Consider the following 57,218-nt stretch of genomic DNA (forward strand, 5'->3'; position numbering starts at 1 on the left):
GCCCCACCATTTTCGCCGTGTGGGGAGAGCCCGGGGGGGGGGGTGTGGTGCCCGCGGCCGCCGGCCCCGTCCGACCGGTCGCCGGCTGCGCGCGGCTCACCCGTGCGCGGCCAACAACCGCTGTTCCTTGGCCGGTTCGATGCCCTGCTTGAACGGTGACCCCGGCGTGCCCTTGCGCCCCTCGGCGTCGGTGTCCTCGACCGGCCCCCGGGTGCGCAGCCACTCCCAGGTGTCCCGGGCGGTCTCCGCGAACGGGCGGCAGCGCAGTCCGGCTGCCCGGGCGCGACCGCTGTCGACCTGCCAGATGTACGCCCAGTCCGGCAGGTCTGGTGCCCAGAAGGGGAGTTCGGACCAGGGCTCGACCCGGTCCGGCCCCTCGGCCAGCAGCGGGCCGTCGTCGATCCGGACCAGTTCGGTGCCCGGGGCGCCCGCGACCTCCCGGCAGGTCTCCAGCCACTGCCCGAAGGTGAGCTGCCCGGGCGGCGCCGTGGTGAGGTAGCGTCCCGCCGTTCCGGCCGTCAGCAGGTCGAGTCCGAAGGCGGCGAAGTCCCGGACGTCGATCACCTGAACGGCCCGCCCCGGATCGCCGGGGGCGAGCACCCGCCCGCCGCGGGCCATCCGCTCCAGCCACCAGGGCAGTCGGCCGCCGAATTCGTACGGCCCGACCAGCAGCCCGCTGCTGAGCACCAGCGTGCGGTCGGTGCCGAAGCCCGCCCGCGCCGCGCGCTCGCCGCCCGCCTTCAGCTCACGGCCGAACGGCCGGCCGGGCGGGGTGTCGGCGGGGCAGGGGAGGAGCGGGGAGTCCTCGGTGATCACCTGGGTGGCCCAGTCGGCGCAGGCGTGCACCGAGGAGACGAAGGTGTAGTGGTCGGCCCGCTCGCGCAGCAGCCGCACGGAGAGCGCGACCTGGGCGGGCTGCTGGGCGGAGGTGTCGACGACGGCGTCCCAGCGGCGGCCCGCGACCAGCCGCGCCAGGTCCTCGGCGCTGTCGCGATCGCCCCGGACGGCCTCGACCCCCGGCAGGTCGGGGGCGCGGCGGCCGCGGTTGAAGGTGGTGACCTGGTGGCCGCGGGCGAGCGCCTCGACGGCGTAGGCGCGTCCCAGGAAGGACGAGCCCCCGAGCAGAAGGATCTTCATACCGCCCAGCCTGTCCCGGCGGCCCCGCCCGTACGCCCGGCTTAGCGCTGAGCAGAGCGCCCGGCAGGTGTGCCGGGCAGGGCGCCGACGGGCGCGCCGACCAGGACGCGGCCCGCCGTGCCGCCCGACGTGCCACCCCACTCGGCCCCACTTAGCATCCGAAATGTACCGATATGAGTCGATCCATGATCTGATCCGGCCTGGGAGAGCGACAGCATGGTCAACCCGGCACTCGTCGATCCGGCCACCATCCGCGCGACCGCGGCCGAGGCCTGGATCCGCGGCCATCCCCTGCTGCGGACCTACCGCACCCTCTACGCCCAGGCCCTGGACGACGCGGACCCCGGCTACGTCGGCGGCTTCGGCGTCTTCCACCACACCGCGCGCCCGGCCACCCCTGCCGACACCGACGCCGTCACCCCCGACGTCGACACCCTCCCCTCCCGCGCCTGGCTCGACCTGCGCGCCGAACCCTGGGTGCTCTCGGTCCCCGCCCAGGACGGCTACCACGTCCTCGCGGTGCAGGAGCTCGACGCCCTGCACGCCGGGTTGATCGGCTCCCGGACCACCGGCCAGGACGCGGGGGACTACCTGGTGGCCGGCCCCGACTGGCAGGGCGAGCCCCCGTCCGGCCTCAAGGGCGTGATCCGCACCGCCACCCGGCTGGTCGGTCTGGCCGGCCGGACCCGCCTCACCGGGAACACGCCGGCCGACCTCACCGCCCTGCGGGCCGTCCAGGACCAGTACCGGCTGCGCCCGCTGCACGAGTACGCCGGGACCCGGGCGCCTGCCCCCGCCCCCGAAGCGGTCTGGCCGGTCTGGCGAGACGAGGTCCTGGAGGGTGTCGAGTTCTTCACCTTCCTGGACTTCCTGCTCGGCTTCTTCCCCCTGACCGACGGGCTCCCGCCCGCCGAGACCGAGCTGCGCGGCCGCCTCACCGACCTCGGCATCGACGGCCGCGGCGAGTTCGAGCCCGCCGTCCTCCCGCTGGAGGTCCGCGCCGAACTCGACCGCGGGATCGCCGACGGCCGCGCCCGGCTGACCCGTGCCCTCGCCGAACTCCGCGACTGCGCCGAGCTGTTCGGCTCCCGCGAACAGCTCGGCGCGGACTTCCTCCGGCAGGCCGTCGCCGCCGAGCTCGATCCGTACGGGCTGCCCGCCGAGGAGGTCTGGTACGGCCGCTGGGCGGCGGACAGCGAGGGCCGCCGCCCGCCGAACGCCAGCGACCGCGACCACCTGATCCGCTTCGCCCCGGACGCCCTGCCCCCGGCCCGCTTCTTCTGGTCCGCGACGATGTACGCGCTCCCCGGCCACCGGCTGGTCGACAACACCCTGGACCGCTACTCGGTCGGCGGCCACACCCCCGGCCTGGTCCGCGACGGGGACGGCGGCCTCACCCTCTACGTCCAGCACAAGCGCCCCGCCGCCGCCGACCACTCCGCCAACTGGCTGCCCGCCCCGGACGGCCCGTTCGCCGTCGTGCTTCGGATCCACGGCCCGGAGGCGGAGGTCCTGGACGGCCGCTGGCAGCCCCCGCCGCTCACCCCGCGCTGACCGGCTCCGCCGCGGGCGCCGCTCCCGGCCCCGTCCCGGCCCCGTCCCGGCCCCGTCCCGGGCCCGTTCCCCGAACCGGCCCCCGCGCCCCCAGCCCCGACCCGATCCGACGAAGGACCCCCGATGAACCTGCCCGAGCTGGAGGCCCTGGCCGCCGACGCCTACGTCTACGGCTATCCGCTCGTCGCCGGCCTCACCATGGTCGAGCGCTTCGCCAAGGGGGGCCTGGGCACCCTCCCGGCGGCGCCGCCCAACCACTTCAGCCACGCCACCCGGCTGGCCGGCCCCGGCGACCAGTTCGTCTCGGTCAACAACGACACGATCTACTCGATCGCCCAGCTCGACCTCTCCGAGGGCCCGCAGGTGCTGCACGTCCCGGACACCGCCGGCGCCTACTACGTGCTGCAGTTCATCGGCGCCTGGACGGACAACGTCGCCTACCTCGGCAGCCGCGCCACCGGCACCGACGCGCAGACCTGGCTGGTCGTCCCGCCCGACTGGCACGGCACCGCCCCGCACCCGGACCGGGTGATCGAGCTGCCCACCACCCTGGGCACGATCGTCGGCCGCTTCGCCTGCAACGGCCCGCGCGACCTCCCGCGGGTCAGGGGGCTGCAGGCCGGGCTCCGCCTGGAGCCGCTGGAACCCGGCGGCCTGGTCGCCGGACTGCCCGAGCCGGACCCGGAGGTCCCCGAGCGGCTGGCCTTCTTCGAGCGCCTGAGGGTGTGGATGCAGGCCTTCCCGCCGGCCACCCCCGACATCGAGTACCAGCGCCGCTTCGCCCCGCTGGGGCTGCTGGACGACGGCACCTCGCCGTACCGCGCGGCCGCCGCGGAGTGGACCCTCGCGCTCGCCAAGGGCCTGGCCGCCGGACGCGAACGGGTCGAGGACGCCACCCGCGCGCCCGAGGAGCACCCGCCCGGCGAGTGGCGCTGCGCGCTCCACCTCTTCGACTACAACCTCGACCACCTGGGCCCCGGCACCCTGGACGACCCCGAGTGGCGCATCCCCGACCGCCGCGCCGCCTACCTCAGCCGCGCCGCTGCCGCCCGGGCCGGCCTCTGGGGCAACCACGCCTACGAGGCCGCGTACGCGGTGACCTACGACGACTCCGACGGCCGCCCGCTCAGCGGCGCCAACAGCTACACCCTCCACTTCGAACAGCCCCCGCCGGCCGAGGCCTTCTGGTCCGTCACGATGTACTCGGTGCCGGACTACTACCTGGTCGAGAACCCGATCAACCGCTACTCCATCGGGGACCGGACCCCCGGTCTGGTCTACGGCCCGGACGGCTCACTGACCGTGACCCTCCAGCACGATCCGCCCGAGGACCCGACGGCCGCCGCCAACTGGCTGCCCACCCCGCCCGGCGAGTTCCGCCCGATCATCCGGCTCTACCGGCCGAAGCCCGAGGTGCTGGACGGCAGCTACCAGGTGCCCCCGATCCACCGCACCTGACGCCCGGCCACCCCGACGGTGGCCGGGCCGGCCCCTACCGCCCCGATGCCGTGGCCGCCCCCGTCGGGTGCGGCGACGCGCCACCCGTCGGAGTCGCCGAGGGCGCGGCCGTACCGGTCGGCGTTCCGGAGTGCGAGGGCGTGCCCGGACCCGACGGCGACGGCGCGCCCGTACGGCTCGGCGTCGACGAAGGCGCAGCCGTGGCCGGGGCCGTCGCCGACGGCCCCCCGCTCGGCCCCCCGCCCGGCGCCGACGAGGGCCCGGACGCGGGCGCGGACGACGGTGCGGACGAGGGATCCGCCGAGGGATCCGCCGAGGACGAGGCCGACCCCCCGCGGTCCTGCGGCCCGCCCTCCAGGGTGACCACCGCCTGCGAGGGCGGCAGCGCGATCCGGGCGGTCCAGTGGGCGGTGGGCGCGAGGTCCTGGTCCACGGTGACGATCACGGTGATCCGCTGCCCCGGCGCCAGGGTCCCCGAGTCGCGGCTGAGCCGGAGCCAGGCGGCGTCCGTCGCGGCGTGCCAGCGGATCTCCGTGGTGCCGGAGTTGGTGAGGGTGAGCACCGTCCGGCTGCCGTACTCCCCGGCCTCGACGGTGAGCAGCCCGGCCGCGGCCGGGTCGCCCGCGGCCGGAGCGGAGGCCCGTTCGACCACCGGGGCCGGGGCGGCGACCAGGGTCGGGCTGCCGAGCGGAGTCGCACCCCGGCCCGGCACCGGCACCACCGGCCCCTGGAAGGTGAGCCGCGGAACACCCGGGAGCAACGTTTCTGCACCACCTGGGCCGCCCATGCCGCCCGCACCTGCGGGCCACGCACCCGCCAGCTCCAGCCCCGGTGTCCCCGCGCCCCCGGCCGCATCCGTCCCGCCCGCCGCCCACGGCGGCCGCTGCCCGGCCTCCCGCCCGGCCTCCTCCACCCGCACCGCCGAGACCGCGGCCGCCGACCCCGACCCGCCGCCGCCCCGGTGCCCGGCCCACAGCGCGACCACCGGCGCCGCCAGGACGGCCGCGAGCACTCCGGTGGTCACCACCCGCCGACGGACCGCCAGCCCCCGGCCCGCTTCCGGCGCCCGGTGCCGGGGGAAGCCGCCGTGGTCGAACCGCAGCCCCGGCTCGGCCGCCGCCGGCCCCCGCCGCCCCGCCGCCCCGGTCCCGGACAGCCGCGCCGCCCCGGAAGCCGCCCCGCCCACCGGGGAGGGCGCCGTCAGCAGCGGCAGCCCCGACAGCCCCGCCGCTTCCTCGGCCGCCTCCCCGGCGGCCACCCGCTCCGCCGTCCCCCGGCAGGTCGGGCAGTCCACCACGTGCTGCACCAGCTCCCGCCGCAGCGCCGGGCCGAGCACCCAGTCCCGCCAGGACTCCGCCCCGGCTCCGCCCAGCCGGTCCAGCACGGGGCAGCTGCCCACCCCGAGCACCAGCAGCGCGGCCCTGGTCCGGGCCACCTCGGCCTCGGCGGCGGCGAGCAGTTCGCGGGTCCGGCCGAACGGCAGTCCCAGGACGGCCGCCACCTCCAGCGGGGTCAGCCGGTGCCGGACGGACAGCTCCAGCGCCTCGCGCTGTTCCGGGTCCGTACCCGCCGCCTCGGGCCAGGCGAGCGAGGCCAGCTCGCGCCGCCGCCGGACCGCCTCGGCCTCGGTCAGCCCCGACCCCGACCCCGGCCCCGCCCCGGCATCCGGCTCCGCCCCGGCCGCCACCCGGGCTTCCCCGCCGGTCCCGTCCGCCAGCCGCCGCAGGCAGCAGTACCGGGCCAGCGAGAACAGCCAGGCCCGCACCAGCCCGGGTTCGGCCAGCCGGGCGCCGTGCCGCCGGGCCAGTTCGCGGACCTCGCGCAGGGCGTCGGCGGCCGCGTCGTGCTCGCAGAGCACCGAGAGGCAGTAGGTGAACAGGCCGTCCACCTGTCGGTCGTACGCCGCGAGGACGGCGTCCGGCGCCCCCACGGGCCCAACAGTTCGCGTTGTCACCCGCCCGACGGTAGGGACAACGGGCCGCCCGGCCCCGCTGTTCGCCGCGTATGTACTTCTTTCGGGTAACAGCATCGCCCATCTGTGTGGGTGCGCGGCGCGTCCGGTGGCGGTCCGCGACTGTCACCCCCAGGCGCTACCGTGGGCCGCATGCCTCCGCGTTCCAGGACCACCGCCAAGCCGCGCCCGGCCTACCGCTGCACCGAGTGCGGCAACCAGCTGCCCAAGTGGGTCGGCCGCTGCCCGGAGTGCAACGCCTGGGGCACGGTGGAGGAGTACGGCGCGGTGCCGATCCGCACCACCGCGGCCGGCCCGGTCAGCGCGCCGGCCCGCCCGATCGCCCAGGTGGACGGCCAGGTGGCGACGGCCCGCTCGACGGGCGTGCCGGAGCTGGACCGGGTGCTCGGCGGCGGCCTGGTCCCCGGCGCGGTGGTGCTGCTGGCCGGCGAGCCCGGCGTCGGCAAGTCCACCCTGCTGCTGGACGTCGCCGCGAAGGCGGCCACCGGGCAGCACCGCACGCTCTACGTCACCGGCGAGGAGTCGGCCGGCCAGGTCAGGCTGCGTGCCGACCGGATCAGCGCCCTCTCCGAGCACCTCTACCTCGCCGCCGAGTCCGACCTCGGCGCGGTGCTCGGGCACATCGAGGCGGTCAACCCCGGCCTGCTGATCCTGGACTCGGTGCAGACCATCGCCTCCGCAGAGCTGGACGGCGCCCCCGGTGGCCCGGCCCAGGTCCGCGAGGTGGCGAACGCGCTGATCCGGGCCTCCAAGGAGCGCGGCATGGCCACCCTGCTGGTCGGCCACGTCACCAAGGACGGCCAGATCGCCGGCCCGCGCCTGCTGGAGCACCTGGTGGACGTGGTGCTGAGCTTCGAGGGCGACCGGCACGCCCGGCTGCGGCTCATCCGCGGGGTCAAGAACCGCTACGGAGCCACCGACGAGGTGGGCTGCTTCGAGCTGCACGACGAGGGCATCGTCGGCCTGGCCGACCCGTCCGGCCTCTTCCTGACCAGGCGTGACAAGCCCGTCCCCGGCACCTGCCTCACCGTCACCCTGGAGGGCAAGCGCCCGCTGGTCGCCGAGGTGCAGGCGCTGATGGTGGATTCGCAGATCCCCTCCCCGCGCCGCACCACCTCGGGGCTGGAGTCGCCCCGGATCGCGATGATCCTGGCCGTGGTCGAGCGGCACGGCGGGGTGAAGCTCGGCAAGCAGGACATCTACACCGCGACGGTCGGCGGGGTGAAGCTGACCGAGCCCTCGGCCGACCTCGCGGTCGCGCTCGCGGTGGCCAGCTCCTCCACCGACACCCCGCTGCCCAGCAACCTGGTGGCGATCGGCGAGGTCGGCCTGGCGGGCGAGGTGCGGCGGGTGACGGGTGTGCAGCGCCGGCTCGCCGAGGCGCACCGGCTGGGCTTCACCCACGCCCTGGTCCCGCCGGACCCGGGCAAGGTGCCGCCGGGCATGAAGGTGGTCGAGGTGGCCGACATCGGCGAGGCGCTGCGGGCCATCCCGGGTCGTCGCCGGGCCGCCGCCAAGCCGCGCGGCGAGGGGCGTGGTGAGGCCCCGTCGGCCCCGCCGGCGCCCCGCGCGGCGAAGGTCCCGGCGTACCCGGAGGAGCTGATGGACGGCTGGGAGCCGCTCGACTCCGACGAACTGCGCTGACCCAAGCCCTGCCGAAGCCGCACGCAGTTAGACTTCCTCCAGTCTCATTGGCCAGAAGGCAGTACCGAAGCGGTACTGAGCGACAGAGCAACAGACCGCGGACCGGCGCACAACGGCGCGAGGCGCGCGGCACGGGGTCGACCGGAGGAGTCACGTGGCAGCCAGCGACCGGGGGGCGGACAAGGCCTCCCGTGAGGAGGCCCTGCTGCGGGCCTCCCTCACCGCCATCGCGCCCGGTACCGCGCTTCGTGACGGTCTGGAACGGGTCCTGCGGGCCAACACCGGCGGCCTGATCGTGCTGGGGTTCGACAGGACGGTCGAGTCCCTGTGCACCGGCGGCTTCGTGCTGGACGTCGAGTTCAGCGCGACCCGGCTGCGCGAGCTCTGCAAGCTCGACGGCGCGGTCGTGCTGGACAAGGACATCACCAAGATCGTCCGGGCCGGCGTCCACCTGATGCCGGACTCCACCATCCCCACCGACGAGACCGGCACCCGCCACCGCACCGCCGAGCGGGTCAACCGGCAGACCGGCTACCCGGTGGTCGCGGTCTCGCACTCGATGCGACTGATCGCCATGTACGTCAACGGCACCCGCCGGGTGCTGGAGGACTCCACCACCGTCCTGTCCCGTGCCAACCAGGCCCTGGCCACCCTGGAGCGCTACAAGCTGCGCCTGGACGAGGTGGCCGGCACCCTCTCCGCCCTGGAGATCGAGGACCTGGTGACGGTCCGGGACGTCACCGCCGTGGCCCAGCGCCTGGAGATGGTCCGGCTGATCGCCACCGAGATCGCCGGCTACGTGCTGGAGCTCGGCATCGACGGCCGCCTGCTCTCGCTCCAGCTGGACGAGCTGATCGCGGGCGTGGAGCCGGAGCGCGAACTGGTCGCCCGGGACTACTTCCCGGAGCGCGCCGCCAAGAAGGGCCGGACGGTCGCCGAGGTGCTGGGCGACCTGGAGGCGCTGACCCACGCCGAGCTGCTGGACCTGCAGACGGTCGCCAAGGCGCTCGGCTACTCCGGCTCGCCGGAGTCCCTGGACGCCGCCGTCTCCCCGCGCGGCTACCGCCTGCTGGCGAAGATCCCGCGCCTGCCCAACACGGTGATAGAGCGCCTGGTCGAGCACTTCGGCGGTCTGCAGAAGCTGCTGGCCGCCAGCATCGACGACCTGCAGACGGTCGAGGGCGTCGGCGAGACCCGGGCCCGCTCGGTCCGTGAGGGCCTGTCCCGCCTTGCCGAATCGTCCATCCTGGAGCGCTACGTCTGACCGACGCGCGGCAGACCTCGGAACGGCCCCCAGAGAAACGCTTCCCCGGGGGCCGTTCCGCGTCTCCGGGGAAGCGCGACGCGCGAGCCCGGCGACGCAGGAGCCCCGCAACGCAGGAGCCCCCGGCCGCGCGCTGCGGCCGGGGGCTCCGTGGGGGTTGACGGACGCTCAGTTGTCCAGTCGGATCGAGGTCCGGGCCGAGACCTTGTCCCCGGAGAGCCCGGTGAGCTCCGCGAGCACCACGTACGTGCCGCTCGCCGGCGCCGTCTGGTCGGCGGTCGCGCACTGCGGCTTGCTGCGGCTGCGGTCCCAGGTGAAGGTCTCCGTCTGGCTGCTGTTCGCCGGGATCTGCACCCAGATGCTGCCCTTGTCGGGCGGGCAGTCACCGGAGGACCAGACCCGGTCGTTGTTGCTGCCGCTGCTGACCGTGATCACGGAGGCGGTGCGGCCCAGGTCCACCCGGCAGTTGGCGCCGGAGGAGTTCTTGACCGTCAGGGCCAGCTTCGGCTTGTCCTTGGGCTGGTACGAGTTCTGGGTGCCCGCCAGCTCCAGGGCGACCTGCGAGGAGGAGCAGACCGGAAGTGCCATCACCTCGGGGGTGTTCACCGCCGGGGCGCCGCCCGAGCCACCGGACCCGCCGCCCGAGCCGCCGGACCCGCCGGCCGAACCCCCGCCGGGCCCGCCCGCCGGAGCCGGGTTGCCCCCGCCGGAGCCACCCGAGCCACCGGCGCCGCCGGAGCCGCCCGTGCCGCCGCCGCTGAGGCCGACCTCGCTGCCGCCGCCGCTGGCCACCGGCCCACCGCCGGTGCCGCCGGTGGCGGGGTGCGCCGCGGGGCCGCTCGGCGAGGCACCGGGCGTGATCGTCTGAGCGGGTGTCTGGCTCTCGGACTGGGAGGGCGCGGCCTGGGCGGCCTTGCTCTGGGACCCGCCGTCACCGCCACCCTGATCGGTCATCAGCCAGGCGATCAGGGCGACGACCGCCGCGACGGCGACGAGCACGACGGCGCGCCGACGCCAGTAGATCGAGGCCGGCAGCGGTCCCACGGGTTGACGCAGAGAGGGCACGATCAAACTCTACGAGACTGTGTGTGGCGATTGACTCACCAACACCGCACAGTCGCCCCTTCTTTCACATGATCCGCCATTTGATCCGTTCGAGGGAGACCCCGAACCGGGACTTCCGTGCTATTTCGCCCCAATCGGAACACAGTCCTCCACTTCGGCCGCGTCCACCGGCCGTGGGAGGATCGAAGCGCCATGACTGCCATCACCGCCACCGAAGCCCCCGTGCCGCCGATGCCCCTGCCGCTGCTGCACTCGACCGTCATCGACTGGTACGAGTCCAGCAAGCGCGACCTGCCCTGGCGTACCCCGGACACCACGCCCTGGGCGGTCACGGTGAGCGAGTTCATGCTCCAGCAGACCCCGGTGAAGCGGGTGCTGCCCGCCTGGCAGGCCTGGCTCACCCGCTGGCCCACCCCCGCCGGCCTCGCCGCCGAGGCGCCCGGCGAGGCCGTCCGGATGTGGGGTCGGCTGGGCTATCCGCGCCGCGCCCTGCGCCTGCACGCGGCCGCCGTGGCGATCACCGAGGAGCACGGTGGCGAGGTCCCGGACGACCACGCCACGCTGCTCTCGCTGCCCGGGGTGGGGGAGTACACCGCCGCCGCGGTCGCCTCCTTCGCCTTCCGCCAGCGGCACGTGGTGCTGGACACCAACGTCCGCCGGGTCTTCGCCCGGGCGGTGACCGGCGTCGAGTACCCGGCCGCCGCCACCACCGCCGCCGAACGCCGCACCGCGACCGCGCTGCTGCCCGACGACGCCGGGACGGCCGCCACCTGGGCGGTCGGCGTGATGGAGCTGGGCGCGCTGGTCTGCACCGCCCGCGGCCCGGAGTGCGGGGACTGCCCGCTGTTCACCGTCTGCGCCTGGCAGCGGGCCGGCCGCCCGCCGTACGAGGGCCCCGCCCGGCGCGGCCAGACCTACGAGGGCACGGACCGCCAGGTGCGCGGCAAGCTGCTCGCGGTACTGCGCGAGGCGCACGGCACGGTGCCGCAGGCCCGGCTGGACGCCGTCTGGCCCGACGCGGTGCAGCGCGCCCGGGCCCTGGACGGCCTCGTCGCCGACGGCCTGGTGGAGCCCGTCGAGCAGGGCGTCTACCGGCTCCCGCAGTAGGCCGCGCGGACGAACACGACGGCGCCCCCGGATGCTTCGAGCCTCCGGGGGCGCCGTGCGTACGACGCGCCTACGAGGGGGACCGTCAGACGGCCGCCGCCTCCAGCGAGGCCTCGGCCGGCTTCTCGCCCTTGCCGGTGCCGCGCAGCGGCACCTCGCGCAGGAACACCGCGGCGGCGATGGCGATCACGGCCACCCCGGCGCCCCACAGGAAGACGGTGTGCATGCCGTTGGACACCGCGTGGTGGTAGGCGTCCTGGATGTAGTCGGGCATCTTGCGCAGCTCGGCCGGGCTGGTCTGGCCCGGGTCCTTCGCACCGCCCGGGGGCAGCGGCTTCCCGGCCAGCAGCTGGCCCATGGTGTCCTTCACCCGGCTGTTGAACAGCGCGCCGAACAGCGCGACGCCGAACGAACCGCCGATGGTGCGGAACAGGGTGGCGGTCGAGCTGGCCACGCCCATGTCCTTGAGCTCCACGCTGTTCTGCGCGACCAGCATGGTGATCTGCATCAGGAAGCCCATGCCGGCGCCGAGCACGACCATCCAGCAGGCCGAGGTGAAGCTGCTGGTGCCGACGCCCATGGTGGAGAGCAGGATCAGGCCGCCGGCCATCACGAGGGTGCCGATGATCGGGAAGATCCGGTACTTGCCGGTCTTGGTGACGGCCTGGCCGACCACCAGCGAGACGACCAGCATGCCGAACATCATCGGCATCAGCAGCAGTCCGGAGTTGGTCGCCGAGGCGCCCTGGACGATCTGCTGGTAGAGCGGCAGGAAGACGGTCGAGCCGAACATCACGAAGCCGACGACGAAGCCGATGATCGAGACCAGGGTGAAGTTCAGGTTCTTGAACAGGCTCAGCGGCAGCATCGGCTCCTGGGCCCGCTGCTCGACGTAGCAGAAGCCGATCAGCGAGGCGAGGGCGAGCGCGGCCAGGCCCAGGATCTCCTTGGAGCCCCAGGCGTACTGCTGGCCGCCCCAGGTGGTGATCAGCACGAGCGAGGTGATGCCCACGGTGAGCAGCACGGCGCCGGGGTAGTCGATCCGGGCGGTGTTGCGGACCTTCGGCAGCTTCAGGGTGACGATGACCACGGCGAGCGCGACCACGCCGAGCGGCAGGTTGATGTAGAAGGTCCAGTGCCAGCTCAGGTGGTCGGTGATGAAGCCGCCGACCAGCGGGCCGCCGATGGTGGCGAGGGCCATCACGGCGGCGAACATGCCCTGGTACTTGCCGCGGTCACGCGGCGGCACGAGCGCGCCCATGATCGACATGACGCCGACCATCAGACCGCCGGCGCCCAGGCCCTGCACGGCGCGGAAGCCGATCAGCTCGTTCATGTTCTGCGACAGGCCGGACAGCGCCGAACCCACCAGGAAGATCACGATCGAGGTGAGGAAGGTGCCCTTGCGGCCGTACAGGTCGCCGAGCTTGCCCCAGATCGGGGTGGAGGCGGCGGTGGCCAGGGTGTACGCGGTGACCACCCAGGACAGGTGCTCGGCACCGCCGAGGTCGCCGACGATGGTCGGCATCGCGGTGCCGACGATCAGGTTGTCGAGCATGGCCAGCAGCATCGTGACGACCAAGCCGACCATCACGAGGCGGATTTCGCGGGGTGACCGCGGCTGTTCCTCCTCGGCCGTCTTGTCCTCCGGTACCGGGCCGGCGGTCTTGGACTGTGACATGGGGTGGGGTCTCCCGGAGGTGGTTCGGACGAGCTTCACGCCGTGTGGCGGCTCACTTACTTGTCGCCCGGCTAGTTTGTCGATCGTCGGCACGGTAGGTTGTTTCCTAGCCGGTCGTCAAGCCAGTTTTAAGACCGGCCCCCTGGGCAGGGAGAATGAGCCCGGGGCGGACGCCCACCCCGGGATCCGCAGCAGTCACCGACGCAGTCATGAGGCAGGCCATGGGCACTCCGCACAGTCCCCGCAGCGACACCCGGGCTCGCATCATCGAGGTGTCGCTGGAGCTCTTCTCGGAGCACGGCTACGAGCAGACCTCACTGCGCGAGATCGCCGACCGCCTGGGCGTCACCAAGGCTGCGCTCTACTACCACTTCAAGACCAAGGACGACATCGTCCTCGGCATCGTCGAGCGGATGGCCGCGCCGATCGACGAGACCATCGCGTGGGGCCGCGAGCAGGAGTGGAGCCCGGACACTCGCGACGAGCTGATCCGCCGCTTCGCGGACGGGATGGCCGAACGGGCCCCGCTGCTGCGCTTCTTCCACGAGAACCAGCCCGCGCTGCGGGAGTCCCCGGCCGGGCTGGCCTTCAAGGAGCGGATCATCACCATGATGCAGCTGGTGCACGGGCCGGAGGCGAGCTTCCAGGACCGGCTGCGCGCCGCGATGACGCTGTTCACCATCCACTCGTCGATGTTCCTGCTCCAGCAGGACGGCAAGGACCCCGTCCCCGCCGAGAACGTCTGGGGCGAGAAGGTGCCGGTGGCCGACCTGGACGAGGCGCTGGAGGCGGCCCGGACGGTCGCGCTGGAGATCGGCGGCCGGATCAGTCACCCGGCCCGGACGGCCGGCTGAGGCGCCAGGCCTCAGAACGCCGTGACGCCGTGCCCGGAGAGGTAGGCGACCGGGTCGACCACCGCGCCGTAGCGGTTGCTGGTGCGGATCTCGAAGTGCAGGTGCGGCCCGGTCGAGTTGCCGGTGTTCCCGGACAGCCCGACCCGCTCACCCGCCGACACCCGCTCGCCCGCCGAGACCGACAGCGCGGAGAGGTGGGCGTACTGCGCGAAGTGCCCGTCGGCGAGCCGCAGCACGACCTCCTTGCCGTACGCGCCGTCCCAGGCGGCCGACACCACGGTCGCGGCGCCGACCGCCAGCACCGGGGTGCCCGGGGAGACCGCGAAGTCCACCCCGGTGTGGTACCCGGCGGCGTACTCGGAGTTGTGCACCCCGAACGGGTTGCTGGTCGGTGCGTCGGGCACCGGAGCCGACCAGTCGGGCTCGGGCGGCGCGGGGGCCGGCGCGGGCTCCGGTTCCGGGGCGGGCGCCGCGACGGGCGCGGGCTCCGCCTGGAGCGGCAGCAGGTTGGGCGCCACAGCCACGAAGGCCTGCGCCGAGGGGGCGTCGTCCGGCAGCTTGTACGGGCTGGGCCCGGCCACCTGCACCAGGCCCGGGTCGGGCACCTGCGCCCGAGGGGCCGTGAAGGCCGAACTGCCCGGGGTGGTCGGCCGCACGGTCTGGGCCGAGGCGCTGCCCGGGGCGGTCACCAGCACGGCGCCCGCGAGCAGCAGCGCGGCCGCCCCGGCGGAGACCACCGCGTGGTCGCGTTCGACCCGCTGCCGGCTGCCCGGCAGGGTGGCGTGCCGGGGCGTCGTGAGCAGGCGCAGCGGCGGTACGGCACGGCTGCGGACCGCGTGGCCGATCCGGGGCCGCCAGGCGGCCGCCTGGGCCGCCACACGGGCCGTCGCACGGGCGGCGAGCCGGCGCAGCGCCGGCCCCACGGGCGGGACGGTGGACATCGCCTGTCGTACCTCACGGTCGTACGGGGCAGCGCGAAGCGCTCGATCAGGCGCTTCGCGGAGCGGGGGGACCACTCAGATTTAACGGTCACCGAGCGCAGTCCCAAACGCGGTGACGTACTACGGCGTGTAGTCACCGTGGGCCCGGAAGTTCCGACGGACGGAGCAATGATCATGAGATCGGATCGTCCGATACCGGCCCGGTCCGCCGCGCGGGGCCGCCCGGCGGGACTACTAGGTCCGGTCGTACTACGCCGGGCCGCTGTGACCAGCGCCACCCGGCGGCGGGTGCCGAGCCCTCGACGAGGGCGGCGAAAGGGGCGCGGAAAGGCGTCCGGCCCGCCCCCGCGCGGTGGCGGGGGCGGGCCGGACGTGGAGACTCAGTGCCGCGCGATCACGGCCTGACCGTCAGGACGATCAGTTGTCGACCGGGCGGACCCGGATCCAGGTCTCCAGGTAGTTCGCGGACTCGTTCTCGACCTCGATGCTGGTGCCGGTCTTCGGCACGTCGACACCGGCGTACTGGTCGTCCTTGGACCACCAGGACTTCAGGTCGTTGAACTCGTCGACGCCCTTGGACTTCGGGATGACCGTCTCGACGTCAGCCTTGTGCAGGGTCAGCGCCGGGACGCGGCGCGAACCGAAGGTGGAGTCGAAGCCCTGCATGCGAGGACGCATCAGGGCGCCGTCGGACCACTTCATCGGAGTCGGGTGCGAGTCGACCGGCAGCACGAGGCCGTGGCCCGGGTGGGCGCTGACGTTGTTGTCGGTCTGCGACTCGTCCCAGTACCAGATCAGCAGACCGGGCTGGTAGGAGTAGTGCTCGACCCAGTTGGGCTTGGCGGCCGAACCGAAGTTGTACGGGCCGGTCTTCAGCGTCTGGTCGAACGACACGTACTGCTTGTTCTCCGCGATGTAGTACTGCGCGTAGTCCTTGGTGTACGAGCCGCCGAAGCGGGTGAAGCCGGCGGCGGTCCAGCCGTTGTCGCCGTTCTCCACGTCGTCGCTGAACACGGTGGCGCCGTCGGCGACCACCGAGACGTTGTCCACCGCGAGGCCGCGGTAGTGCAGGCCGCCGTCCGTGGTGTTGCGGTAGCGGAACTGGATCTTCTTGCCCGCGTAGGCGTCCAGGTTGAAGGACAGGTCGCCCCAGGCGGCGGCAAGGCCGCTGAGGGCCGGGCGGCCGTTCTCCTTGGGCAGGGCGGCGCCGTTCCAGGTGCCGTCCACGACGGTCCAGGTCTTGCCACCGTCGGTGGAGACCTCGCCGAAGGCGTAGTCGAAGTCCTGCTCCAGCTCGTACCAGGCCTTGGCGTTGATGCTGGCCTTGGTCCTGCCGGTCAGGTCGACGTCACGGGTCAGCGTGACGTTCAGGTTGTCGGCGCTGCCGCTCCACCACTCGCTGTTGCCCGCGAAGGGCTTGTTGATGTCGGTGGTGATGCTCTTCTTCGGCAGGTCGACGATGAGCGCCTGCGGCAGGTTGGAGTTGTACTCCACCGGGCCGATGTGGTGCGTCGACTCGGTGCCCGCCTTGGCGCGGTCCACCTTCAGCCAGCCGAGCTGGTACTTGCTCCAGGCGTCGAGGTCGTTCGGCATGTCGCCGATGCTGTCCTTGCCCTCGCCGAGCCAGGAACCGGAGGACATCAGCGACCAGAAGCCGACCGAGTTGTCGATGCCCTTGCCGGCGGTGTCGTAGAGGTCCGGCAGACCGAGGTCGTGGCCGTACTCGTGGGCGAAGACGCCGAGGCCGCCGTTCTCCGGCTGCATGGTGTAGTCGCCGATCCAGAGGCCGGTGTTGCCGACCTGGACGCCGCCGAGCTTGTTGCCCTCGGGGCCGGCCTGGCCCGTCAGGTTGCCGTAGACGTAGGAGCGGTGGGCCCACAGGGCCTTGCTGCCCTGCTTGCCGCCACCGGCCGACTTGTCCTCACCGGCGTGCACGATCTGGAAGTGGTCGATGTACCCGTCGGGCTGGTTGAAGTTCCCGTCGTGGTGCGAGCCGTAGCGGTCCCACTGGTCGTACTGGGCCAGGGTCGCCTTGATCTGCGCTTCGGTCTGACCCTTCGCCAGCTGGTCCTTGTACCAGATGTCGACGGCATCGCGGATCAGGTCCTGGGCGCTGGCGCAGACGTTGGAGCCGCAGTAGTCGGAGCCGTACCGGGCCTCGTTCCACGGCACCCGGACCCAGTCGGAGACCACGCCGTCGACCGAGTAGCGGCCCGAGGACTGCTTCTCGTAGAAGGTCTTCAGCGAGGGTTTGTCCTTGGAGAAGTACAGGTCCTGGTAGTGCTGCTGGTTGTAGTCGGCCTGCCATGCGGTCGAGTTGTTCGTGGCGCGGTCGGGCGCCTCGATCTCGTTGTGCTTGGGGCCGGCCTCGCCACCGTACTTGACCTTGCCGTCGGCGGTTTTGGTGGTGTTGTCGACCTGGTCGCCGAAGTCGACCAGGATCGTGAAGATCTTGTCCGTGCGCTCACGGGCGAGCTCGACGTACTTGTCCTTGCCGAGCTTCACGCTGGTGCTGCCGTTGTGCTGCTCGACCTGGGCGGTGCCGTTGAGCAGCTGCTCGGTGGCAGCCTTCTTCTCGGCGTCGACCTTGGCGGTCAGCGGGCCCGGGATGTTGTGCTCGGTGTTGACGGCCTGGACCGCGTCGGCCGGGTCCTTCGGAACCGGTGCCGAACCGGCCGCCACGGCGCTGCTCGGGAACAGCCCCGCGCCGAGCGTGACTATGACCGCCGCCGCGGTGGTGACCGCTGCGGTTCTCCTGGTGGTCTTCAACGTTGTGACGCCCTCCCCGACCGAGCCGACTCTTGGCCAAGGCCCGGTAAACCAATATGAAAGACAGGTGGACGTCATTTGACCGAAGTGGGGCGGGAAAAGATAGACCTTGACCCTGACATGGCCACGGCGCTATGCTCGCCGATTTTCCGTCAGTTGACGGACAGTCGAAGAACCCCAGGTCGTGGGGCGTGTGCGAGGAGGCGGAACGCACCGAGCCCCCGGCGTGAGGCCGGGGGCTCGGTGGCTGTGAAGTTGTCTGTTAAATGTTGCTTTTACTTCGTCAGGTCCGGGCCGGACGAAGCGACCGCGGCCGGGGTGTCCGCGACGGCCGCCTTCTCCTCGCCGCGGAAGGTGAACTTGGCGTCCTTGCCCTCGCCCTCCACGTCGACGACCACGATGTGGCCGGCCCGCAGCTCGCCGAAGAGGATCTTCTCGGAGAGGTGGTCCTCGATCTCGCGCTGGATGGTGCGGCGCAGCGGACGGGCACCCAGGATCGGGTCGTAGCCGCGCTTGGCCAGCAGCTTCTTGGCCTCGACGCTGAGCTCCAGGCCCATGTCCTTGTCCTTGAGCCGCTCGTCCACCTTGGCGATCATCAGGTCGACGATCTGGATGATGTCGTCCTCGGACAGCTGGTGGAACACCACGATGTCGTCGACGCGGTTCAGGAACTCGGGGCGGAAGTGCTGCTTGAGCTCCTCGCCGACCTTCGCCTTCATCCGCTCGTACCCGGTCTGGGTGTCACCCGTGGCCGCGAAGCCCAGGTTGAAGCCCTTGGAGATGTCCCGGGTGCCGAGGTTGGTCGTCATGATGATGACGGTGTTCTTGAAGTCGACCACGCGGCCCTGGGAGTCGGTCAGTCGACCGTCCTCCAGGATCTGCAGCAGCGAGTTGAAGATGTCCGGGTGGGCCTTCTCGACCTCGTCGAAGAGGACGACCGAGAACGGCTTGCGGCGGACCTTCTCGGTCAGCTGGCCGCCCTCCTCGTAGCCCACGTACCCGGGCGGGGAGCCGAACAGCCGGGAGACGGTGTGCTTCTCGGAGAACTCGGACATGTCGAGCGCGATCAGCGCGTCCTCGTCGCCGAAGAGGAACTCGGCGAGCGTCTTGGACAGCTCGGTCTTACCGACGCCGGACGGGCCGGCGAAGATGAACGAACCGCCGGGGCGCTTCGGGTCCTTGAGGCCCGCACGGGTGCGCCGGATGGCCTGGGAGAGCGCCTTGATGGCGTCCTTCTGGCCGATGACGCGCTTGTGCAGCTCGTCCTCCATGCGCAGCAGCCGGGAGGTCTCCTCCTCCGTCAGCTTGAAGACCGGGATGCCGGTGGCGGTGGCCAGGACCTCGGCGATGAGCTCCTCGTTGACCTCCGCGACGACATCCATGTCGCCGGCCTTCCACTCCTTCTCGCGCTTGGCCTTGGCCTGCAGCAGCTGCTTCTCGTCGTCGCGCAGGGACGCGGCCTTCTCGAAGTCCTGCGCGTCGATCGCGCTCTCCTTCTCGCGGCGCACGTCGGCGATCTTCTCGTCGAACTCGCGCAGGTCCGGCGGCGCGGTCATCCGGCGGATGCGCATCCGGGAGCCGGCCTCGTCGATCAGGTCGATCGCCTTGTCCGGCAGGAAGCGGTCCGAGATGTACCGGTCGGCCAGGGTGGCGGCGGCGACCAGGGCGGCGTCCGTGATGGAGACCCGGTGGTGGGCCTCGTAGCGGTCGCGCAGACCCTTGAGGATCTCGATGGTGTGCGGCAGCGAGGGCTCCGCCACCTGGATCGGCTGGAAGCGGCGCTCCAGCGCGGCGTCCTTCTCCAGGTGCTTGCGGTACTCGTCCAGGGTGGTGGCACCGATGGTCTGCAGCTCGCCGCGGGCCAGCATCGGCTTGAGGATGCTGGCGGCGTCGATGGCGCCCTCGGCGGCGCCCGCGCCGACCAGGGTGTGCAGCTCGTCGATGAACAGGATGATGTCGCCGCGGGTGCGGATCTCCTTGAGCACCTTCTTCAGGCGCTCCTCGAAGTCACCGCGGTAGCGCGAGCCGGCCACCAGGGCGCCCAGGTCCAGCGTGTAGAGCTGCTTGTCCTTGAGCGTCTCCGGGACCTCGCCCTTGACGATCGCCTGCGCCAGGCCCTCGACCACGGCGGTCTTGCCGACGCCGGGCTCACCGATCAGGACGGGGTTGTTCTTGGTGCGGCGGGACAGCACCTGCATGACCCGCTCGATCTCCTTCTCGCGCCCGATGACCGGGTCGAGCTTGGCCTCGCGGGCGGCCTGGGTCAGGTTGCGCCCGAACTGGTCCAGGACCAGCGAGGTCGACGGAGTGCCCTCGGCAGGGCCGCCGGCCGTGGCCGACTCCTTGCCGCCGCCGGTCTGGTAGCCGGAGAGCAGCTGGATGACCTGCTGGCGCACCCGGTTGAGGTCGGCACCCAGCTTGACCAGGACCTGGGCGGCGACGCCCTCGCCCTCGCGGATCAGGCCGAGCAGGATGTGCTCGGTGCCGATGTAGTTGTGGCCGAGCTGCAGGGCCTCCCGGAGCGACAGCTCCAGCACCTTCTTCGCCCGGGGGGTGAAGGGAATGTGACCGGACGGGGCCTGCTGGCCCTGGCCGATGATCTCCTCGACCTGCTGGCGTACGGCCTCAAGAGAAATCCCGAGGCTCTCCAGGGCCTTGGCGGCGACGCCCTCGCCCTCGTGGATCAGACCCAGGAGGATGTGCTCGGTGCCGATGTAGTTGTGGTTGAGCATCCGGGCTTCTTCCTGAGCCAGGACGACAACCCGCCGCGCGCGGTCGGTGAACCTCTCGAACATCGTTTATCGCTCCTCAGAGCGGTCGGGCAGTTCGGGGTCCGTCCCCGCCCTGTCCTTCCGCATGCTAGTCCCGCTCAGCGGCGCGGCCCACGGATTCACTCCCCGGTAGAGGAGCGAGATGCTGCGCGACCAGCCGACACCAATCCCAACCTGATGCTGGGAATCGGTGTTCCCACAGGTGGGCCGGATGCACCGGAAACCGCTACGCCATCGGCGAACAAGAGCCGCCGGGGCGGAGCCGGATCCTCTTCGGCCGGCCGTACATGCTGCCCCTGGACGGGCCGAAGAACCCGTCCACCTGCATTCATACCCGGTATCGGGGCGCTTCTCGCGCAGTTTCCGCGGTGGCGGTGTTCGCCTGGCGAGAAGTCGGGCCGCTGTGACGGTGGTTCGACGGCAGCCGGGTCGGTCGTACGCCGTCCCGGGGGTGGCCGCGTTGCCGCTTCGCTCCTACAGCGTTGCACAGCTCGTGATTGTTCCGCCGCCCGAGCCCGTCGCCCCGGCCGGTGGTTCCGGCACGGGCCCCGGCGCCGGTGGCGCGGCCCTCCGGGCGCGCACCGCGGGGCGCGGAGGGGTTCCCTCCGCGCCCCGCGCGTGTGTCGTCGGTGCCGTACGCGGCCGCCGGGGCCCCGCGTCCGCTCCGGCGGGCCGGTGGCGCCGGGTTCAGGACGCGTTGGCCTTGTCGTAGGCCTCGCGGACGGTGCTCGGCACCCGGCCGCGGTCGTTGACGTCCATGCCCTGCTCCTTGGCCCACGCGCGGATCTTCGCGGTGTCGGGAGCGCTGCCGGACGGGCGCGCCGCGGTGCCGCGGCCCGGGCGGCGGGCACCCGCCAGTCGGCCGCTCTGCTTGCGGCCCTTCTCCACGTACGGCGCCAGCAGACCGCGCAGCTTGTCCGCGTTGGCGCTCTTCAGGTCGATCTCGTAGGCAACGCCGTCGAGCGCGAACGTCACCGTCTCGTCCGCCGAACCGCCATCGAGATCGTCTTCAAGAATGACCTGCACCCTCTGTGCCACGGGCTTCCCTTTCCGCTAAACGACCCATTGCCTAAGGAAAGGAAAGCGCCTTTCTCCGGAAAACACAAACCCTTGACCGGTCCGGAGCCGCTCAGAGGTGCAGCAGCATGCGCGAGTTGCCCAGTGTGTTGGGCTTCACGCGCTCCAGGTCAAGGAACTCGGCGACACCTTCATCGTACGAGCGGAGGAGTTCTTCATAGACATCCGTAGCGATCGCCGCCGGGTCTGTCGTACCATCATCGGTTTCCTGAACCTCGCCGATCTCGACGAAACCGTGTTTCGCGAAGAACGGCACCTCGAACGTCAAGCAGAAAATCCGACGGACGCCCAGCCAGCGCGCGGTCTGCACCAGCTTCTCCAGCAGCAGATGCCCGATCCCGAAGCCCCGGCAGGACGGATCGACCGCGAGCGTGCGGACCTCGGCGAGGTCCTCCCACATCACGTGCAGGGCGCCGCAGGCCACCACCGTGCCGTTGTCGTCGCGTTCCGCCACCCAGAACTCCTGGACGGATTCGAACAGTGTGACTGTGGGCTTGTCGAGCAGAATGCCGTCGCGCGAGTAGGCGTCGATGAGCCCGCGTACGGCCCGAACGTCCGTGGTCCGCGCGCGGCGGATGGTGACCTCCATGGCGGGACGTTATCGCGTCGTGCCCGGCGCGGTCTCCCCGGTATCCGCTCCGCCGGTATCCGGGCCGGCCTCGGCGGATTCCGCGCCGGGTGGGTCGGGCGGGAACAGTGCGGCCACCCGCAACGCGTCCCGCAGCGCCTCGCGTTGCTCGGGGGACATCAGGCCGAAGAAGTGCACCAGGGCCGCGGCCGGATTGTCACTGGTGGCCCAGGCGTCGTTCATCAGGGCCGCCGTGTACGCCTCGCGCGAGGAGACCGGTTCATATCGATAGGCCCGGCCGGCCCGCTCGCGGCGCAGCCAGCCCTTTCTGTGCAGCTTGTCGAGGACGGTCATCACCGTGGTGTACGCGATTTCGCGTTCCGACTGCAGATCCAGGAGAACCTCGCGAACCGTCACCGGTCGGTTCCACCGCCACACCCGGGTCATGATGGCGTTCTCAAGTTCGCCGAGTTGCCGGACCATAGTGCGGCCAGGATAGGGAATGAATGGGGCAAATCTTGTGAAGTGCGCCAAACCGGCGCGCCGCCACCCTCGGGAATCGGGAATGGCGGCGCGCGGGTCGTCCGGGAGCGGCTGACGGCGTCAGTCGATCAGTCGACGTCTTCCTTGGCCTTCTGGGCCCCGCCCTGGCTGCGGATGATCGCCCGCACCAGGAATCCGAAGCCGATCGCCATGACCAGCGGCGGCACGATCGCGCTGACGTAGTCCATCAGGTCACTCCTCCTCGGTCTTCTCCGCCGTCGCGGCGGTAGCCTTCGGCTCCGGCTTCACCAGCGGGAAGAGCACGGTCTCCCGGATGTTCTTGCCGGTCAGCAGCATGATCAGGCGGTCCACGCCGAGGCCGAGGCCACCGGTCGGGGGCATCGCGTACTCCAGGGCGCGCAGGAAGTCCTCGTCCAGCTGCATCGCCTCGACGTCGCCGCCGGCGGCCAGCAGGGACTGGGCGGTGAGTCGGGCGCGCTGCTCGACCGGGTCGACCAGCTCGGAGTAGGCGGTGCCGATCTCGGTGCCGAAGATCACCAGGTCCCACTTCTCGGCCACGCCGGCGATCGAGCGGTGCTGGCGGGTCAGCGGGGAGACCTCGGTCGGGTAGTCCTTGATGAAGGTCGGCCGGACGGCGTTCTCCTCCAGCAGGCGCTCGACCATCTCCAGCACGATCTGACCGTGGCCCCAGTTCTTCTCGAACGGGATCCCGTGCTCGGTGGCCAGCTCGCGCAGCTCCTCGACGGTGGTCTCCGGGGTGACCTCGACGCCCAGGTGGGCGGAGATGCCCGGGTAGACGCTGACCTCCTCCCACGGCTCGGCCAGGTCGATCTCGTGCTCCACGCCGTGCGGGTCCAGGCCCCTGATCACGGTGGTGCCCAGGGCGTCCCGGGCGGCGTTGACGATCGTCTCGCGGATCAGCTCGGCCTGGGTGTCGTAGTCGCCGTAGGCCTCGTACGACTCCAGCGAGGTGAACTCCGGGTTGTGGGTGGAGTCCGCGCCCTCGTTGCGGAAGTTGCGGTTGATCTCGAAGACCTTCTCGGCGCCGCCGACCACCAGCCGCTTGAGGTACAGCTCCGGGGCGATGCGCATGTAGAGGTCGATGTCGTACGCGTTGATGTGCGTCTTGAACGGACGGGCGTTGGCGCCGCCGTGCACCGGCTGCAGCATCGGGGTCTCGACCTCGATGTAGCCGCGGTCCTCGTAGGTGCGGCGGATCGAGCGGACGACCTTGCTGCGCAGGTGCAGGATCTCGCGGGCCTCGGGGTTCACGATCAGGTCGACGTAGCGCTGGCGGACCCGGGCCTCCGGGTCCGTCAGACCCTTGTGCTTGTCCGGCAGCGGGCGCAGGCACTTGGCGGTGAGCTCCCAGCGGTCCACCATCACCGACAGCTCGCCGCGCTTGGAGGTGATCACCTCGCCCTCGACGCCGACCTGGTCGCCGAGGTCGATGTCGGACTTCCAGGCGGCCAGCCGCTCGGCGCCGAGCTTGTCCAGGGAGAGCATCACCTGGAGGTCGCCGGTGCCGTCGCGCAGGGTGGCGAAGCAGAGCTTGCCGCCGGTGCGGGAGAGGATCACCCGGCCGGTGATGCCGACGCGCTCGCCGGTGGCGGTGTCGGGTTCGAGGTCCGGGTGCTTGGCACGCAGGTCCGCGATGGTGCTGGTGCGGGGGAAGCCGACCGGGTACGGGTCGACGCCGGCCGCCCGGAGCCGGTCCAGCTTCTCGCGCCGGACGCGCATCTGCTCGGGAAGGTCGTCGGTCGCGGGAATCACGCTCTGATCGCTCACCCCACAAGGGTAGCCAGCCGTACACCGTGCTCCGCGTCGGGATGAGCGCGAGGGGGGAGACCGCGCCGGCGGCCTCCCCCTCCGGGGGTCGGGCGGGGTCAGCCGGTGCCCGTGCGCAGCTCGATCTCGTCCGGGGTCTCCTCGGCCGGCTCGGCCGGGCGGGCGGGGGGCTTGGGCCTGCGGCCGAAGAGTTCGGCCGGGGTGGGCATCCGGTGCGGGCGGGGCGGCGTCGGCGCGGCGGCGGGCTGCTCCGGGCGGGAGTCCCGGGAGTCGGTGCTGCTCATCGTGGTCCGTCCTCCTACAGGGGTGGGGTGACTGCTCGGGGGTGCGGCGGGGTTCGGTACGGCCACCAGGTGGCGCGGGGGACCGGCGGCGAGGGCGAGCCGTTCGCGCACGGCGGCCTCGGCCAGCGCGTGGCAGCGTCCGGCCAGCCGGGAGCGGCGGGCCCGTTCGCCGTGGCCGCAGGGCTGGCGGGTCAGCCCGCGCAGCGCGCTGAGGTCCTCGGGACCGGGCAGGTAGCCGTCGGTGACGGCCTCCTCCAGCCGCTCCAGGTAGCCGGGGGCGCTTCCGGGCAGGGCGGAGCGGTAGCGGCCGAGGTCGGCCAGCAGGAAGGCGCGCAGTCGGCCGCCCTCCTGGGCGGCCTCGTCGATCGCCTCGGTCAGGCGCAGGGCGTCCTGGACGTCCTCCGCCCACAACTCGGCGCCCGGCCCGGCGAACGCCGTCCGGTCGGGCCCCTGGAGGTGGAAGGGGACGGCGGGGTGCAGGGCTTGGGCGAGGGCTCGGCGCAGCACGCGGACTTCGTCGGCGCTGAAGGCCATGCCGCCGCGCGATCCGTGTGGCGTAGGCATGGGCTGACACTACGTGAGGAATATCCGATTTGTCGGTAACGTCGCGCGGAATTCCGCACGATCGGCCCGACGGAACGAGCCGGTCAGCTGGGCCGGTTGCGCTCGTACACCAGGCGCAGGCCGATCAGGGTCAGCCAGGGCTCGTGGACGTCGATGGTGGTGGCCTCGCCGAGGACCAGGGGCGCGAGGCCGCCGGTGGCGATCACCTGGACGTCGTCCGGGTCCTTGGCCAGCTCCCGGGCCATCCGCTCGACCAGCCCGTCGACCTGTCCGGCGAAGCCGTAGAGGATGCCGGACTGCATGCCCTCGACGGTGTTCTTGCCGATCACGTTGCGCGGGCGGGCCAGCTCGATCTTGCGCAGCTGGGCGCCGCGGACGCCGAGCGCCTCGACGGAGATCTCGATGCCGGGGGCGATCGCGCCGCCGACGTAGTCGCCGCGGGCGTTGACGGCGTCGAAGGTGGTCGCGGTGCCGAAGTCGACCACGATGCACGGGCCGCCGTAGAGGTGGTTGGCGGCCAGCGCGTTGACGATCCGGTCGGCGCCGACCTCCTTGGGGTTGTCCATCAGGACGTGCACCCCGGTCTTCACGCCGGGCTCCACGATCACCGCGGGGACGTCGCCGTAGTAGCGGCGGGTCACCTCGCGGAGCTCGTGGAGCACGGCGGGGACGGACGAGCAGATCGCCAGGCCCTCCACCGCGGCGTCCCGGGCCGCGGTGTGGTTGCCCATCAACCCCTGCAGCAGCACCGCCAGTTCGTCGGCCGTGCGGCGCGAATCGGTGGAGATCCGCCAGTGTTCCACCACTTCCTCGCCGTCGAACAGGCCGAGCGTGGTCTGGGTGTTGCCGACGTCGATGGTGAGGAGCACGGGGACGCTTTCTGCGAGACGGGACGGGGCCGGGGCAGGGACTGCTCGCGACCTGACGGTCAGGCGCGCAGGTCCAGGCCGATGTCCAGGATCGGCGAGGAGTGGGTCAGCGCGCCCACGGCCAGGTAGTCGACACCAGTCTGGGCGACCTCGCGCGCGCTGGCCAGGGTGAGTCCGCCGGAGGCCTCCAGCTTCGCCCGGCCGGCCACCAGCGCGACGGCCTCCTTCAGCTGCTCGACGGTGAAGTTGTCCAGCAGGATCAGGTCCGCCCCGGCGTCCAGCACCGGCGGGATCTGCTCCAGGGCGTCCACCTCGACCTCGACCGGCAGCTCCGGGTACGCGGCCCGGACGGCCCGGAAGGCCTCGGCCACGCCGCCCGCCGCCACCACGTGGTTGTCCTTCACCAGGGCGGCGTCCGAGAGCGCCATCCGGTGGTTGGCACCGCCGCCGCAGCGCACCGCGAACTTCTGCAGGGCGCGCAGGCCCGGGGTGGTCTTGCGGGTGTCGCGGACGACCGCGCCGGTGCCCTGCAGGGCGTCCGCCCAGGCCCGGGTCGCGGTGGCGATGCCGGACAGGTGGCAGAGCAGGTTGAGCGCGCTGCGCTCGGCGGTCAGCAGGTCGCGGGTGCGGGAGCGCACCGACAGCAGCACCTGGCCGGCCTCCACCCGGTCGCCGTCCTCGACGTGCCGCTCGACCTCGAACTCCTCCTCGCAGACCAGCGAGACGACGGCCTCGGCGACCCGCAGGCCGGCCACCACGCCCGCCTGGCGGGCGGTGAAGTCGGCGGTCGCGACGGCGTCGGCGGGCACGGTGGCCACCGAGGTGACGTCCTCGCCGCCGGCCAGGTCCTCGGCCAGCGCCAGGGTGGCGATGTCCTCGACCTCGATCGGGTCCAGCCCGGCCCGCTCCAGCAGCTCGGCGAGCTGCGGGTCCAGGCCGGTCTCGTAGCCCTCGCCGTCCCCGCAGGCACAGCCGTCGCCGCAGCCTCCGCCCTCCTCGCCCGCCTTCGGCGAGGAGGGGCCCAGGTCGGCCAGGGGGAGTTCCTCGTGGGAGTGGGTCATGGTTCTACTGCTCCTCAGGGGTGCTGACGGGGTCGCCGGAGGCGGCGAGGGTGGTGATCAGGTGGCGGCGCCAGTGGGCGTCGTCGCGCTCGGGGAAGTCCTCGCGCCAGTGGCAGCCGCGGGTCTCCTCGCGCTGCGCGGCGGCCGCGACCAGGGCGGTGGCGACCAGCAGCAGGTTGGCGGCCTCCCAGGTCTCCACCCGGGGGTCGGCCGGCTTCTCCTCGGCCACGTGCGAGTGGGCCTGCTCGGCGATCAGGGCGAGCCCGGCCGCGGCGTCGGCCATCGAGGCGGCCGAGCGCAGCACGCCCGCTCCGCGCGACATCAGCCGCTGGATCTCGGCCCGCGCCTCGGACGGCGGCAGCGGCACCGGCCGCGCGGCCCGGGCGGCGGCGACGTCCACCGTGCGCTCGGGCAGCTCGCCGGCCGCGTGCCGGTCGGCCAGGTCGGCGGCGATCCGCTCGGCGAAGACCAGACCCTCCAGCAGCGAGTTGGAGGCCAGCCGATTGGCGCCGTGCACCCCCGTGCAGGCGACCTCGCCGCAGGCGTACAGGCCCGGGACGCTGGTGCGGCCCCGCGGGTCCGTCCGGACGCCGCCGGAGGCGTAGTGCGCGGCCGGGGCGATCGGGATCGGCTCGGTGACCGGGTCGACGCCGTGCGCGCGGCAGGTGGCGAGGATGGTCGGGAAGCGGTGCTCCCACATCTCGGCGCCGAAGTGCCGGCCGTCCAGGAACATGTGGTCGGCGCCCTGCTCCTGCATGCGCCGGGTGATCGCCTTGGCGACGATGTCGCGCGGGGCCAGTTCGGCCAGCTCGTGCTGCCCGAGCATGAAGCGGACGCCGTCGGCGTCCACCAGGTGGGCGCCCTCGCCGCGCACGGCCTCGGAGATCAGCGGCAGCTGGCCCTCGGCGTCCGGGCCGACCCACAGCGGGGTGGGGTGGAACTGGACGAACTCCAGGTCGGTGACGGCGGCGCCGGCCCGCAGCGCCAGGGCCACGCCGTCGCCGGTGGAGACCGCCGGGTTGGTGGTGGCGGAGAACACCTGGCCCATGCCGCCGGTGGCGAGCACCACCGCGCGGGCCCGGACGGCGCCGACGCCGTCGCGCTGGCCCTCGCCCATCACGTGCAGGGTCAGCCCGGCGGCGTGGCCCTCGGCGTCGGTCAGCAGGTCGAGGACGAGCGCGTGCTCGATCAGCTCGATCCCGCCCGCGGCCAGGGCCTCTGTCGCCGCTGTGGTGTGGACGGCGGCGACCAGGGCGCGCGATATCTCGGCGCCGGTCGCGTCCCCGCCCGCGTGGGCGATCCGGCGGCGGTGGTGGCCGCCCTCGCGGGTCAGCAGGATCTCGCCGTCCTCGCCCCGGTCGAACAGGGCGCCGGTGGCGATCAGCCGGCGGACGGCGTCCGGGCCCTCGGTGACCAGGGTGCGGACGGCCTCCTCGTCGCAGAGCCCGGCGCCGGCCACCAGGGTGTCTTCCAGGTGCTGCTCGGGGGTGTCCCCCTCGCCCAGGGCGGCTGCGATGCCGCCCTGGGCCCAGCGGGTCGAGCCCTCGTCCAGCACCGCCTTGGTGACCACCATGGCTCGCAGGCCGGCCTTGCGGACGTTGAGGGCGACGGTGAGGCCGGCGACCCCGGAGCCGACCACGACCACGTCGGTGGTGGCGGTCCAACCGGGGGCCGGGGCGGTGAGGCGGTGGGTAACGGACATGGCTCAGCGGCTCCTTCAGCGCGTGGCCGTGGTGGCCGCGCCGTCTTCGCCACGGTACGCCTGGTCGCCGCGGAGGAGGCCGGTGCCCTCCTGGGCCTCGGCGGGGTCCCCGCCGAGACCGGTGATCCGGTTGTGCTCGTCCACGAAGACGACCTTCGGCTCGTAGCCCTTGGCCTCGGCCGTGTCCATCTGCCCGTAGGCGATGAGTATGACCAGGTCGCCCGGGTGGACCAGGCGGGCGGCGGCGCCGTTGATGCCGATCACGCCGGTGCCGCGCGGACCGGCGATGGTGTAGGTCTCCAGTCGGGCGCCGTTGTTGATGTCGACGATGTGGACCAGCTCGCCGGGGAGCAGGTCGGCGGCGTCGAGCAGGTCCTCGTCCACCGTCACGGAGCCGACGTAGTGCAGGTCGGCCTGGGTCACGGTGGCCCGGTGGATCTTGGACTTGAGCATGGTGCGGAGCATGTGGTCACGCCTCCTGTGAGTGCATGCCTGGGGGAGTACTGACTAACGGACGATGATGCGGACGTTGTCGATCAGGCGGGTCGAGCCCACCTTCGCGGCGACGGCCAGCACCGCCTCGCCCTGGAAGTCGTCCGCCGCCTCCGAGAAGTCGTGCGGGTCGATCAGGGCGAGGTAGTCGAGGGTGACGCCCTCGGCGCCGTCCAGGACGGCCGAGGCGGCCTCGCGCACGGCCTTCGGGCCCTGGGCGGCGACATCCCGGCCGGCGAACAGGGCCCGGGACAGGGCGAGGGCGTGGTCGCGCTCCTCCTCGGAGAGGTAGCGGTTGCGCGAGGACAGCGCCAGGCCGTCCTCCTCGCGGACGGTCGGCACGCCGACGATCTCGACGTCGAAGTCCAGGTCGGCGACCATCCGCTGGATGACCGCCAGCTGCTGGGCGTCCTTCTCGCCGAAGAAGGCGAAGTCCGGGTCGGTGATGTGCAGCAGCTTGGCGACGACGGTCAGCACGCCGTCGAAGTGGCCGGGGCGGGTGGCGCCCTCGAAGCGGTCGCCCATCGGGCCGGCCGCCAGGCGCACCTGCGGCTCGCCGTTCGGGTAGACCTCCTCGACGGACGGCGCGAAGACCACGTCGGCGCCGTTCTCCTCGGCCAGCTTCACGTCGGCGTCGAGGCTGCGCGGGTAGCGGTCCAGGTCCTCGGACGGGCCGAACTGCAGCGGGTTGACGAAGACCGTCACCGCGACCCGGCCCTCCCGGCCGACCTGCTTGCGGGCGGCCCGGATCAGCGCGGCGTGGCCCTCGTGCAGCGCGCCCATGGTCATCACCACGGCGTTGTCCACCGGGCTCTCGTCCGGCCAGAACGCGGCCTCGAAGTCGTCCACGGTGTGGGTGACGACGGCCCGGTGGACCTTCGGCGTCCGCTGGGGCTTGTTCGGCTGCTTGCCGCGTGCCATTACTGCCTCTCCTCGTTCAGTACGTCCAGCAGCGCCGCCGCCGACGCGTCGTCGATCGTTCCGTTGGCGAGCGCCCGCTGCGCGGTGGCGCGGGCCATCGCGCGGTAGGCCGCCGGGATGTCCGGGGACACCGTACTGAGCTGCGCCAGGTGGCGCCGTACGGTGCCCGCGTCGCCCCGGGCGACCGGGCCGGTGAGGGCCGCGTCGCCGGAGCGCAGGCTGTTGTCCAGGGCGGCGCCGAGCAGCGGGCCGAGCATCCGGCCGGGCTCGGCGACACCGGCCGTGCGCAGCAGCTCGACGGCTTGGGCGACCAGGGTGACCAGGTGGTTCGCGCCGTGGGCGAGGGCGGTGTGGTAGAGCGGGCGGACCTCCTCGGGCACCCACTCGGGTTCGCCGCCCATCTCCACCACCAGGGCCTCGGCGACCGGCCGCAGCTCCTCGGGGGCGGTCACCCCGAACGGGCAGCCGGCCAGCCGGGCCAGGTCGACGGAGGTGCCGGTGAAGGTCATCGCCGGGTGCAGGGCCAGCGGCAGTGCCCCGGCCCGGGTGGCGGGCTGCAGGATGCCGACGCCGTGCGCGCCGGAGGTGTGCACCAGCAACTGGCCGGGGCGGACGGCGCCGGTGGCGGCGAGGCCGGACACCAGGTCGGCCAGCGCGTCGTCCGGGACGGTCAGCAGGACCAGGTCGGCGGCGGCCATGACCTGCGGCGGGGTGACGATCCGCACGCCCGGCAGCAGCGCGTCGGCGCGGCGCCGGGAGGCGGCGGACACCCCGGAGGCCGCGACCACGGTGTGCCCGGCGAGCTGCAGCGCGGCGCCCAGCGCCGGACCGACCCGGCCGGTGCCGATCACGCCGACCGCGAGCCGGGCGGGACGGTTGCCGGGGTCGCCGGGGTCACCGAGCGGTGCGAACTCACCGAAGTCGTCGAAGTCGGACGAACCCATGTCCACCCTTGTCCTGAATGACCGTTCCAGTCCTCAACGGGTACCGGACGTACCGCCCCAGTGTACGGGCGCGTCAGTCCGCCGCCCCGGCCCGGATCAGTCCGGCCTCGTACGCCAGCACCACGGCCTGGACCCGGTCGCGCAGCCCCAGCTTGGCCAGGATCCGGCCGACGTGGGTCTTCACGGTGGCCTCGGAGAGGACGAGCCGGGCCGCGATCTCGCCGTTCGACAGCCCCTGGGCGACCAGCAGGAACACCTCCCGCTCGCGCTCGGTCAGCGGGCCGAGGACGTCCGAGCCGGGCGCGCTCTGCGGGGTGGGCAGCACCTCGGCGAAGCGGTCGATCATCCGGCGGGTGGTGGTCGGGGCGACCACGGCGTCCCCGCCGTGCACCGCGCGGATCGCGGCCACCAGCTCGGTCGGCGGGACGTCCTTGAGCAGGAAGCCGCTGGCCCCGGCCTTCAGCGCGGCGAAGGCGTACTCGTCCAGGTCGAAGGTGGTGAGGATGAGCACGTGCGGGGCGTTCGGCAGCGGGCTGCCGTCCTCGGCCAGGCAGATCCGGCGGGTCGCCTGCACCCCGTCCAGGCGAGGCATCCGGACGTCCATCAGGATCACGTCCACCGGCGTGTGCCGCAGCAGCTCCATGGCCTGCGCGCCGTCGCCGGCCTCGGCGGCGATCTCGATGTCGCCCTGCGACTGGAGGATCATCCGGAAGCCGGTGCGCAGCAGCTCCTGGTCGTCGACGAGCATCACGCGGATGGTCAAGGTGGCTCCTAACAGGGGACGGGGGGTTAGTGCGCCGCCTTGAGCGGGAGGACGGCGCGGATCCGGAAGCCGCCGCCGGGGCGGGGGCCCACGTCGAGGCTTCCGCTGACCATGCCGACCCGCTCGCGCATGCCGATCAGGCCGTGGCCCAGACCGTCCGCGCCGCCGGCGGCCAGTTGCTCGTCGGTGCTGCCGCGGCCGTCGTCCTCGACCAGGACGGCCAGTTCGCGTTCGCCGAAGTCGACCGCGACCCGGGCGTGGACGTCGGGGCCGCCGTGCTTGCGGACGTTGGTCAGGGCCTCCTGGACGATCCGGTAGACCGTCAGCTCGACGCCGCGCGGCAGCTCCCGCGGGTGCCCGGACGTCGCGTAGTCCACCGTCAGCCCGGCCGTGCGGACCTGCTCCAGGAGGTCGGGAAGCTCCTCGACGCCCGGCTGCGGGACGTACTCCTCGGCGGTGTCGGCGGTGCGCAGCACGCCCAGCAGGCGGCGCATCTCGACCAGGGCCTGCCGTCCGGTGGAGGCGATCGTGCCGAGCGCCTCCTTCGCCTGCTGCGGGGAGTTGTCCAGCACGTACGCGGCGCCGTCGGCCTGGACGATCATCACCGAGACGTTGTGCGCCACCACGTCGTGCAGCTCGCGGGCGATCCGGGCCCGTTCGGCCGCGACCGCCACCTTGGACTGGGCGTCCCGCTCGCGCTCCAGCCGGGCCGCGCGGTCCTCCAGCTCGGTCAGGTAGGCGCGGCGAACCCGGGTCAGCCGGCCCCAGGCCCAGCAGAGGATGAACGGGGTGCTCATCAGGAGGGTGATCAGCAACGCCTCGCCCAGGCCGTACGGGCGGGAGACGTAGATCCCGGTGTGGTCCGTGGAGGTCTTCACCAGGTGCATCCGCCAGAACACCAGCGGCCCGGCGCAGAGCCCGGCGAGCAGCGCGAGCCGGGAGGTCCACCTCTGGCCGAAGGCGGCGCCGGTGTAGGCGAAGACCAGGTAGGCGATGGACGAGGCGCCCGGGTCGATGTCGGCGGCCACCTGGCCGACGGCGACACCGGCCGCGGCGGCGACGGTGACGTCGGGGAAGCGCCGGCGGAAGACCATCAGCAGCGGCAGCAGCACCGCCACGAGGATCGCGGACTTGAGCCGCCAGCCGGTGTCGGGGAGGTTGCTGTCCGGCAGCAGGCCGAGGAAGAGCACGATCGACGCCCAGGCGGCGTCGACCACCATGGGGTGACGGCGGAGCCAGGCGTTGAGTCGATGCACCTCTCCAGCCTAGGCAGTCGCGCGAGGTGCCCAGGTCCGCCGGTAGGGCGATCCGTCCTACTCCGTAGGTCGGAGACGTGCCCGTTCGGGTCGGGAGGCCCCCGCTCCGCTCGGAGAGGGCCGGAGGCCCGGTAACGTCCGTCGCATGACTTGGATGCGGTGGGCGCCCGCCATGGAACGGGCCCTGTACGACCCGGACGGCGGCTTCTACCGCAGGCCGGAGGGCCCGGCCGGGCACTTCCGCACCTCGGTGCACGCCTCGCCCGGGTTCGCCCGTGCGGTGGCCCGGCTGCTGCTTGAGGTTGACGAGGCCCTCGGCCGTCCGGAGGAGCTGGCTCTGGTCGACGTCGGGGCCGGGCGCGGCGAACTGCTGACCGGCGTGCTGGCCGAACTGCCCGCCGAGGTGCTCGCCCGGCTGCGCCCGTACGGCGTGGAGCTCGCCCGGCGGCCCGAGGGCCTTCCGTCCACAGCCCTGTGGACGACGGAGCCGCCGCGCGGGGTGACCGGGCTGCTGTTCGCCAACGAGTGGCTGGACAACGTGCCCCTGGACGCCGGGGAGGTGGACGGGGACGGGGTGCTGCGCTACCGGGAGGTGGACCCCGTGACCGGCGAGGAGCGCCTCGGCGAGCCGGTCTCGGCGGCGGACGCGGCCTGGGCCGAGCGCTGGTGGCCGGTCGCCGAGCCCGGGGAGGTGGTGGAGTTCGGCGGGCCCCGGGACGCCGCCTGGGCGCGGGCCGTGTCCGGGCTGGAGCGCGGACTGGCCGTCGCCGTCGACTACGGGCACACGGCGGGGCGGCGGCCCCCGTTCGGGACCTTCACCGGCTTCCGGGGCGGCCGGGAGGTGGCCCCGGTGCCGGACGGCTCCTGCGACGTGACCGCGCACGTCGCACTGGACGCGATCGGCGTGCCCGGTCTCCACAGCCTGTGGACAACCCAGCGCGAGGCCCTGCGCGCGCTCGGGGTCAGCGGCGGGCGCCCGCCGCTGGCGCTCGCCTCCACCGACCCGGCGGCGTACCTGCGGGCGCTCGGCGGAGCGGGGGAGGGGGCCGAGCTCACCGACCCGGCGGGGCTGGGCGGCTTCGGGTGGGTCCTGCAGGCCGTCCGCATGCCGCCCCCTGGGATCTTCGAGAGGGCGCGGAGCTTGGCGGCCCTGCCGGGATGGCAGACTCTGGGGTCATGAGGGAGACCACGGTCGGCATCGGGGCGGGAGCCGAGAACTTCACCGGCGAGGCGGGCACCACCGACATGGTGCTCAACATCGGCCCGCAGCACCCGGCCACCCACGGAGTGCTGCGGCTGCGCCTGCTGCTGGACGGCGAGCGGATCGTCACCGCCGAGCCGGTGATCGGCTACATGCACCGGGGCGCGGAGAAGCTGTTCGAGGCCCGTGACTACCGGCAGATCATCATGCTGGCCAACCGGCACGACTGGCTCTCCGCCTTCTCCAACGAACTCGGCGTCGTACTCGGCGTCGAGCGGATGCTCGGCATGGAGGTCCCCGAGCGGGCGGTGTGGATCCGCACCCTGCTCGCCGAGCTCAACCGGGTGCTCAACCACCTGATGTTCCTCGGCTCCTACCCGCTGGAACTGGGCGGGATCACCCCGATCTTCCACGCGTTCACCGGCCGCGAGGACCTCCAGCACGTGCTGGAGGAGGCCTCCGGCGGCCGGATGCACTACATGTTCAACCGGGTCGGCGGCCTCAAGGAGGACCTCCCGGCCGGCTGGCTCGGCCGGGTCCGCACCGCAGTCTCCACCGTCCGCTCGCAGATGCCGGTCTTCGAGGACCTCGTCCTCGGCAACGAGATCTTCCGCGCCCGCACCGCCGGCGTCGGCGTCCTCACCAGGGCCCAGGCCGAGGCGTACGGGGTCAGCGGCCCGATCGCCCGGGCCAGCGGCCTCGACTTCGACCTGCGCCGCGACGAGCCCTACCTCGCGTACGGCTCGGAGGAGCTGCGGCAGGTGCTCACCGTGGTCACCCGTGAGGAGGGCGACTGCCTGGCCCGCTTCGAGTGCCTGCTGGAGCAGACCCTCAACTCGCTGGACCTCGCCGACGCCTGCCTCGACAAGCTCGCCGCCCTGCCGCCCGGGCCGGTCAACCAGCGGCTGCCCAAGGTGCTCAAGGCACCCGAGGGCAGCACCTACGCGTGGACCGAGAACCCGCTCGGGATCAACGGCTACTACCTGGTCTCGCGCGGCGACAAGACGCCGTGGCGGCTCAAGCTGCGCTCGGCGTCCTTCAACAACGTCCAGGCGCTGACCGAGCTGCTGCCGGGGACGCTGGTGGCGGACATGGTGGCGATCCTGGGGTCGATGTTCTTCGTGGTCGGGGACATCGACAAGTAGGCCGGCACCGGCGAGCAGGGCGCTACTTCTTCTTCCTGGCCGGGTCCGCCGGGTGCGGGGCCACCTTGCGGTCGCTCTTGGTGGCGATCCGCTCCTCGCACAGCCGGGCCAGCACCTCGTACGCCTCCCTGCCCATCAGCTCGGTGAGCTCGGGGCGGTAGCTGACGTACACCGGCTCCGCGCCCTGGTGGGCGGCCGGGGCGCCGGTGCACCACCAGTGCAGGTCGTGGCCGCCCGGGCCCCAGCCGCGGCGGTCGTACTCGCCGATCGAGACCTGGAGGTAGCGGGTGTCGTCGGGGCGGTCGATCCAGTCGTAGGTGCGGCGGATCGGCAGCTGCCAGCACACGTCCGGCTTGGTCTCCAGCGGCTCCCGGCCCTCCTTGAGGGCGAGTGCGTGCAGGGCGCAGCCGGCGCCGCCCGCGAAGCCGGGGCTGTTCACGAAGATGCAGGCGCCGTTGACCCGGCGGGTCTGGCGGTCGCCGTCCTCGTCCAGCATGGTGACGCCGCCGTCCGACCTGATCCGGCCCTTGGCGTCGGTGCCCTCGGCGAAGTTCTCCCACAGCTCGGGCGTCAGCCGCGCCGCGTGCCCCAGGACGCGCTTCTCGTCGTCCTCGTCCGAGTAGTGGGCGCCCAGCGTGCAGCAGCCGTCCGACTCGCCGCGGCCCTCGCGGATGCCGTGGCAGCCCTGGCCGAAGACGCAGGACCAGCGGGAGGTCAGCCAGGTGAGGTCGCAGCGGAAGACCTGCTCGTCGTCGGCAGGGTCGGCGAACTCGACCCAGGCACGCGGGAAGTCGAGCGGGACCTCGTCGCGCGGGATCTCGCGGCGCAGGGTCGGCATCGCGAGGTCGACGGGGGCGGGGGAGGCCTCGGGCTTCGCCTTGGCCTTCTTCTTGGACGTTTCTGCTGGTGCCACCCGGCAAGGGTAGAGCTTCGCGGGCGCGTACGGGCGGGTGGACGCGGTCGGTGACGGGCCCCGGACGGAGTGAAGGCGGGGTGAAGAGGTCCCGCTGCCCGTGCGGGCCGGGCCGGGCGGGTGCCTAGGATGGCGGCCAGTCCGCTGACGGGGAGGTACGGGGATGGCAGGCGGCAGCACCGGGGCGTCCGACGGCGGGAGCGGCGCGTTCGCCATCAAGCCGTGGGAACTGCACGGCGAGGGGCGGGAGTTCGAGAAGCTCGGGCGCGAGCTCGGCAAGGCCGTGAGCACCCTGGAGAAGGGCCTCGCCGCGCTCGGCGTGCCCTGGGGCGCCGACCAGCCGGGCAGTGCCTTCGCCGCAGTGTACGGCCCTGCGCACGGTGAACTGCTCGGCGGGCTGCGGGCGTTGGCCGGCCAGGTCGGACAGGTCGGCGGCGGGTTGCACGCGATGGCGGAACGGACCACGGACACCGACACCTCGACGGCGGACGGCTTCGGGGGGAGCCCGGCCCGCACGGCCGGCACGCCGGCTTCCGTCGCCCGGCCGGCGGTGTATTCGGGCACCGGGGCAACCCCGGGGGCGGCACCGGCCGTCCCCCAGGACATGTCGGTCTGAACGGCCCGGCTCGAAGGGGGAGAAGCGCATGTCCCGGAAACTGCCCGAGGAACTGGTCCCGCTCCTGGCCAGGACCGGCCACCCGTGGCCGCAGGCCGACGAGGAGGCCCTGCGCGGAGCGGCCGTGCACTGGCGGGAGTTCGCCGCCGAGGCGGACCGGATCACCCGCCGCGGCGGGGAGTCCGTCCAGCGGGTGGCCGCCGACAACTCCGGCCGTGCCGTCGACGCGTTCACGGCGTACTGGCGGACGTACAGCGACGGCGGCAAGGGCCACCTGCAGGACGCCCATGCAGCCGTGGGGCTGGTCGCCACCGCCTTCGACGCCGCTGCCCGGGCCGTCGACGGCTGCAAGGCCGAGATCATCGCGACCCTGCAGAACCTGGCCGCCGAACTCAAGCAGGCCCAGGAGCAGGCCGCGGAGGTCCAGCGGACCGCGGCCGCGGTCGCCGCGAACGCCGGGCAGAGCGCGCAGACCGGGCAGACCGGGCAGACCGGGCAGACCGGGGTCTTCGGCGGGCTGGAGAAGTCCGTCGCGGGCTTCGCGAACGGCGTGAAGAACGCGGCCACCACCCAGGTCGCCGCGGGCGTCGAGGCCGTCGCGGTGGAGACCGCCGCGCTGAAGATCGCGGGGCTGCTCACCGAACTCGGCCGCGGCATGAAGGACGCCCTGGCCGACGCGCTCAAGGAGCCGGCCGCCGTCGTCCTGCTGCGGCTCGGCACCGCGTCCGGCGCCGGCGTCACCACCGCCTCCTACCGCACCAAGGGCGGCTTCGACCCGCTCGCCGCCGGACTGCCCGCCGCCCTCGGCGAGCCCGGCGTGCTCGGCCGGGACGGCACCGGGCTGGTCGTCCTCGCCGGGCAGGCCGGCAAGCCGCTGGTCGGCGTGCCGGGGCTCAGCGTCAAGCTCGACGGCCAGGGGCAGCCCGTCCTCGGCCCCGACGGCAAGCCGGTCATCCTGCGCTCCGACGGCACCCCGGTGGCCGACGCCGCCGGGCTGCTCGTCGTCACCGGGCCGGACGGCAAGCCGGTGGTCGGGGTGGCCGACCTGGCCGTCCGGCTGGACGGGCACGGGCAGCCGGTGCTCACCGACCAGCAGGGCAAGGACCTGAAGGACCTGCACGGGCTGCCGCTCGCCGACCTCACCGGCCCGCGCGAGGCCGCGGTCGATCCCAAGGCGCCGGGTGCGGTGGCGGCATCGGCCGTGGTGCCGCCGGTGGGCCCGACGGCGGTCCCGTCCGTGCTCTCCGCCCCGTTCCCCGCCGTGGATTCCGTCCCGGACCCCTCGGCGGTCCCGTCCACGCTCTCCTCCGCCGTTCCGGCCCCGGCGGCCGATCCGGTGGCCGCCGCCGCGCCGGCCACGACGTCGGGCCCCTCCTACGGCGGCTCGCACCGGGCCGTGACGGCCGCCGCCGACTGGTCGCCGCCCGCGCGGGACGACGGGCCGTCGGTACGGGCGGCCGCGCACCAGGGCGGTGCAGCGGCGGCGGCGAGCTGGTCCGACGGGGACTACCCCCTCCAGGCGCCCGGCCACCACGGGGGCGGCGGGGGCGGCAGCGTGCCGGTGACCGTACGGACCGACTCGGTGAGCGCGCCGCCCGCGCCCGCCGCGCCGCCGGCCGGCGGCGGTCCCTCGTACGGGCCGGGGCCCGGGTACGGCTCCGGGTACGGCCCGGCGCCGGACGCGCCGCCGGCCGTCCGGACGGTCGGGGTGGTCGGCGTGCCCGGGCAGTTCGGGTCCCCGGCCTACTCGGGCGGCTACCAGGGGGTGGGCACGGTCGGTGCCGTGGGCAGCGTCGGGCCCGGCCCGCTGGCGGCCGGCGGTGGGTCCCCGGCGCACGTGGCCGCGCCCTTCGGCAGCGGTGTCGGTGGCGGCGGTGTCGGTGGCGGTGTCGGGGGCGGCGTCGGCGCGGGCACGCCCGGCGCCGGTTCCCCGGCCGTCGGCGCCCCCGTGGCCGGCGGGCCCCAGCCCGGCGGCGAGCCCCGCCCCGGCGTGCCCCGCACACCGGTGGGCGCCACCCCCGGCCCGGCTGCCCCGGCTCCGGCTCCCGCCCCGTCCCCGGCTCCGGTCGAGCCGCCGATCGTCGGGACCGCCCCCGTCCTCGGCCGGCCCGAGCCGCACCACGCCGACGGCCGCCGCCGGGACACCGCCGCCGCCCTCGCCGACCCGACCCTCGCCTGGGGCGCGGTTCCGGTCGCCACCGCCCACGCCATGGCCCTCCAACTCGCCCTGCGCGCCCGGCGCGGCCCGCTCGCCGAGGGGCCGGAACCCCGGCTGCGCACCATCGCGGACAGCCGCCCGTACGGCCTGCCCGGCGGCCTCGGCCCGGTCGACCCCGAGCACCAGGCCGAACTGGAACGCCGGGTGCCGCGCGACGAGGACGGCCTGCCGCTCCGCCACCCCGACCCGGCCGTCGGCGGCTGGCCCGAAGCCGTCAACGCGGGCGGCTACCGCGAATCCGGACGGGCCAACAACAGCCTGGAGATCGCCCTCTCCGCCGTCGACACCTACACGGGCCGCCCCACCTGCGCGGCCCCGCGCATCCCCACCGAGGGCGACGCCGGCGAACGCGGCGGCCGCGACCGCGCCGAACGCGAACTCGGAGCGCCCTTCCGCGACCTCGGCGACGGCGGCCAGGCCTTCACCCGCCTCGCCGAGGAACTCCGGCGGGCCGGCCACGGCGCCCAGGCCGTCCTCCTCACCCTCGACGCCTACGGCCGCTCCCACGCCTGGAACGCCGTGAACCACCAGGACACCGTCACCTACCTCGACCACCAGCTCGCCCGCCGCAGCCCCGATCCCCTCCACCCCGCCACCCAGGGTCTCTGGGCCATCGCCCTCACTCCGGAGGGCCGCCCCCTGGACCTGATGGCGGCCGGGTGACTGGCGAACCGCCCGTGCCACGGCGCTTCGATCAGTCCACTCCTGCGGGGGGACAAGGCTCGCCCTTCCTCCGGAGGTCCTCGTCGGACGGGACCGGCACCGGTGTCCTCCTCCGGCGGACTCCGCTGGTAGCCGGCGGGGGCTGGATGATGGTGGGGTCCGAATCGATGACGGGGGTGGACGGGTGATCTCGCGGGCGCAGGCGGTGGAGGCCGGGCATCGGTGGATCAACGGGGATCTGCCGCAGGGGGCCGGGGCGGTGCGGCGGGTGTGCGCGCACGAGTTCGAGCTCGGGTGGGTGGTGTGGGCGGAGCCGCCGCGGGTGGAGGTGGATCCGCGCAGCGGGGAGCGGCGGGCGCCGGGGGAGGTGGGGGCCGCGTGTGCCGTGGTGGACCGGGAGAGCGGGCGGTTCACGGTGTGGCCCTCGGTGCCGGTGGACGAAGTGGTCGGGCTCTACCGGGACTTCGTGGGCGCGGGCGGCTACGACCCGACCAGGCCGCCGGCCACCGGCCGGGGTGCCCGGGCGGAGCTGGCCTACCGGGACGGCACCGGCGAGACCCACACGCTGGCACTGCGTTCGGCCCCCGGGCTGCCGCACCCGGCGCTGCGCGGCTGGTGGTGGCTGCGCGAGCAGGGCGTCCCGGCCGAGGACGTGCTGGCGGTGCGGACCGATCTTCGGCTGAGCGCGCTGCCCGGCGGTTACTGGTCGTACGCGCTGGCCGCCGAACTGCCGCACGTCCGGCTGGAGTTCGAGCTGCCGTACGGCCCGCGCTCCGACCACCGGGCGGCCGCCGTACGGGAGTTGCCCGCCCCGCCGGACGGGCCGCGGCGCAACCGGGTGCCGTTCCCGCGCGCGGTGGCGCCGCTGCCGGGGGAGCCCGACGCCGCCCTGGCGGAGCGGCTGGTCCGGCGCTTCGGCCAGGCGGGCGTGCAGCGCTTCGGTCCGGCGGACACGGCGCGTGCGGAGCTGCCCGGGGACGCGGCCGCGCTGCTGCTGTCCGCCGGTGTGCCGAAGGGGGTGGACGGGTTCTTCGCGCTGCACCACCCGGGGGCCGAGGCGATCGCGGACGGCTCCCGCCCGGGCACCGTCCTGCCGCCGCTCGCCCCGCACCTCGCGGCGCTCGGCCGCGGCACCCGGGTGGCCGAACGGGAGCGGTCGGCGTTCGCCGGGCAGCTGGTGCTGGGCACCGACGGCTGGGCGCTGATCACCCTGGACACCGGGTCGGGCGCCGTCCGGGCGGTCGACCCCGACTACGGGACGGCCCGCCACTGCACCGCTGACCTGCGCGCCTTCGTCCGCTGCCTGGAGCTGTTCGCCAGCTGGTGGCCGACCCTGCGCGGGCTGGACCCGGCGGCCGCGGGCGCGGCGGTGGACGCCCTGCAGCGGGGGCTGGCGGAGCTGGACGGTACGGTCTACGGCGATCCGGAGAACTGGTGGGCCGTCATCGTGGAACAGTTGTGGGACGGTCTGCTCTGATCCGACCTCGGGCGGGCGGCGCCGGGAACCGGACACCGCCGCGGAGCTGTCAGAACGATCAGATGACCGTGGAAGCAGAACCGAGCAGCAGCTGGAGCACCGAGCCGTGACCGCCCCGCCCCGCGCCGCCCGTACGGCCGTCCTCGCCGCGCTCGCGGTCCTGGCCGCCGGCTGCGCCGCGGGCGGCGGCCCCGCCCTGCAGGCCCGTTCTGCCGCCGTGGCGGCGGTGTGCGCGTCCCCGGTGGTGATCGGCCACCGGGGTGCGCCGTACAACGTGCCCGAGAACACCATGGCCTCCTTCGAGACCGCCCTCGACCAGGGCGCCGACTGGCTGGAGACCGACGTCCAGACCACCCGGGACGGCGTCCCGGTGCTGATGCACGACCCCACCGTGGACCGCACCACCAACGGCAAGGGCGCCGTCGCCGATCTGACCGCCGCCCAGGTCGCCGCCCTGCGGGTGACCGTCGGCCCGGGCCCGGCCCAGCCCGTCCCGACCCTGGAGGAACTGCTCAAGCGGCTCTCCGGGAGCAGCGCCACGCTGCTGATGGAGATCAAGTGGCAGCGCCCCGAGGACGTCGCCCGGATCGCCCGGATCGCGGCCAGCAGCAAGGCCCACGTCGTCCTCTACTCCTTCTCGGTCGACCACCTGCGCCAGGCCCACACCGTGGCGCCAGCCCTGCCGGTGGTGCTGATCCAGAGCGGAGGGATCGCCGAGGACCCGAAGGACCTGAGGCTGAGCGGCATAGCCCTGGACACCGGCCTGGCCACCGCGGCCCGGATCGCCGCCGAGCGCAAGGCCGGACGCGAGGTCTACGTCTGGACCCTGGACGGCGAGGAGGCCTGGCAGCTGATGACCGCCCGGGACGCCGACGGCCTGATCACCGACACCCCGGGCCCGGCCCGCCGCTGGGTGGACGCCAACTGCCGCACCGAGCGCCGGGCCGGACCCCGCGGCCACTGAGCGACGAGCGTCGGACGACGGGGCACCGGACGACGGGCGCCGGGCGAGAGCCGCGGATCGCACCCGGAACGTTCGGGGGCGGACGGGAACGACCGGGGCCAGCGTGAAGACCGACACAACCGATCACCTCGACGCCCGAATCGCGTAGCGTGGAGAGTTATGCGACTCGGTGTGCTCGACGTAGGTTCCAACACGGTCCACTTCCTCGTGGTGGACGCCCATCCGGGTGCCGCCCCGCTCGCCGCCTACTCGCACAAGGCCGAACTGCGCCTGGCCGAGCTGCTGGACGAGTCCGGCGCGATAAGCGAGGCCGGGGTCGAGCGGCTGGTCGGGCACATCGCCTCCTCGCTGCGGGTCGCCGAGGACAAGGGCGTGGTCGACATCCTGCCGTTCGCCACCTCCGCCGTGCGCGAGGCCGCCAACGGCGAGCAGGTGCTGCGCCGGGTCGCCGACGAGACCGGGGTCGAACTGCGGGTGCTCTCCGGGCAGGACGAGGCCCGGCTCACCTTCCTCGCCGTCCGCCGCTGGTTCGGCTGGTCCTCGGGCCGGCTGCTCAACCTGGACATCGGCGGCGGCTCGCTGGAGATCGCCTGCGGCCTGGACGAGCAGCCGGACGTCGCCTGCTCCCTGCCGCTGGGCGCCGGCCGGCTGACCGCCCGCTGGCTGCCCGGGGACGTCGCCGACCCGGACGAACTGCGCGAACTGAGACGGCACATCCGGGCCGAGATCGCCCACGTGGTCGGCGAGATCTCCCGGCTCGGGCCGCCCCAGCACGCCGTCGCCACCTCCAAGACCTTCAAGCAGCTGGCCCGGATGACCGGCGCCGCCCCCGCCGACGCCGGCCCGTACGCCGACCGGCGGCTCACCCGCGGCGGGCTCTCCGCCTGGCTGCCGCGACTGTCCGCGATGACCGTCGCCGAACGCGCGCAGATCCCCGGCGTCTCCGAGGGCCGGGCCAAGCAGCTGCTGGCCGGGGCGCTGGTCGCCGACGCCGCGATGGACCTGTTCGGCCTGGAGGAGCTGGACGTCTGCCCCTGGGCGCTGCGCGAGGGCATCATCCTGCGCCAGCTGGACGCCATGGACGGCAGCACCACCGAGCGCCGGCCCGCGCTCACCCCGTAGCCGCGGGCCGCCCCGGGCGCCGCCGCCCCGGCGTGCCGATGGTCACTCCGCCTGGCGTCCCGCCCCGTTCGGCGTGTGCTCCGCTTACGCTGTCTCCCGTGGTGCAACCAGCGGGCGAGGACGGAACGCAGGAGGGCCGCGCTCCCGGAGCGGACGGGCAGCCGCGGCCGACGGGCCCGCGCGGTCGCCTCGGCAAGGCGGTCAAGGGCGCCGCTTCGGCGCAGGCAGCCAAGGTCACCAAGGCTGCCAAGTCGGCCAAGGCTGCCAAGTCGGCCAAGGCTGCCAAGTCGACCAAGTCGGCCAAGGCCACCAAGTCGACCAAGTCGGCCAAGGTCGCCAAGGCCTCCGAGGTCGTGAAGGCGGCCCAGCGCACCGCGAGGAAGGCCGCCGAGAAGGCCGCCGCGAAGAGGCCCGAGCACCCCCGGCAGCCGCCCAGGGAGACCCGCACCGCCCGGGCCGCCGGCGCCGCCAAGGCCGCCGTCCAGTCCGTCCGCTCGGTCAAGGCCGCCAAGCGCGACGCCGCCCGCCCGCCGCTGCTGCGCACCACCGACCGCCTGGTGCTGCCCCAGCACCCGGCCCTGCACATCCCGGACACCAAGGTGGTGCTGTCCACCGCCTCGGTGTACCCGGCGAGCACCGCCGTCGCCTTCGAACTGGCCGCCAAGCTCGGCTACGACGGCGTGGAGGTGATGGTCTGGAACGACCCGGTCAGCCAGGACCTGGAGGCCCTGCGCCGGCTCTCCGACGCGCACCAGCTGCCGATCCTGGCCGTGCACGCGCCCTGCCTGCTGATCACCCAGCGGGTGTGGACCACCGACCCGTGGACCAAGCTGGTCCGGGCCCGGGCGGCGGCCGAGAAGCTCGGCGCGAGCGCCGTCGTCGTCCACCCGCCGTTCCGCTGGCAGCGGCAGTACGCCCGGGAGTTCGTCGAGGGCATCAACCGGATGGCGGGCGAGACCGACGTCCGCTTCGCCGTCGAGAACATGTACCCGTGGCGCTACCGCGACCGCGAGGTGCTCGCCTACTCGCCCGGCTGGGACGTCACCGACGAGGAGTACCGGCACTTCACCATCGACCTCTCGCACGTCGCCACCTCCCGGATCGACGCCTTCGCCATGGCCGAGCGGATGGGCGACCGGCTCGCCCACGTCCACCTGGCCGACGGCAGCGGCTCCGGCAAGGACGAGCACCTGATTCCGGGCCGGGGCAAGCAGCCCTGCGCCGAGTTCCTGGAGCATCTCGCCCGCACCGGCTTCGACGGCCACGTGGTGCTGGAGGTCAACACCCGCCGCTCCGCGTCCCCCGCCGAACGCGAGGCCGATCTCGCCGAGGCCCTCGCCTTCACCCGCTTGCACCTCGCCACCCCCTCGCGCGTACGCTGAGCGTCGGGCCCGCCAGGGCGCGAACTGCCGCACGGAGTGGGAGATATGACGATCAGTCCGAAACGCAGCGAGATCGCGGTCAGCTTCGGCGCGGTCGCCGCCGAGTACGACCGGGGCCGGCCGAGCTACCCCGACGAGCTGTTCGACACGGTGGAGCGGCTCTGGGGCCGGAGCCTCAAGGGGGCCAGGACCCTGGACGTCGGCGCCGGCACCGGCATCGCCACCCGGCTGCTGGCCGGCCGGGGCGCGGACGTCGTCGGGGTCGAGCCCAGCGACGGCATGGCCGCCCAGTTCCTGCTCTCCTCGCCCACCCTGCCGCTGGTCCGCGGCAACGGCGACGACCTGCCCTTCCACGACGGCTCCGCCGACCTGGTCACCTACGCCCAGGCCTTCCACTGGACCAGCCCGGAGCGGTCCGTCCCCGAGGCGATCCGGGTGCTGCGGCCCGGCGGGGCCCTCGCCACCTGGTGGAACGTGCAGGACGAGACCGTGCCGTGGGTCCGGGCCCGGGGCGAGCGGATGGCCGCCGCCCTCCCCGACCGCTACCACGGCTACGGCGGCATCAGCGCCCACACCGGCCACTTCGCCCCGGCCGGCCTCACCGTCGAACGGGCCGTGCTGCGCTGGGAGCGCCGGCTCACCGTCGACCACGTGCTCACCGACCTCACCTCCCGCTCCTACCTGGCCTCGCTGGGCCCCGAGGGGCGCGCACCCGTACTGGCCGCCGAACGGGAGGCCATGCTCGCCGAGTTCCCGGACGGCGTGGTGGTCGAACCGTTCGTCCTGGACGTCACCGTCGCCGTCAAGCAGGGCTGATCCCGCCGGGCCCGCGGACTGCCCGCATCGCGGACGGGCCGTCCGCCGGCCGGACGGCGGGCGTAGGCTCGTAAGCCACAACGGCCCCCGCACCCTCCTCACCGGCGGGGCGCCGGCGACAGCCCCGAAGGAGTGGAGCACAGTGCCCGAGCTGAGGTCCCGTACGGTCACCCACGGTCGCAACATGGCAGGCGCCCGGGCGCTTCTCCGGGCCGCCGGCGTAGCCCGCGAGGACTTCGGCAAGCCGATCATCGCGGTCGCCAACTCCTTCACCGAGTTCGTCCCCGGCCACACCCACCTCCAGCCGGTCGGCCGGATCGTCTCCGAGGCGATCAAGCAGGCGGGCGGCATCCCGCGCGAGTTCAACACCATCGCCGTGGACGACGGCATCGCGATGGGCCACGGCGGCATGCTCTACTCGCTGCCCTCGCGCGACCTGATCGCCGACTCGGTCGAGTACATGGTCAACGCCCACTGCGCCGACGCGCTGATCTGCATCTCCAACTGCGACAAGATCACCCCCGGCATGCTGATGGCCGCCCTGCGCCTCAACATCCCGACCGTCTTCGTCTCCGGCGGTCCGATGGAGGCCGGCAAGGCCACCCTGGTCGACGGCACGGTGCGCAAGCTGGACCTCATCGACGCGATCTCCCAGGCGGTCAACGAGAACGTCTCCGACGAGGACATCGCGATCATCGAGGAGAACGCCTGCCCCACCTGCGGCTCCTGCTCCGGCATGTTCACCGCCAACTCGATGAACTGCCTCACCGAGGCCATCGGCCTCTCGCTGCCCGGCAACGGCTCGGTGCTCGCCACCCACACCGCCCGCCGGGCCCTGTACGAGAGGGCCGGGCAGACGGTCGTCGAGATCGCCAACCGCCACTACGGCCAGGACGACGCCTCGGTACTGCCCCGCGCGATCGCCGGCCGTGCCGCCTTCGAGAACGCCATGGCGCTGGACATCGCCATGGGCGGCTCGACCAACACCATCCTCCACCTGCTCGCCGCCGCCCAGGAGGCCGAGCTGGACTTCGACATGCGGGCCATCGACGCGATCTCCCGCAAGGTGCCCTGCCTCTCCAAGGTCGCACCCAACGGCTCGTACTACATGGAGGACGTGCACCGGGCCGGCGGCATCCCGGCCATCCTCGGCGAGCTGTACCGGGGCGGCCTGCTCAACGAGGACGTCCACACCGTCCACTCCGACTCGCTCGCCGAGTGGCTCAAGACCTGGGACGTGCGCGGCGGTTCGCCCTCCGCCGAGGCCGTGGAGCTGTGGCACGCCGCACCCGGCTGCAAGCGCTCCGCCGAGGCCTTCTCCCAGTCCGAGCGCTGGGAGTCGCTGGACACCGACGCCGCCAGGGGCTGCATCCGCAGCGTAGAGCACGCCTACTCCGTCGAGGGCGGCCTCGCCGTGCTGTACGGCAACCTCGCCGAGGACGGCTGCATCGTGAAGACCGCCGGCGTCGACGAGTCGATCTGGACCTTCAGCGGCCCGGCGGTGGTCTGCGAGTCCCAGGAGGACGCGGTCGAGGCGATCCTCGCCAAGCGGGTCAAGGAGGGCGACGTCGTCGTCATCCGCTACGAGGGCCCCAAGGGCGGCCCGGGGATGCAGGAGATGCTCTACCCGACCTCCTTCCTCAAGGGCCGCGGCCTCGGCAAGGCCTGCGCGCTGATCACCGACGGCCGCTTCTCCGGCGGCACCTCGGGCCTGTCCATCGGCCACGCCTCTCCGGAGGCCGCCTCCGGCGGCACCATCGCCCTGGTCGAGGACGGCGACACCATCGCCATCGACATCCCGGCCCGGACGATCTCCCTGGAGGTGCCGGCCGAGGTCCTCGCCGAGCGCCGCCGCGCCCTGGAGGCCGGGCACGGCTACCGGCCGAAGAACCGCGACCGCCAGGTCAGCCAGGCGCTGCGGGCCTACGCGGCGATGGCCACCTCGGCCGACAAGGGCGCCGTCCGGGACGTCAGCAAGCTCGGCTGAGCCCGACCGGAACCGGTGGGTACCTGGAGGAGCCGTCCCGCGGTCCGGGACGGCTCCTCCTCGGTGTGCGGCACCCGGGTGATAATCGACGACGTGAGCGAGCAGCCCCCCACCCCCGCCCCCAAGCCCGCCGGCGCCCCCGAGCCCGAGCCGATCCGGTTCTTCGGCACCACCTGGGTCGACCGGGACAACGGCTACTGGCTGCGCCGGGTCGGCGTCTCGATCGGCGCCCTGGCCGCCACCGCCGCCGCCGCGCTGGTGCTGCGCTTCGGCGTCGAGGGCGTCGCACTCTCCGACAACGGAGGCTTCCTGAACGGGCTGCTGACCGCCGCGATCGCGGTCTGCTCGATGATGTCCGTCCGGCGCACCTGGAAGGTGCTCACCGAGGGCAAGGACCAGCTCACCGGCTGGATGGCCGAGGACCGGTCGCTCGGCGCCGTCTGGCTGATCGGCGGGGCCGGCAGCCTGGCCGCCTACTTCGCCCGCAGCCTGGTCGAGGCCCCCGGCGAGGGGGTCAAGCGGGCCGCCCACGAGCGGGCCGTCGAGCGGTACGGCAAGCGCCGGACCGGCCGCAGCGGCCGACCCGGCGCGAAGCGCAGGCGCTGACCCTCACTCGCGGCTGGTCGTGCCGCACTGGCCGCTCGGCGCCAGGTCGTGGCTGCGGTCGTACGGATCCGTGGTCGGGCCCGTCTGCTCGGGGTGGGGCCGGGCGAACTGGCGGAACTGCGGATGCACGAAGCCGTCGTACACGGAGCAGGCGTTGTTGCCCACGTCGGACATGGCCTTCCCAAAGACGATCTTCTTCGCGTCGACCTGGTGCCGGTCCGGATCGTAGAAGCGGTAGTCGCCGACCCTGCGCACGATCGTCCGGGTCGTCCATGTGTCGCCGGAGCTGACGGCGGCCGGCTCGACCAGGCCCACCGGTCGGGCGGTGCCGCCCTGCGGCGCCGCCGGGCCGTCGTTGACCGAGCGGCGGCCGCCCGGGTCGACCGGCGGGGTGTGCTTCCAGCGGGCGGCCAGCATCCGGGTGCGGCCGGACTGCTCCTTGACGGTGGCGGAGCGCACGAACTCCTCGTCCAGCACGAGGTCTGCGAACGGGTCCTTCCCGCCTGCTCCGGACGGGTCGGATCCGCCCGGCTCACCGCCCTCCGAGGGGCGCGGTTCCGGATCTTCGGCGATTGGCATCGCGCCAGTATGCCGACGGGGTGTGACGATCCGTTGATCGGGGGCACGCCTTGTGGTGAACCGGTGTGCGGGCCGCGTGGTTCACCACCGCTTGTCCGGAAATGCGCCGTCAGCCCTTGCCGCGGGCCTGCTTCACCCCGTGCACCACCCCGGCGATCCCCAGCAGGACGGCGGCCGGGAGCAGCGACAGGAGGAGCGCGCCGAACAGGCCCTCGTCGCCGAGGAACATCTGCGCCAGCGTGTCCAGCACCAGCAGCCCGCCGGCCGCCGGGAGCGCCGACTGCCACGGGTGTTCCCGAGCCCACCGCTTGAGCCGCCGGTCGCCGCCGTCCCCGCGCAGCTGGTTGCCGGCCCAGCCGACCAGGAAGAAGAAGAACAGACCCCAGCCGGCCGGTCCGGCCAGCATGCTCAGCGACCAGTCGCCGGAGATCGCCTCGATCCCCAGGGCTGTCGCCCCCACCACCGCACCGACTCCCGCGGCCGTCCGCCACGGGCCCACCGTCGCCGAGGCGACGGCGAGTTGCCGGTTCTCTCGTCGGGACATTCCGTCGTGTGCCATGACTCCACGGTGCGCCTGCCCGGGCGCGGAGGCCATAGGGGAAACCCCCGAGTTTTCTCCCTAGGGCGTGCCCCAGCGCCGCGCGCCCGGCGGGAGTTGTCGGACACCCCCAGGGTGTCAGGCGCATCCCGGGGGCACCGGCCGTGCCGACCACCGGACGGCCGGCCGGGCAACGGCTCCTCCGCAGCCCGCCGACCACGGACCGGACGGTCCCGACGGGCGCCGCGGCACGGTGCGAGGATGGCCGCAGTACCGAGGCTAGGAGCGGACCATGGGCAGCAGCGCAGCACACGGACAGAAGATCGCCTTCCTGGGCACCGGCAAGATCGGCGAGGCCCTGCTCTCCGGTCTGCTGCGGGCCGGCAAGGCCCCGTCGGACGTCCTGGTGACCGCCCGTCGGCCCGAGCGCGCGGCCGAACTCGCCGCCCGTTACGGCGTGGTGGCCGTCTCCAACGCCGAGGCCGCCAAGCTGGCCGACACCCTGATCCTCGCGGTCAAGCCGCAGGACATGGGCACCCTGCTGGAGGAGCTGGCCCCGCACATCGGCGCGGACCGGCTGGTGATCTCCGCGGCGGCCGGAGTCCCCACCGCCTGGTTCGAGGAGCGGCTGGCGGCCGGCACCCCGGTGGTCCGGGTGATGCCCAACACGCCGGTGCTGGTGGACGAGGGGATGAGCGTCATCTCCGGCGGCTCGCACGCCCGGGAGGAGCACCTGGCGCGCGCCGAGGAGATCTTCAGCTCGGTCGGCAAGGCGCTGCGGCTGCCGGAGTCCCAGCAGGACGCGGCCACCGCGCTGTCCGGCTCCGGCCCGGCCTACTTCTACTTCCTGGTGGAGGCGATGACGGACGCGGGCATCCTGCTCGGCCTGCCCCGGCAGGTGGCGCACGACCTGATCGTGCAGTCCGCGATCGGCGCCTCGGTGATGCTGCGCGACTCCGGCGAGCACCCGGTGAAGCTGCGCGAGGCGGTCACCTCCCCGGCCGGTACGACCATCGCGGCCATCCGCGAGCTGGAGAACCACGGGGTCCGGGCCGCGCTGCTGGGCGCCCTGGAGGCGGCCCGGGACCGGTCCAGGGAGCTGGCCTCCGGCGGGAAGTGATCGCGCGCGACCCCTCCCGCGATCGAGGCGCAGCCCCTACGCTCTCGGCCACCGTCGTCCGTACCGGCCAGTAGCGAGGTTCCCGCATGAGTGCCGCGCCGTCCGTGCAGCCCGTTCCGTCCCCGATGGCACCCGGCCTGCGCGTCGGGCGGGCGGCGCTCGCCGTCAGCTTCCTGCTCCAGGGCACCACCTTCGCGCTGCTGGTCACCTGCATCCCGGAGATCCAGCACCGGTACGGGCTGAGCGACGGGCTGCTGCCGGTCTTCCTGGCCGCGGTGCCGATCCTGGCCGGGGTGGGCTCGGTCCTCTCCGAGCAGCTGGTGAAGCGCACCGGCGCCCGGGCCGTGCTGCGGGTGGTCCAGCCGGCGGTCTGCCTCAGCCTGGCGGGCGCCGGGCTGGGCGGTTCGCTGTGGCAACTCGCCCTCGCGCTGGGCGCGTTCGGACTGCTGGTGGGTGCGCTGGACGCCAGCATGAACATGCTGGGGGTGGGCCTCCAGCACCGCTACGGCCGCTCGATCATGATCGGGTTCCACGCCGCGTTCAGCCTCGGCGGCATCCTCGGCGCGGCCGTCGCGGGCCTCGGCTCGCACTACGACCTGGGGCTGCCGGTGCTGTTCGGCACGGCCGCGGCGGTGATCGCCCCGCTCGCGGTGCTGACCGGCAAGCTCCCCCAGCCTTCGGCCGGGGGGACCCCCACCGCCGGACCGGCCGAACTCGGCGACGCCGTACGGGAGGCCGCCGAGGCCGCCGCCCGGCCCATCCCCTGGCGCCCGCTGCTGCCGCTGTGCCTGGCGATGGCGTTCGCGTACATCGCGGACGCCTCGGTCTCCAACTACAGCGTCAAGTACCTCACCGACGGCCTGGGCAGCCGCGAGGACCTGGCCAAGCTCTCCTACCTCGGCTACATGGTCGCGATGCTGCTCGGCCGGGCCCTGGGCGACCGCGCGGTGCAGCGCTTCGGCGCGGTCGCGGTGGTGCGCGGCGGCGCGGCGCTGGCGGCGCTCGGCTTCGGACTGGCCGCGGTGGCCCCCACGGCCTGGGCGGGCATCGCCTCGTTCACCGTGCTCGGCTTCGGCATCTGCGCGATCATCCCGCAGGTGTTCGCGGCCGGCGGGCGGCTCTTCCCGGCCGACTCGGACGCCGCCGTGGCCCGGCTCAACCTCTTCAACTACGTGGGGTTCCTGATCGGTTCACCGCTGGTCGGGGCGATCGCGGACGCCGGCTCGTACCGCTGGGCGCTGCTCGCCCCGATGCTGCTGGTGCTCGCCGTGCTGCCGCTGGCCGAGCGCTTCGCCCCGGCCCCGGTGGCGGCGCCCGTCGCGGCGTGACGGCCCGGGCCTGCCCGCGACGGGTCGGCGAGCCCTGGCCGCCGCCCGTCCGCCGCCACCCACTACGGTGGAGGCCATGCCCGAAGCCGAGCGTGACACCCCCTGCGGCCTGCACCTCTTCTGGGACGAGGCCGTCACCGCCTACGACTTCGGCCCCGGTCACCCGATGGACCCGACCCGGCTGGCGCTCACCATGCGCCTGGTCGAAGCCCTCGGGCTGAGCACCGGGCCGGGGGTGGCCGTCCGTTCCGCACCGGCCGCCGGGGAGTCCACCCTGCAACTGGTGCACACCCGGGAGTACGTCGAAGCGGTCAAGCACGCCGCCGCGCACCCCGAGCAGTCGGACCCCCTACACGGGCTCGGCACCGACGACAACTGGTCCTTCCCGGCGGTCCACTCGGCCTCCTCGCTGATCGCCGGTCAGTCGGTCGCCGCCGCCGAGGCGGTCTGGCGCGGCGACACCCCGCACGCCGTCAACTTCGCCGGCGGGCTGCACCACGCGATGCCCGGCAAGGCCTCCGGCTTCTGCATCTACAACGACCCGGCCCTGGCCATCGCCCGGCTGCTCGAACTCGGCGCCGAGCGGGTCGCCTACGTCGACGTGGACGTCCACCACGGCGACGGCGTCCAGGAGGCCTTCTGGAACGACCCCCGGGTGCTGACCATCTCGCTGCACGAGCACCCGGCCACCCTCTTCCCGCAGACCGGCTGGCCCACCGAGACCGGCGGCCCGGACGCTCCCGGCTCCGCCGCCAACCTGCCGCTGCCGGCCGGCACCGGAGACGCCGGCTGGCTGCGCGCCTTCCACGCCCTGGTGCCCGAGCTGCTCGAAGCCTTCCGGCCGCAGGTCCTGGTCACCCAGCACGGAGCGGACACCCATCTGGAGGACCCGCTCGCCCACCTCGCCGTCACCGTGGACGCCCAGCGGCTGATCGCCGAGGAGCTGCACGAGCTGGCCCACCGGCACGCCGGCGGCCGCTGGGTGGCCACCGGTGGCGGCGGCTACGCGGTGGTGGACGTCGTCCCGCGCACCTGGACCCACCTGGTCGCCACCGCCGCCGGCCGGCCCGTCGACCCGGCCACCGAGACCCCCGAGGCCTGGCGCGCCGAGGTCTACCGCCGTACCCGCCGCCCCGCCCCGCTGCGGATGACCGACGGCGCCCGCCCGGCGTGGCGCGACTTCGAATCGGGTTACGATCCGGCGGACCGACTCGATCAGGCCATCCTCGCCGGCCGCCGCGCGGTGTTCCCCCACCACGGCCTGCTGGCCTGAATCAGCCGCCCCGGCAGGCGTCTGGCGGGCCGTGCGTACGCCGACCGGTGCCATCCGCCGAGTGACTACGTACTGCAACGGTGCTATTCCTCACGGTACGAGGACTGCATCTCCCCTCTTCCCACTGGTACCACCCATAACTACTCTGGGGATACACGTGTGCCGGTGGAGTCACCGGAGGGGAAGCCGGTGCCTTGCACACGGGTTAAGGGTCGGGTGATGGTCATGAGTTCCGTCGAGCGTCCCCTGCAGGAAGTCGTCTTCCTGACCGTGGCCGAGGTCGCCGCGGTCATGCGGGTGTCCAAGATGACCGTGTACCGGTTGGTGCACAGCGGAGAGCTGCCGGCCATCCGGGTCGGACGGTCCTTCCGGGTGCCCCAGCAGGCGGTGCACGAGTACCTCAAGGAGTCGTACGTGCGGCTTGAGAGCGCGTAGCCGACCGGCCGGGCGGGGGCGCGTCCGCAGCCGCGGACGCGCCCCCGTTCGCCCCGGATTTCCCGGGAGTTTCCCGGCTGCCGGGAGTGCGATTTACAGCCCCGGCCACGCGGACGGTAGGCTAGGCCCTCACGTCAGTCGTATGGACTCCGTCTCTCACGGACGAGAGTCTCAGTGAGCGAGGGTTGTTCCGTGGGCTCTGTCATCAAGAAGCGTCGCAAGCGTATGGCCAAGAAGAAGCACCGCAAGCTTCTGAAGAGGACCAGGGTCCAGCGTCGCAACAAGAAGTAACGCCTGAGCCTGCGCCTCGGCCCCGCACTTGCGGGGGCCACCCGCGCACTCGCGTTCAGCGGCGCAGGAAGAACTCATCGGCCCCGCCCTCGCGGGGGTCAGGCGTTCCACCGCCCGTCCAGGCCTCGTGCCTGGGCGGGCGGTGTCGTTTCACGGCACAGCGCGGCGGCGCGGTACGGTGCACGCAGGCCGCTCGGGTCGAGGGAATGGGGTGCAGCACCGTGGGCGTGGTCGTGCTCGTCACCGGCGTGGCACGCCATCTCGGTGCCCGCTTCGCCGCCGAGGTCCGTCGTCGTCCGGGGGTGGACCGGGTCGTCGGCGTGGACGTGCAGCCGCCGCGGTTGCCGGTCGAGGAGCCGGACGGCCCGGCCGCGCCGTACACCTTCCACCAGCTCGACCTGCGCCGCCCGGCGGTCTCCCGGGTGATCGCCGAGCACCGGGTGGACACCGTGGTGCACCTCAGCGTCAGCGCCACCGGTCTGGGCTCCACCAACCGCTCCGCGGTGAAGGAGTCCAACGTCATCGGCACCATGCAGCTGCTCGGCGCCTGTCAGAAGGCCCCCGGGGTGCGCCGGCTGGTGGTGAAGTCCACCACCGGCGTCTACGGCTCCGCGCCCCGCGACCCGGCGGTGTTCAGCGAGCGGATGCAGCCGAAGGACCCGCCCGGCGGCGGCTTCGCCAAGGACGCGGCCGAGGTCGAGGGCTACGTGCGCGGCTTCGCCCGGCGCCGTCCGGACGTCGCGGTGACGGTGCTTCGGTTCGCCAACATCGTCGGCCCGGGCGCCGACACCCCGCTCAGCGAGTACTTCGCGCTGCCGGTGCTGCCCACCGTGCTCGGCTACGACCCCAGGCTGCAGTTCGTCCACGAGGACGACGCGGTCGCGGTGCTCTGCCGGGCCGCCGAGGAGCCCGCCCCGGGCACCGTCAACACCGGCACCTTCAATGTGGCGGGGGAGGGCGTGCTGCTGCTCTCCCAGTGCGCCCGCCGGCTCGGCCGCCCCACCCTGCCGCTGCTGCTGCCCGCGGTCAGCTGGATGGCCGGGCTGGCCCGGCAGACCCGGCTGGTGGACGTCTCGTCGGAGCAGCTGCGGCTGCTGACCCACGGTCGGGTGGTGGACACCACCCGGCTGCGGGAGGTGTTCGGCTACCGCCCGGCGTTCAGCACACCGGAGGCCTTCGCCGACTTCGCCGCCGCCCAGGGCCCAGGCCTGCTGCCGCCCGAGCGGCTGGCCGCCGCCGCCGACCGGCTGGCCGCCCTGCTCGGCCCGGAGCCCCCGGCCGCCGCACCGAACGCCGTACCGAACCGCCCCCACCGCCCGAGGAGCTGAGCCCGCGATGAGTGCCGCCGCCGAGAACGTGCCGGGTGAGGCCAAGGTCATCCCGATCGAGTCCGCACCCAGCTGGAGCTCGCCCGAGGGCCCCGGCCTGGCCGACCGGCTCGCCGGAGCCGTCGGCGGGGCGCTGTCCGGGCAGCTCGGCCCGGCGGCCACCCGGCTGTTCGGCAAGGGCTGGGAGGGCCGGGCCACCGAGGGGCTGGCCTTCCTGCGCCGCCGGATCACCGGCGACTACGAGGTGGACGAGTTCGGTTTCGACCGGGAGCTCACCGAGGAGGTGCTGCTCTCGCTGCTGCGCCCGCTGGCCGAGAAGTACTTCCGGATCGACGTCCAGGGGATCGAGAACATCCCGGCCGAGGGCGGCGCGCTGATCGTCGCCAACCACTCCGGCACCGTCCCGCTGGACGCCCTGATGACCCAGGTGGTCATCCACGACCACCACCCGCACCACCGGCACCTGCGGATGCTCGCCGCGGACCTGGTCTTCGTGCTGCCGGGCGTCAACGAACTGGCCCGCAAGGCCGGCCACACCCTGGCCTGCAACGAGGACGCCCAGGCGCTGCTGGAGCGCGGCGAGGTGGTCGGGGTCTGGCCGGAGGGCTTCAAGGGGATCGGCAAGCCGTTCTCCGAGCGCTACAAGCTCCAGCGCTTCGGCCGCGGCGGCTTCGTCTCCTCGGCGCTGCGGGCGAAGGTGCCGATCGTGCCGTGCTCGATCGTCGGGGCGGAGGAGACCTATCCGATGATCGGCAACGTGAAGACGCTGGCCCGGCTGCTCGGCCTGCCGTACGTGCCGATCACACCGACCTTCCCGTGGCTGGGGCCGCTCGGGGTGCTGCCGCTGCCGACCAAGTGGACGATCCGCTTCGGCGTGCCGATCGCCACCGACGGCTACCCGGCGGAGGCGGCGGACGACCCGATGCTGGTCTTCGACCTGGCCGACGAGGTGCGCGAGACCATCCAGCACACCCTGTATCAGCTGCTGGTGCAGCGGCGGTCGGTGTTCTTCTGATCCGGCGTGCCCGGATGTGACGGTGCCCCGGCGGAGTCCGCTCCGCCGGGGCACCGTCACACCGCACCGCTCAGCTGCCGCCGAGGATCCGCAGGCCTGGCAGCAGGCCCGGAACGAGCGGGGGGACGTCCACCCCCTGCTGGGCACCCGTCGGCGCGCTGGGCAGGCCGGACGGCTGCTGCGGCACCTGCGGCGGGGCCGCGTCGGCGCTCGGCGAGGGCTTGCCCGCGCCGGAGAGCCCGTTGGTGAGGTCGCCGACCAGCCCGTTGACCGCGTCCGGGGCGTTGGTGGGCAGGGTGCTCGGCAGGCCGCCGCCCTTGGCCCCGCTGCCGGCCGTGGTGCCGGGCGCGGCGGGGGCGCGGTCACCGCCGGGGCGGTCGCCCGTGCTGCCCTGGGACTGCCCGGAGCCGGTTGCGGCGCCGGAGCCGCTGGCGCCGGAACCGGCCGGGGAGCCGCCGGTCGAGGAGGACGAGTCGCCGCCCGCTCCGGTGCCGGCCGGGCCACCGCTCTTGGCGGAGGGCTGGGCCAGGCGCAGGGGCGCGACGTCCTCGCTTATGTCGTCGAAGAGCTGGTTCACCAGGTGCGCCTGCTCGGTCAGTTGGACCGGCAGCCGGCCCTGCAGCTCGCTCCAGCGGCCGTCCTCGTCGTGGGCGAAGCCGGCCAGCGCGCGCATCGGGTCCAGCGAGCCGTTGCTGCGGTAGACCGAGCGCAGCAGGTCGCGGCCCTTGAGGGCGTCGGCGTGCATGTCGTCCAGTGCCCGGCGGACCCGGTCGACGGTGGCCGGGCTGAGCGCGGTGCTCGAACCGGGCCGGCCGACCAGGGCGTTGGCCTCGCCGAGCCGGGTGGCGGCGTTGTCGAGCAGCAGCCGGCCGCGTTCCGAGTCGGAGTCCGCGAGGTTCAGCCGGAGCCCTTCGAGGCCGCGCTTCATGCCGTACAGCGTGTCCCCGGGGAGGGCGCTGGAACTCGCGGTGGCGGCCCCCGCCAGGCTGCCGACGGCGAGCCCGGCGACCAGCCCGCCGATCGCGAAGCGGCGGCTCCACCGCCCGCGTGGCGCCGTCCGGATGGCCCGGTGGCGGCGCTGGCGGGGCACCGCGGCGCCCGGCCCACCCGCGAACGCCTGCTCGAACGCGGCCGTCAGCTGGGCTCGTTGGACCGCCCGGACCTCCCGGTCCAGAGCCGGTCCGGGCAGCG

General features: G+C 73.5%; 48 protein-coding genes (1 of these 48 running past the window's edge). 24 read left to right on the forward strand and 24 right to left on the reverse strand.

Translation table 11 applies throughout. The features are described from left to right. Positions 1-96 precede the first annotated feature (96 nt). Positions 97-1,137: an NAD-dependent epimerase/dehydratase family protein gene (locus ACFV1W_RS03110; protein ID WP_380412561.1), complete on the reverse strand. Its 1,041-nt coding sequence runs from the start codon at positions 1,135-1,137 to the stop codon at positions 97-99. A 216-nt stretch (positions 1,138-1,353) separates the two neighbouring features. Here ACFV1W_RS03110 and ACFV1W_RS03115 point away from each other — a divergent pair, with 216 nt between their 5' ends. Further along, the gene (locus ACFV1W_RS03115) at positions 1,354-2,691 is read left to right on the forward strand and encodes a DUF1254 domain-containing protein (RefSeq protein ID WP_380412563.1); all 1,338 of its coding nucleotides are present in this window, start codon (positions 1,354-1,356) and stop codon (positions 2,689-2,691) included. Between the two features lie 123 nt (positions 2,692-2,814). Further along, entirely contained in the window at positions 2,815-4,149 is a 1,335-nt protein-coding gene (locus ACFV1W_RS03120) for a DUF1254 domain-containing protein (RefSeq protein WP_380412564.1), read from the forward strand. A 34-nt stretch (positions 4,150-4,183) separates the two neighbouring features. Here ACFV1W_RS03120 and ACFV1W_RS03125 read toward each other — a convergent pair whose 3' ends face one another. Beyond that, positions 4,184-6,079, reverse strand: coding sequence for a hypothetical protein (locus ACFV1W_RS03125; RefSeq protein ID WP_380412566.1), 1,896 nt, complete (start codon positions 6,077-6,079; stop codon positions 4,184-4,186). 174 nt (positions 6,080-6,253) lie between these two features. Between ACFV1W_RS03125 and radA the strand changes: the two genes are divergently transcribed. Together radA and disA are read left to right on the forward strand one after the other, a co-directional pair. Continuing rightward, a complete protein-coding gene (radA, locus tag ACFV1W_RS03130; RefSeq protein WP_380412568.1) occupies positions 6,254-7,765 on the forward strand; it encodes a DNA repair protein RadA in 1,512 nt (503 codons plus the stop codon). A 205-nt stretch (positions 7,766-7,970) separates the two neighbouring features. After that, positions 7,971-9,029 (forward strand): DNA integrity scanning diadenylate cyclase DisA, encoded by a 1,059-nt coding sequence (disA, locus tag ACFV1W_RS03135; protein WP_380412812.1) that lies wholly within the window; start codon positions 7,971-7,973, stop codon positions 9,027-9,029. Between the two features lie 168 nt (positions 9,030-9,197). Here the strand turns inward: disA and ACFV1W_RS03140 are convergent, their stop codons facing one another. Beyond that, the gene (locus ACFV1W_RS03140) at positions 9,198-10,094 is read right to left on the reverse strand and encodes a hypothetical protein (RefSeq protein ID WP_380412570.1); all 897 of its coding nucleotides are present in this window, start codon (positions 10,092-10,094) and stop codon (positions 9,198-9,200) included. A gap of 192 nt (positions 10,095-10,286) precedes the next feature. Here ACFV1W_RS03140 and ACFV1W_RS03145 point away from each other — a divergent pair, with 192 nt between their 5' ends. Then, a complete protein-coding gene (locus ACFV1W_RS03145) occupies positions 10,287-11,201 on the forward strand; it encodes an A/G-specific adenine glycosylase (protein WP_380412572.1) in 915 nt (304 codons plus the stop codon). A gap of 85 nt (positions 11,202-11,286) precedes the next feature. Here the strand turns inward: ACFV1W_RS03145 and ACFV1W_RS03150 are convergent, their stop codons facing one another. Next, the gene (locus ACFV1W_RS03150; RefSeq protein ID WP_380412574.1) at positions 11,287-12,882 is read right to left on the reverse strand and encodes an MDR family MFS transporter; all 1,596 of its coding nucleotides are present in this window, start codon (positions 12,880-12,882) and stop codon (positions 11,287-11,289) included. A gap of 221 nt (positions 12,883-13,103) precedes the next feature. Between ACFV1W_RS03150 and ACFV1W_RS03155 the strand changes: the two genes are divergently transcribed. Next, positions 13,104-13,736, forward strand: coding sequence for a TetR/AcrR family transcriptional regulator (locus ACFV1W_RS03155; RefSeq protein WP_380412576.1), 633 nt, complete (start codon positions 13,104-13,106; stop codon positions 13,734-13,736). Between the two features lie 11 nt (positions 13,737-13,747). Here the strand turns inward: ACFV1W_RS03155 and ACFV1W_RS03160 are convergent, their stop codons facing one another. The 16 genes from ACFV1W_RS03160 to ACFV1W_RS03235 all read right to left on the reverse strand — a co-directional run bounded on the left by ACFV1W_RS03160 (position 13,748) and on the right by ACFV1W_RS03235 (position 32,974). Continuing rightward, positions 13,748-14,677, reverse strand: a complete 930-nt coding sequence (locus ACFV1W_RS03160) for a M23 family metallopeptidase (protein ID WP_380412578.1) — start codon at positions 14,675-14,677, stop codon at positions 13,748-13,750. Between the two features lie 417 nt (positions 14,678-15,094). Continuing rightward, positions 15,095-17,446 (reverse strand): immune inhibitor A domain-containing protein, encoded by a 2,352-nt coding sequence (locus ACFV1W_RS03165; protein WP_380412580.1) that lies wholly within the window; start codon positions 17,444-17,446, stop codon positions 15,095-15,097. A gap of 275 nt (positions 17,447-17,721) precedes the next feature. After that, positions 17,722-20,241, reverse strand: a complete 2,520-nt coding sequence (locus ACFV1W_RS03170) for an ATP-dependent Clp protease ATP-binding subunit (protein WP_380412582.1) — start codon at positions 20,239-20,241, stop codon at positions 17,722-17,724. 663 nt (positions 20,242-20,904) lie between these two features. Continuing rightward, complete coding sequence (locus ACFV1W_RS03175) at positions 20,905-21,255, reverse strand: Lsr2 family protein (RefSeq protein WP_030284382.1); 351 nt, start codon at positions 21,253-21,255, stop codon at positions 20,905-20,907. A gap of 91 nt (positions 21,256-21,346) precedes the next feature. Continuing rightward, positions 21,347-21,883 (reverse strand): amino-acid N-acetyltransferase, encoded by a 537-nt coding sequence (locus tag ACFV1W_RS03180; RefSeq protein WP_380412584.1) that lies wholly within the window; start codon positions 21,881-21,883, stop codon positions 21,347-21,349. 9 nt (positions 21,884-21,892) lie between these two features. Beyond that, entirely contained in the window at positions 21,893-22,345 is a 453-nt protein-coding gene (locus ACFV1W_RS03185; protein WP_380412586.1) for a BlaI/MecI/CopY family transcriptional regulator, read from the reverse strand. A 252-nt stretch (positions 22,346-22,597) separates the two neighbouring features. Further along, positions 22,598-24,154, reverse strand: a complete 1,557-nt coding sequence (gene lysX, locus ACFV1W_RS03190; RefSeq protein WP_380412588.1) for a bifunctional lysylphosphatidylglycerol synthetase/lysine--tRNA ligase LysX — start codon at positions 24,152-24,154, stop codon at positions 22,598-22,600. A gap of 98 nt (positions 24,155-24,252) precedes the next feature. After that, positions 24,253-25,002 (reverse strand): hypothetical protein, encoded by a 750-nt coding sequence (locus ACFV1W_RS03195; RefSeq protein ID WP_380412589.1) that lies wholly within the window; start codon positions 25,000-25,002, stop codon positions 24,253-24,255. Between the two features lie 83 nt (positions 25,003-25,085). Further along, a complete protein-coding gene (locus tag ACFV1W_RS03200) occupies positions 25,086-25,871 on the reverse strand; it encodes a type III pantothenate kinase (protein ID WP_380412591.1) in 786 nt (261 codons plus the stop codon). A gap of 59 nt (positions 25,872-25,930) precedes the next feature. Further along, on the reverse strand, positions 25,931-26,932 hold the full coding sequence (gene nadC, locus ACFV1W_RS03205) for a carboxylating nicotinate-nucleotide diphosphorylase (RefSeq protein ID WP_380412592.1): 1,002 nt from the start codon (positions 26,930-26,932) through the stop codon (positions 25,931-25,933). 4 nt (positions 26,933-26,936) lie between these two features. Continuing rightward, entirely contained in the window at positions 26,937-28,634 is a 1,698-nt protein-coding gene (locus ACFV1W_RS03210) for an L-aspartate oxidase (RefSeq protein ID WP_380412593.1), read from the reverse strand. A gap of 15 nt (positions 28,635-28,649) precedes the next feature. Further along, entirely contained in the window at positions 28,650-29,099 is a 450-nt protein-coding gene (panD, locus tag ACFV1W_RS03215) for an aspartate 1-decarboxylase (protein ID WP_380412595.1), read from the reverse strand. 42 nt (positions 29,100-29,141) lie between these two features. Further along, positions 29,142-30,047, reverse strand: a complete 906-nt coding sequence (panC, locus tag ACFV1W_RS03220; protein WP_380412597.1) for a pantoate--beta-alanine ligase — start codon at positions 30,045-30,047, stop codon at positions 29,142-29,144. Continuing rightward, positions 30,047-30,991: a Rossmann-like and DUF2520 domain-containing protein gene (locus ACFV1W_RS03225; protein WP_380412599.1), complete on the reverse strand. Its 945-nt coding sequence runs from the start codon at positions 30,989-30,991 to the stop codon at positions 30,047-30,049. Before ACFV1W_RS03225 ends, panC begins: the two co-directional genes overlap by 1 nt. A 73-nt stretch (positions 30,992-31,064) precedes the next feature. Then, a complete protein-coding gene (locus ACFV1W_RS03230) occupies positions 31,065-31,754 on the reverse strand; it encodes a response regulator (RefSeq protein WP_380412600.1) in 690 nt (229 codons plus the stop codon). Positions 31,755-31,780: 26 nt separating this feature from the next. Further along, positions 31,781-32,974 (reverse strand): sensor histidine kinase, encoded by a 1,194-nt coding sequence (locus ACFV1W_RS03235; protein ID WP_380412814.1) that lies wholly within the window; start codon positions 32,972-32,974, stop codon positions 31,781-31,783. 181 nt (positions 32,975-33,155) lie between these two features. Between ACFV1W_RS03235 and ACFV1W_RS03240 the strand changes: the two genes are divergently transcribed. Together ACFV1W_RS03240 and ACFV1W_RS03245 are read left to right on the forward strand one after the other, a co-directional pair. Continuing rightward, a complete protein-coding gene (locus ACFV1W_RS03240) occupies positions 33,156-34,190 on the forward strand; it encodes an SAM-dependent methyltransferase (RefSeq protein WP_380412602.1) in 1,035 nt (344 codons plus the stop codon). Then, complete coding sequence (locus ACFV1W_RS03245; protein WP_380412604.1) at positions 34,187-35,356, forward strand: NADH-quinone oxidoreductase subunit D; 1,170 nt, start codon at positions 34,187-34,189, stop codon at positions 35,354-35,356. Before ACFV1W_RS03240 ends, ACFV1W_RS03245 begins: the two co-directional genes overlap by 4 nt. Positions 35,357-35,378: 22 nt before the next feature. On the opposite strand, the gene ACFV1W_RS03250 is transcribed toward ACFV1W_RS03245, so the two are convergent. Continuing rightward, complete coding sequence (locus ACFV1W_RS03250; RefSeq protein ID WP_380412816.1) at positions 35,379-36,194, reverse strand: hypothetical protein; 816 nt, start codon at positions 36,192-36,194, stop codon at positions 35,379-35,381. Positions 36,195-36,432: 238 nt separating this feature from the next. Here ACFV1W_RS03250 and ACFV1W_RS03255 point away from each other — a divergent pair, with 238 nt between their 5' ends. The 9 genes from ACFV1W_RS03255 (at position 36,433) to ACFV1W_RS03295 (ending at position 48,120) form a co-directional block, all read left to right on the forward strand. Then, positions 36,433-36,885 carry a hypothetical protein gene (locus ACFV1W_RS03255; RefSeq protein ID WP_380412606.1) on the forward strand — a complete coding sequence of 151 codons (453 nt, stop codon included), beginning with the start codon at positions 36,433-36,435 and terminating at the stop codon, positions 36,883-36,885. A 28-nt stretch (positions 36,886-36,913) separates the two neighbouring features. Next, positions 36,914-39,766, forward strand: a complete 2,853-nt coding sequence (locus ACFV1W_RS03260) for a toxin glutamine deamidase domain-containing protein (RefSeq protein WP_380412608.1) — start codon at positions 36,914-36,916, stop codon at positions 39,764-39,766. Positions 39,767-39,950: 184 nt separating this feature from the next. Beyond that, positions 39,951-41,243: an SUKH-4 family immunity protein gene (locus ACFV1W_RS03265; protein WP_380412610.1), complete on the forward strand. Its 1,293-nt coding sequence runs from the start codon at positions 39,951-39,953 to the stop codon at positions 41,241-41,243. Between the two features lie 106 nt (positions 41,244-41,349). After that, positions 41,350-42,207, forward strand: a complete 858-nt coding sequence (locus tag ACFV1W_RS03270) for a glycerophosphodiester phosphodiesterase (protein ID WP_380412611.1) — start codon at positions 41,350-41,352, stop codon at positions 42,205-42,207. 159 nt (positions 42,208-42,366) lie between these two features. Further along, positions 42,367-43,329, forward strand: a complete 963-nt coding sequence (locus ACFV1W_RS03275) for a Ppx/GppA family phosphatase (protein WP_380412613.1) — start codon at positions 42,367-42,369, stop codon at positions 43,327-43,329. A 578-nt stretch (positions 43,330-43,907) separates the two neighbouring features. Continuing rightward, the gene (locus tag ACFV1W_RS03280) at positions 43,908-44,711 is read left to right on the forward strand and encodes a sugar phosphate isomerase/epimerase family protein (RefSeq protein ID WP_380412818.1); all 804 of its coding nucleotides are present in this window, start codon (positions 43,908-43,910) and stop codon (positions 44,709-44,711) included. Between the two features lie 45 nt (positions 44,712-44,756). Further along, on the forward strand, positions 44,757-45,527 hold the full coding sequence (locus tag ACFV1W_RS03285; RefSeq protein ID WP_380412615.1) for a class I SAM-dependent methyltransferase: 771 nt from the start codon (positions 44,757-44,759) through the stop codon (positions 45,525-45,527). Positions 45,528-45,669: 142 nt separating this feature from the next. After that, positions 45,670-47,514 carry a dihydroxy-acid dehydratase gene (gene ilvD / locus ACFV1W_RS03290; RefSeq protein WP_380412617.1) on the forward strand — a complete coding sequence of 615 codons (1,845 nt, stop codon included), beginning with the start codon at positions 45,670-45,672 and terminating at the stop codon, positions 47,512-47,514. A 93-nt stretch (positions 47,515-47,607) separates the two neighbouring features. Beyond that, positions 47,608-48,120 (forward strand): hypothetical protein, encoded by a 513-nt coding sequence (locus ACFV1W_RS03295; protein ID WP_380412619.1) that lies wholly within the window; start codon positions 47,608-47,610, stop codon positions 48,118-48,120. 3 nt (positions 48,121-48,123) lie between these two features. Here ACFV1W_RS03295 and ACFV1W_RS03300 read toward each other — a convergent pair whose 3' ends face one another. Continuing rightward, positions 48,124-48,699 (reverse strand): hypothetical protein, encoded by a 576-nt coding sequence (locus ACFV1W_RS03300; RefSeq protein ID WP_380412621.1) that lies wholly within the window; start codon positions 48,697-48,699, stop codon positions 48,124-48,126. Between the two features lie 109 nt (positions 48,700-48,808). Beyond that, the gene (locus ACFV1W_RS03305) at positions 48,809-49,258 is read right to left on the reverse strand and encodes a hypothetical protein (protein ID WP_380412623.1); all 450 of its coding nucleotides are present in this window, start codon (positions 49,256-49,258) and stop codon (positions 48,809-48,811) included. A gap of 271 nt (positions 49,259-49,529) precedes the next feature. Here ACFV1W_RS03305 and proC point away from each other — a divergent pair, with 271 nt between their 5' ends. From proC to ACFV1W_RS03340, 7 genes are all read left to right on the forward strand, one after another. Next, complete coding sequence (gene proC / locus ACFV1W_RS03310) at positions 49,530-50,357, forward strand: pyrroline-5-carboxylate reductase (RefSeq protein WP_380412625.1); 828 nt, start codon at positions 49,530-49,532, stop codon at positions 50,355-50,357. Between the two features lie 86 nt (positions 50,358-50,443). Then, on the forward strand, positions 50,444-51,685 hold the full coding sequence (locus ACFV1W_RS03315; RefSeq protein ID WP_380412626.1) for an MFS transporter: 1,242 nt from the start codon (positions 50,444-50,446) through the stop codon (positions 51,683-51,685). A gap of 76 nt (positions 51,686-51,761) precedes the next feature. Continuing rightward, the gene (locus tag ACFV1W_RS03320) at positions 51,762-52,958 is read left to right on the forward strand and encodes an acetoin utilization protein AcuC (RefSeq protein ID WP_380412628.1); all 1,197 of its coding nucleotides are present in this window, start codon (positions 51,762-51,764) and stop codon (positions 52,956-52,958) included. Positions 52,959-53,183: 225 nt separating this feature from the next. Beyond that, complete coding sequence (locus tag ACFV1W_RS03325) at positions 53,184-53,393, forward strand: helix-turn-helix domain-containing protein (protein WP_045699258.1); 210 nt, start codon at positions 53,184-53,186, stop codon at positions 53,391-53,393. Positions 53,394-53,585: 192 nt separating this feature from the next. Next, positions 53,586-53,684 (forward strand): 30S ribosomal protein bS22, encoded by a 99-nt coding sequence (locus tag ACFV1W_RS03330; RefSeq protein ID WP_003948845.1) that lies wholly within the window; start codon positions 53,586-53,588, stop codon positions 53,682-53,684. Between the two features lie 221 nt (positions 53,685-53,905). Continuing rightward, positions 53,906-55,012 carry an NAD-dependent epimerase/dehydratase family protein gene (locus ACFV1W_RS03335; RefSeq protein ID WP_380412819.1) on the forward strand — a complete coding sequence of 369 codons (1,107 nt, stop codon included), beginning with the start codon at positions 53,906-53,908 and terminating at the stop codon, positions 55,010-55,012. A gap of 7 nt (positions 55,013-55,019) precedes the next feature. After that, positions 55,020-56,027, forward strand: coding sequence for a lysophospholipid acyltransferase family protein (locus ACFV1W_RS03340; RefSeq protein WP_380412630.1), 1,008 nt, complete (start codon positions 55,020-55,022; stop codon positions 56,025-56,027). A 70-nt stretch (positions 56,028-56,097) separates the two neighbouring features. On the opposite strand, the gene ACFV1W_RS03345 is transcribed toward ACFV1W_RS03340, so the two are convergent. Beyond that, a protein-coding gene (locus ACFV1W_RS03345; protein ID WP_380412632.1) for a DUF5667 domain-containing protein crosses the window boundary here: on the reverse strand, positions 56,098-57,218 show its 3' portion. The gene runs 172 nt beyond the window's last position; 1,121 of the gene's 1,293 nt are visible here — the last part of the coding sequence; the start codon falls outside the window, past its right edge; its stop codon occupies positions 56,098-56,100.

It is taken from the genome of Kitasatospora sp. NPDC059648, assembly GCF_042734825.1.
Lineage (GTDB): Bacteria > Actinomycetota > Actinomycetes > Streptomycetales > Streptomycetaceae > Kitasatospora.

Coding starts and splice junctions, on each gene's coding strand:
- ACFV1W_RS03110 (WP_380412561.1), bottom strand. CDS start 1,137: ATGAAGATCCTTCTGCTCGGGGGCTCGTCCTTCCTGGGACGCGCCTAC.
- ACFV1W_RS03115 (WP_380412563.1), top strand. CDS start 1,354: ATGGTCAACCCGGCACTCGTCGATCCGGCCACCATCCGCGCGACCGCG.
- ACFV1W_RS03120 (WP_380412564.1), top strand. CDS start 2,815: ATGAACCTGCCCGAGCTGGAGGCCCTGGCCGCCGACGCCTACGTCTAC.
- radA (WP_380412568.1), top strand. CDS start 6,254: ATGCCTCCGCGTTCCAGGACCACCGCCAAGCCGCGCCCGGCCTACCGC.
- ACFV1W_RS03145 (WP_380412572.1), top strand. CDS start 10,287: ATGACTGCCATCACCGCCACCGAAGCCCCCGTGCCGCCGATGCCCCTG.
- ACFV1W_RS03150 (WP_380412574.1), bottom strand. CDS start 12,882: ATGTCACAGTCCAAGACCGCCGGCCCGGTACCGGAGGACAAGACGGCC.
- ACFV1W_RS03155 (WP_380412576.1), top strand. CDS start 13,104: ATGGGCACTCCGCACAGTCCCCGCAGCGACACCCGGGCTCGCATCATC.
- ACFV1W_RS03160 (WP_380412578.1), bottom strand. CDS start 14,677: ATGTCCACCGTCCCGCCCGTGGGGCCGGCGCTGCGCCGGCTCGCCGCC.
- ACFV1W_RS03170 (WP_380412582.1), bottom strand. CDS start 20,241: ATGTTCGAGAGGTTCACCGACCGCGCGCGGCGGGTTGTCGTCCTGGCT.
- ACFV1W_RS03180 (WP_380412584.1), bottom strand. CDS start 21,883: ATGGAGGTCACCATCCGCCGCGCGCGGACCACGGACGTTCGGGCCGTA.
- ACFV1W_RS03185 (WP_380412586.1), bottom strand. CDS start 22,345: ATGGTCCGGCAACTCGGCGAACTTGAGAACGCCATCATGACCCGGGTG.
- ACFV1W_RS03195 (WP_380412589.1), bottom strand. CDS start 25,002: ATGCCTACGCCACACGGATCGCGCGGCGGCATGGCCTTCAGCGCCGAC.
- nadC (WP_380412592.1), bottom strand. CDS start 26,932: ATGACCCACTCCCACGAGGAACTCCCCCTGGCCGACCTGGGCCCCTCC.
- ACFV1W_RS03210 (WP_380412593.1), bottom strand. CDS start 28,634: ATGTCCGTTACCCACCGCCTCACCGCCCCGGCCCCCGGTTGGACCGCC.
- panD (WP_380412595.1), bottom strand. CDS start 29,099: ATGCTCCGCACCATGCTCAAGTCCAAGATCCACCGGGCCACCGTGACC.
- panC (WP_380412597.1), bottom strand. CDS start 30,047: ATGGCACGCGGCAAGCAGCCGAACAAGCCCCAGCGGACGCCGAAGGTC.
- ACFV1W_RS03225 (WP_380412599.1), bottom strand. CDS start 30,991: ATGGGTTCGTCCGACTTCGACGACTTCGGTGAGTTCGCACCGCTCGGT.
- ACFV1W_RS03235 (WP_380412814.1), bottom strand. CDS start 32,974: ATGGTGGTCGACGCCGCCTGGGCGTCGATCGTGCTCTTCCTCGGCCTG.
- ACFV1W_RS03240 (WP_380412602.1), top strand. CDS start 33,156: ATGACTTGGATGCGGTGGGCGCCCGCCATGGAACGGGCCCTGTACGAC.
- ACFV1W_RS03245 (WP_380412604.1), top strand. CDS start 34,187: ATGAGGGAGACCACGGTCGGCATCGGGGCGGGAGCCGAGAACTTCACC.
- ACFV1W_RS03250 (WP_380412816.1), bottom strand. CDS start 36,194: ATGCCGACCCTGCGCCGCGAGATCCCGCGCGACGAGGTCCCGCTCGAC.
- ACFV1W_RS03255 (WP_380412606.1), top strand. CDS start 36,433: ATGGCAGGCGGCAGCACCGGGGCGTCCGACGGCGGGAGCGGCGCGTTC.
- ACFV1W_RS03260 (WP_380412608.1), top strand. CDS start 36,914: ATGTCCCGGAAACTGCCCGAGGAACTGGTCCCGCTCCTGGCCAGGACC.
- ACFV1W_RS03275 (WP_380412613.1), top strand. CDS start 42,367: ATGCGACTCGGTGTGCTCGACGTAGGTTCCAACACGGTCCACTTCCTC.
- ACFV1W_RS03285 (WP_380412615.1), top strand. CDS start 44,757: ATGACGATCAGTCCGAAACGCAGCGAGATCGCGGTCAGCTTCGGCGCG.
- ACFV1W_RS03300 (WP_380412621.1), bottom strand. CDS start 48,699: ATGCCAATCGCCGAAGATCCGGAACCGCGCCCCTCGGAGGGCGGTGAG.
- ACFV1W_RS03305 (WP_380412623.1), bottom strand. CDS start 49,258: ATGGCACACGACGGAATGTCCCGACGAGAGAACCGGCAACTCGCCGTC.
- proC (WP_380412625.1), top strand. CDS start 49,530: ATGGGCAGCAGCGCAGCACACGGACAGAAGATCGCCTTCCTGGGCACC.
- ACFV1W_RS03315 (WP_380412626.1), top strand. CDS start 50,444: ATGAGTGCCGCGCCGTCCGTGCAGCCCGTTCCGTCCCCGATGGCACCC.
- ACFV1W_RS03320 (WP_380412628.1), top strand. CDS start 51,762: ATGCCCGAAGCCGAGCGTGACACCCCCTGCGGCCTGCACCTCTTCTGG.
- ACFV1W_RS03325 (WP_045699258.1), top strand. CDS start 53,184: ATGAGTTCCGTCGAGCGTCCCCTGCAGGAAGTCGTCTTCCTGACCGTG.
- ACFV1W_RS03340 (WP_380412630.1), top strand. CDS start 55,020: ATGAGTGCCGCCGCCGAGAACGTGCCGGGTGAGGCCAAGGTCATCCCG.